The organism is Pseudomonas morbosilactucae, from assembly GCF_023241665.1.
GTDB classification, from domain to species: Bacteria; Pseudomonadota; Gammaproteobacteria; order Pseudomonadales; family Pseudomonadaceae; genus Aquipseudomonas; species Aquipseudomonas morbosilactucae.
The window spans coordinates 114,257-168,892 of sequence record NZ_JALQCX010000009.1 but is presented as its reverse complement, the minus strand read 5'-3'; the positions used below and the strand labels follow the sequence as shown (position 1 = coordinate 168,892).

Annotated in this window: 46 protein-coding genes and 4 pseudogenes (1 of these 50 running past the window's edge); 34 read left to right on the top strand and 16 right to left on the bottom strand. The window is 61.4% G+C overall.

What is annotated here, in order from left to right:
• On the top strand, window positions 1-157 hold a 157-nt coding region (locus tag M1B35_RS05790; RefSeq protein WP_482827994.1), incomplete at its 5' end, for a GIY-YIG nuclease family protein.
• 88 nt (window positions 158-245) lie between these two features.
• Complete coding sequence (locus M1B35_RS05785; protein ID WP_268261443.1) at window positions 246-1,181, top strand: glutathione S-transferase family protein; 936 nt, start codon at window positions 246-248, stop codon at window positions 1,179-1,181.
• 76 nt (window positions 1,182-1,257) lie between these two features.
• Here M1B35_RS05785 and M1B35_RS05780 read toward each other — a convergent pair whose 3' ends face one another.
• Entirely contained in the window at window positions 1,258-1,611 is a 354-nt protein-coding gene (locus M1B35_RS05780) for a glutaredoxin family protein (RefSeq protein WP_268261442.1), read from the bottom strand.
• Window positions 1,611-2,615: a nucleoid-associated protein YejK gene (yejK, locus tag M1B35_RS05775; protein ID WP_123336905.1), complete on the bottom strand. Its 1,005-nt coding sequence runs from the start codon at window positions 2,613-2,615 to the stop codon at window positions 1,611-1,613. The genes M1B35_RS05780 and yejK overlap by 1 nt, the downstream gene beginning before the upstream one ends.
• 395 nt (window positions 2,616-3,010) lie before the next feature.
• Here yejK and M1B35_RS05770 point away from each other — a divergent pair, with 395 nt between their 5' ends.
• Window positions 3,011-3,292: an HU family DNA-binding protein gene (locus tag M1B35_RS05770; protein ID WP_003440137.1), complete on the top strand. Its 282-nt coding sequence runs from the start codon at window positions 3,011-3,013 to the stop codon at window positions 3,290-3,292.
• 126 nt (window positions 3,293-3,418) lie between these two features.
• Here M1B35_RS05770 and rlmF read toward each other — a convergent pair whose 3' ends face one another.
• The 5 genes from rlmF to M1B35_RS05745 form a co-directional block, all read right to left on the bottom strand.
• Complete coding sequence (gene rlmF / locus M1B35_RS05765; RefSeq protein WP_123336904.1) at window positions 3,419-4,444, bottom strand: 23S rRNA (adenine(1618)-N(6))-methyltransferase RlmF; 1,026 nt, start codon at window positions 4,442-4,444, stop codon at window positions 3,419-3,421.
• Window positions 4,445-4,626: 182 nt separating this feature from the next.
• Window positions 4,627-7,473, bottom strand: coding sequence for a valine--tRNA ligase (locus M1B35_RS05760; RefSeq protein WP_268261441.1), 2,847 nt, complete (start codon window positions 7,471-7,473; stop codon window positions 4,627-4,629).
• 135 nt (window positions 7,474-7,608) lie between these two features.
• Window positions 7,609-8,064 carry a DNA polymerase III subunit chi gene (locus M1B35_RS05755; protein WP_268261440.1) on the bottom strand — a complete coding sequence of 152 codons (456 nt, stop codon included), beginning with the start codon at window positions 8,062-8,064 and terminating at the stop codon, window positions 7,609-7,611.
• A 7-nt stretch (window positions 8,065-8,071) separates the two neighbouring features.
• The gene (locus M1B35_RS05750) at window positions 8,072-8,500 is read right to left on the bottom strand and encodes a DNA polymerase III subunit chi (RefSeq protein ID WP_123336898.1); all 429 of its coding nucleotides are present in this window, start codon (window positions 8,498-8,500) and stop codon (window positions 8,072-8,074) included.
• Window positions 8,501-8,560: 60 nt separating this feature from the next.
• A complete protein-coding gene (locus M1B35_RS05745; RefSeq protein WP_123336897.1) occupies window positions 8,561-10,051 on the bottom strand; it encodes a leucyl aminopeptidase in 1,491 nt (496 codons plus the stop codon).
• 302 nt (window positions 10,052-10,353) lie between these two features.
• Here M1B35_RS05745 and lptF point away from each other — a divergent pair, with 302 nt between their 5' ends.
• The 8 genes from lptF (at window position 10,354) to pdxJ (ending at window position 18,697) form a co-directional block, all read left to right on the top strand.
• A complete protein-coding gene (lptF, locus tag M1B35_RS05740; protein WP_123336895.1) occupies window positions 10,354-11,472 on the top strand; it encodes an LPS export ABC transporter permease LptF in 1,119 nt (372 codons plus the stop codon).
• Entirely contained in the window at window positions 11,465-12,526 is a 1,062-nt protein-coding gene (lptG, locus tag M1B35_RS05735) for an LPS export ABC transporter permease LptG (protein ID WP_123336893.1), read from the top strand. The genes lptF and lptG overlap by 8 nt, the downstream gene beginning before the upstream one ends.
• A 169-nt stretch (window positions 12,527-12,695) precedes the next feature.
• On the top strand, window positions 12,696-14,495 hold the full coding sequence (gene lepA, locus M1B35_RS05730) for a translation elongation factor 4 (RefSeq protein ID WP_123336891.1): 1,800 nt from the start codon (window positions 12,696-12,698) through the stop codon (window positions 14,493-14,495).
• Between the two features lie 5 nt (window positions 14,496-14,500).
• Window positions 14,501-15,352, top strand: coding sequence for a signal peptidase I (lepB, locus tag M1B35_RS05725; RefSeq protein WP_268261439.1), 852 nt, complete (start codon window positions 14,501-14,503; stop codon window positions 15,350-15,352).
• Window positions 15,353-15,518: 166 nt separating this feature from the next.
• Window positions 15,519-16,208, top strand: a complete 690-nt coding sequence (gene rnc / locus M1B35_RS05720; RefSeq protein ID WP_123336887.1) for a ribonuclease III — start codon at window positions 15,519-15,521, stop codon at window positions 16,206-16,208.
• Window positions 16,201-17,103: a GTPase Era gene (era, locus tag M1B35_RS05715; protein WP_123336885.1), complete on the top strand. Its 903-nt coding sequence runs from the start codon at window positions 16,201-16,203 to the stop codon at window positions 17,101-17,103. Before rnc ends, era begins: the two co-directional genes overlap by 8 nt.
• Window positions 17,104-17,214: 111 nt before the next feature.
• On the top strand, window positions 17,215-17,904 hold the full coding sequence (recO, locus tag M1B35_RS05710) for a DNA repair protein RecO (RefSeq protein ID WP_123336883.1): 690 nt from the start codon (window positions 17,215-17,217) through the stop codon (window positions 17,902-17,904).
• Between the two features lie 49 nt (window positions 17,905-17,953).
• Entirely contained in the window at window positions 17,954-18,697 is a 744-nt protein-coding gene (gene pdxJ, locus M1B35_RS05705) for a pyridoxine 5'-phosphate synthase (protein WP_268261438.1), read from the top strand.
• Window positions 18,698-18,751: 54 nt separating this feature from the next.
• Here the strand turns inward: pdxJ and mltF are convergent, their stop codons facing one another.
• Window positions 18,752-20,212, bottom strand: coding sequence for a membrane-bound lytic murein transglycosylase MltF (gene mltF, locus M1B35_RS05700; RefSeq protein WP_123336880.1), 1,461 nt, complete (start codon window positions 20,210-20,212; stop codon window positions 18,752-18,754).
• Between the two features lie 287 nt (window positions 20,213-20,499).
• Here mltF and purL point away from each other — a divergent pair.
• Window positions 20,500-24,395 (top strand): annotated as a pseudogene (purL, locus tag M1B35_RS05695) (phosphoribosylformylglycinamidine synthase).
• 4 nt (window positions 24,396-24,399) lie between these two features.
• On the top strand, window positions 24,400-24,711 hold the full coding sequence (locus M1B35_RS05690; RefSeq protein WP_268261437.1) for a YqfO family protein: 312 nt from the start codon (window positions 24,400-24,402) through the stop codon (window positions 24,709-24,711).
• Window positions 24,712-24,775: 64 nt separating this feature from the next.
• Here the strand turns inward: M1B35_RS05690 and M1B35_RS05685 are convergent, their stop codons facing one another.
• Entirely contained in the window at window positions 24,776-25,279 is a 504-nt protein-coding gene (locus M1B35_RS05685) for a L,D-transpeptidase family protein (protein ID WP_123336874.1), read from the bottom strand.
• Between the two features lie 48 nt (window positions 25,280-25,327).
• Entirely contained in the window at window positions 25,328-25,879 is a 552-nt protein-coding gene (locus tag M1B35_RS05680; protein ID WP_268261436.1) for an NUDIX hydrolase, read from the bottom strand.
• Window positions 25,880-26,026: 147 nt separating this feature from the next.
• Here M1B35_RS05680 and M1B35_RS05675 point away from each other — a divergent pair, with 147 nt between their 5' ends.
• From M1B35_RS05675 to purT, 5 genes and pseudogenes are all read left to right on the top strand, one after another.
• Window positions 26,027-26,626: a CoA pyrophosphatase gene (locus M1B35_RS05675; protein ID WP_123336870.1), complete on the top strand. Its 600-nt coding sequence runs from the start codon at window positions 26,027-26,029 to the stop codon at window positions 26,624-26,626.
• Between the two features lie 58 nt (window positions 26,627-26,684).
• Window positions 26,685-27,209 carry a gamma carbonic anhydrase family protein gene (locus M1B35_RS05670; protein ID WP_123336869.1) on the top strand — a complete coding sequence of 175 codons (525 nt, stop codon included), beginning with the start codon at window positions 26,685-26,687 and terminating at the stop codon, window positions 27,207-27,209.
• On the top strand, window positions 27,206-27,421 hold the full coding sequence (locus tag M1B35_RS05665; protein WP_123336867.1) for a DUF1289 domain-containing protein: 216 nt from the start codon (window positions 27,206-27,208) through the stop codon (window positions 27,419-27,421). The genes M1B35_RS05670 and M1B35_RS05665 overlap by 4 nt, the downstream gene beginning before the upstream one ends.
• A gap of 117 nt (window positions 27,422-27,538) precedes the next feature.
• Window positions 27,539-28,006, top strand: coding sequence for a VUT family protein (locus tag M1B35_RS05660; protein ID WP_123336865.1), 468 nt, complete (start codon window positions 27,539-27,541; stop codon window positions 28,004-28,006).
• A 100-nt stretch (window positions 28,007-28,106) separates the two neighbouring features.
• A pseudogene (purT, locus tag M1B35_RS05655) lies at window positions 28,107-29,287 on the top strand (formate-dependent phosphoribosylglycinamide formyltransferase).
• Between the two features lie 69 nt (window positions 29,288-29,356).
• On the opposite strand, the gene M1B35_RS05650 reads toward purT, so the two are convergent.
• From M1B35_RS05650 to M1B35_RS05640, 3 genes are all read right to left on the bottom strand, one after another.
• Window positions 29,357-30,667: an MFS transporter gene (locus tag M1B35_RS05650; protein ID WP_268261435.1), complete on the bottom strand. Its 1,311-nt coding sequence runs from the start codon at window positions 30,665-30,667 to the stop codon at window positions 29,357-29,359.
• A 317-nt stretch (window positions 30,668-30,984) separates the two neighbouring features.
• A complete protein-coding gene (locus tag M1B35_RS05645; RefSeq protein ID WP_268261434.1) occupies window positions 30,985-32,223 on the bottom strand; it encodes an HlyC/CorC family transporter in 1,239 nt (412 codons plus the stop codon).
• 12 nt (window positions 32,224-32,235) lie between these two features.
• Window positions 32,236-33,048 carry a cytochrome C assembly family protein gene (locus M1B35_RS05640; RefSeq protein WP_425273393.1) on the bottom strand — a complete coding sequence of 271 codons (813 nt, stop codon included), beginning with the start codon at window positions 33,046-33,048 and terminating at the stop codon, window positions 32,236-32,238.
• A 209-nt stretch (window positions 33,049-33,257) separates the two neighbouring features.
• Between M1B35_RS05640 and ffh the strand changes: the two genes are divergently transcribed.
• The 6 genes from ffh to M1B35_RS05610 all read left to right on the top strand — a co-directional run bounded on the left by ffh (window position 33,258) and on the right by M1B35_RS05610 (window position 37,328).
• Complete coding sequence (ffh, locus tag M1B35_RS05635) at window positions 33,258-34,634, top strand: signal recognition particle protein (protein ID WP_123336857.1); 1,377 nt, start codon at window positions 33,258-33,260, stop codon at window positions 34,632-34,634.
• 247 nt (window positions 34,635-34,881) lie between these two features.
• Window positions 34,882-35,133, top strand: coding sequence for a 30S ribosomal protein S16 (gene rpsP, locus M1B35_RS05630; protein ID WP_007927680.1), 252 nt, complete (start codon window positions 34,882-34,884; stop codon window positions 35,131-35,133).
• 5 nt (window positions 35,134-35,138) lie between these two features.
• The gene (gene rimM, locus M1B35_RS05625) at window positions 35,139-35,675 is read left to right on the top strand and encodes a ribosome maturation factor RimM (RefSeq protein WP_123336855.1); all 537 of its coding nucleotides are present in this window, start codon (window positions 35,139-35,141) and stop codon (window positions 35,673-35,675) included.
• The gene (trmD, locus tag M1B35_RS05620) at window positions 35,657-36,430 is read left to right on the top strand and encodes a tRNA (guanosine(37)-N1)-methyltransferase TrmD (RefSeq protein WP_185039417.1); all 774 of its coding nucleotides are present in this window, start codon (window positions 35,657-35,659) and stop codon (window positions 36,428-36,430) included. The genes rimM and trmD overlap by 19 nt, the downstream gene beginning before the upstream one ends.
• A 45-nt stretch (window positions 36,431-36,475) precedes the next feature.
• On the top strand, window positions 36,476-36,826 hold the full coding sequence (gene rplS, locus M1B35_RS05615; protein ID WP_123336853.1) for a 50S ribosomal protein L19: 351 nt from the start codon (window positions 36,476-36,478) through the stop codon (window positions 36,824-36,826).
• A 91-nt stretch (window positions 36,827-36,917) separates the two neighbouring features.
• On the top strand, window positions 36,918-37,328 hold the full coding sequence (locus M1B35_RS05610; RefSeq protein WP_123336851.1) for an acyl-CoA thioesterase: 411 nt from the start codon (window positions 36,918-36,920) through the stop codon (window positions 37,326-37,328).
• A gap of 4 nt (window positions 37,329-37,332) precedes the next feature.
• Here M1B35_RS05610 and M1B35_RS05605 read toward each other — a convergent pair whose 3' ends face one another.
• The gene (locus M1B35_RS05605) at window positions 37,333-39,135 is read right to left on the bottom strand and encodes a cation:proton antiporter (protein WP_268261432.1); all 1,803 of its coding nucleotides are present in this window, start codon (window positions 39,133-39,135) and stop codon (window positions 37,333-37,335) included.
• Between the two features lie 106 nt (window positions 39,136-39,241).
• Here M1B35_RS05605 and xerD point away from each other — a divergent pair, with 106 nt between their 5' ends.
• The 5 genes and pseudogenes from xerD to M1B35_RS05580 all read left to right on the top strand — a co-directional run bounded on the left by xerD (window position 39,242) and on the right by M1B35_RS05580 (window position 44,483).
• Complete coding sequence (gene xerD / locus M1B35_RS05600) at window positions 39,242-40,138, top strand: site-specific tyrosine recombinase XerD (RefSeq protein WP_123337510.1); 897 nt, start codon at window positions 39,242-39,244, stop codon at window positions 40,136-40,138.
• 129 nt (window positions 40,139-40,267) lie between these two features.
• Window positions 40,268-40,998: pseudogene (locus tag M1B35_RS05595) on the top strand (thioredoxin fold domain-containing protein).
• A 135-nt stretch (window positions 40,999-41,133) separates the two neighbouring features.
• Window positions 41,134-42,438 carry a homoserine dehydrogenase gene (locus M1B35_RS05590; protein ID WP_123336845.1) on the top strand — a complete coding sequence of 435 codons (1,305 nt, stop codon included), beginning with the start codon at window positions 41,134-41,136 and terminating at the stop codon, window positions 42,436-42,438.
• 107 nt (window positions 42,439-42,545) lie between these two features.
• The gene (thrC, locus tag M1B35_RS05585) at window positions 42,546-43,955 is read left to right on the top strand and encodes a threonine synthase (RefSeq protein WP_123336843.1); all 1,410 of its coding nucleotides are present in this window, start codon (window positions 42,546-42,548) and stop codon (window positions 43,953-43,955) included.
• 241 nt (window positions 43,956-44,196) lie between these two features.
• A pseudogene (locus tag M1B35_RS05580) lies at window positions 44,197-44,483 on the top strand (DUF3509 domain-containing protein).
• Between the two features lie 171 nt (window positions 44,484-44,654).
• On the opposite strand, the gene M1B35_RS05575 reads toward M1B35_RS05580, so the two are convergent.
• Both M1B35_RS05575 and M1B35_RS05570 read right to left on the bottom strand, forming a co-directional pair.
• A complete protein-coding gene (locus M1B35_RS05575; protein WP_268261446.1) occupies window positions 44,655-45,494 on the bottom strand; it encodes a TIGR02285 family protein in 840 nt (279 codons plus the stop codon).
• A gap of 100 nt (window positions 45,495-45,594) precedes the next feature.
• Window positions 45,595-46,794: a CaiB/BaiF CoA transferase family protein gene (locus M1B35_RS05570; protein WP_123336837.1), complete on the bottom strand. Its 1,200-nt coding sequence runs from the start codon at window positions 46,792-46,794 to the stop codon at window positions 45,595-45,597.
• A 328-nt stretch (window positions 46,795-47,122) separates the two neighbouring features.
• Between M1B35_RS05570 and bacA the strand changes: the two genes are divergently transcribed.
• The 5 genes from bacA to M1B35_RS05545 all read left to right on the top strand — a co-directional run.
• Complete coding sequence (gene bacA, locus M1B35_RS05565; RefSeq protein WP_123336835.1) at window positions 47,123-47,743, top strand: biofilm formation regulator BacA; 621 nt, start codon at window positions 47,123-47,125, stop codon at window positions 47,741-47,743.
• A gap of 15 nt (window positions 47,744-47,758) precedes the next feature.
• Window positions 47,759-48,454 (top strand): PspA/IM30 family protein, encoded by a 696-nt coding sequence (locus tag M1B35_RS05560; RefSeq protein ID WP_268261431.1) that lies wholly within the window; start codon window positions 47,759-47,761, stop codon window positions 48,452-48,454.
• A gap of 64 nt (window positions 48,455-48,518) precedes the next feature.
• Window positions 48,519-49,160: a hypothetical protein gene (locus M1B35_RS05555; RefSeq protein WP_123336831.1), complete on the top strand. Its 642-nt coding sequence runs from the start codon at window positions 48,519-48,521 to the stop codon at window positions 49,158-49,160.
• 35 nt (window positions 49,161-49,195) lie between these two features.
• Window positions 49,196-51,277, top strand: a complete 2,082-nt coding sequence (locus M1B35_RS05550; RefSeq protein ID WP_268261430.1) for a flotillin family protein — start codon at window positions 49,196-49,198, stop codon at window positions 51,275-51,277.
• Between the two features lie 118 nt (window positions 51,278-51,395).
• A protein-coding gene (locus M1B35_RS05545) for a DNA repair ATPase (protein ID WP_268261429.1) crosses the window boundary here: on the top strand, window positions 51,396-54,636 show its 5' portion. It continues 1,907 nt past the right edge of the window; the window shows 3,241 of its 5,148 coding nt (coding positions 1-3,241); its start codon is at window positions 51,396-51,398; its stop codon lies off the right edge, out of view.

The following is a 54,636-nucleotide window of genomic DNA, read 5'->3' as shown; positions in this document are numbered from 1 at the left end:
TTTTTTTCTCTCCAGCCCGGCGGTGGCCCTGGTGTACACCGAAGCCTGCCGCGATAAAGGCGAAGCCTTGCGCCAGGAACGCCTGATCAAGAGGCTTAAAAAGAGCGCCAAGGAATGCCTGGTGGCGACGGCTGCGGCGGCGGGCTTATCACGCTGACTGATACGGGCTCATCAGGCGGATCGGTAGGCTGCTCAGTCATTGCGCGCTAAGCTCAATCTCTCCTACCCGTGCGACGGATCCCAGCATGTCAGAGTTGATTCTCCATCATTACCCGACGTCTCCTTTTGCGGAAAAAGCCCGCCTGCTGCTGGGCTTCAAGGGCCTGTCCTGGCGTTCCGTGAAGATTTCCCCGGTGATGCCCAAACCCGATCTGACTGCCTTGACCGGTGGCTATCGCAAGACCCCAGTGCTGCAGGTCGGTGCCGATATCTACTGTGACACGGCCCTGATTGCCCGCCGCCTGGAGCAGGAAAAAGCCTCGCCGGCACTGTTCCCCGAAGGCCAGGAAATGATCGTCGCCACCTTCGCCGCCTGGATCGATTCTGTGGTGTTCCAGCATGCGGTGAGCCTGGTGTTCCAGCCGGAGTCGGCAGCGGTGCGTTTCGGTAAATTGCCCCCCGAAGCCCTCAAGGCCTTTATCGCTGATCGCGCAGGCTTGTTCAGTGGCGGCAGCGCGACGCGGGTGCCGCTGGAGCTGGCCCAGCATCAATGGCCGACGTTGATGGCGCGCCTGGAGTTGCAGTTGCAGCGTGAGCAGGGCGACTACCTCTTCGGCGAACCGTCGATTGCCGACTTTGCCCTGGCTCACCCGTTGTGGTTCCTCAAAGGCACGCCGGTGACTGCGCCGTTGGTGGATGCTTACCCGGCGGTCTCGGCCTGGCTGGCCCGGGTGCTGGGTTTTGGTCACGGCGCCTCCAGCGAGATGAGTTCGGAAGAGGCCCTGGAAGTGGCCCGCAACGCCACGCCGGCGGCGTTGCCGGACGAGTCGTGGGTCGACCCCAATGGCTTCAAGGCAGGGCAGCAGGTGGTGATTGCGGCGACCGACTATGGCGTCGATCCGGTGGTAGGGGAGTTGTTGTTCGCCGGTACGGAAGAGCTGATTCTGCGTCGCCAGGAGCCGCGTGCCGGCGAGGTCCACGTGCACTTCCCGCGCCTGGGCTTTCGCATCCAGCCCCAATAAACCCATATCCCCCTTGTAGGCGCTGGCTTGCCAGCGATGCCGTTGCTGAATCCAGCGCAAGGCTCAGTGGCGGCCCCTACGGGGTCAAGGCAGCCATGATGGCGTCGGGGTCGTAGGTGCGGAGCAGGGTGCCGTTCACATCGAGGATCGGAATCCCGGCGCCGCCCAATGCGCTGTAGGCCTTGCGCGCATTGACGTCTTTCTCGATGTCGAATTCCTGGTACGGGATGCCTTTTTGATCGAGAAAGCGCCGGGTGGCCTTGCAGTAGCCGCACCAGTCGGTGGCGTAGAGCACCACCTTGGCCTTGGCGCGAATCTCTTCGGAAACCACCGCCGACGGGTTGAAGACCCGCTCGATCTTGCCCCAGTTCTGATAGACCACCACCAGTAACAGGATCAGCAGGAACTTCTTCAGTACGCCTTGGAGCATCAGTTGCGACGCTTGAGCTGGTCGGTCAACTGGGTCGGCAGGCCCTTGATAATCAAGGTCCCGGCCTCTTCGTCGTATTCGATCTTCGAACCCAGCAGGTGCGCTTCGAAACTGATGGACAGGCCCTCGGCCCGGCCGGTGAAACGGCGGAACTGGTTGAGGGTGCGTTTGTCCGCCGGAATCTCCGGGGACAGGCCGTAGTCCTTGTTACGGATATGGTCGTAGAAGGCCTTGGGTCGGTCCTCGTCGATCAGTTCCGACAACTCTTCCAGGCCCATGGGTTCACCGAGCTTGGCTTGGCTGCTAGCGTAATCCACCAGGGTCTTGGTTTTCTCCCGGGCCGACTCTTCCGGCAGGTCCTCGCTCTCGACGAAGTCGCTGAAGGCCTTGAGCAGGGTGCGGGTTTCACCGGGGCCGTCGACGCCTTCCTGGCAGCCGATAAAGTCGCGGAAGTACTCCGAGACTTTCTTGCCATTCTTGCCCTTGATAAACGAGATGTACTGCTTGGACTGCTGGTTGTTGCGCCACTCGGAGATATTGATCCGCGCCGCCAGGTGCAACTGGCCCAGGTCCAGGTGCCGGGATGGGGTCACGTCCAGCTCGTCGGTGACCGCCACGCCTTCGCTGTGGTGCAGCAGAGCGATGGCCAGGTAATCGGTCATGCCTTGCTGATAGTGGGCGAACAGCACGTGGCCGCCGGTGGAGAGGTTGGATTCTTCCATCAGCTTTTGCAGGTGTTCCACCGCCACCCGGCTGAACGCGGTGAAGTCCTGGCCGCCGTCGAGGTAGTCCTTCAGCCAGCCGCTGAAAGGAAAGGCACCGGACTCGGGGTGGAACAGGCCCCAGGCTTTGCCTTGCTTGGCGTTGTAGCTCTCGTTGAGGTCGGCGAGCATGTTCTCGATCGCGGCGGACTCAGCCAGTTCGGAGTCTCGGGCATGAAGAACTGCGGGTGTGCCGTCGGGTTTTTTGTCGATCAGGTGGACGATGCAATGACGGATCGGCATGGGCTTCTCGGCTGGTTGAATGGGGGAGGGCGCGCTCCCCGAAAAAGTGCGCAGTGTACCGCACCCATTGGTTTTGGCGTGGTTTGCCAGGCCATCGGCGGGTCTCCGGTCGGCCTTATGCATTTTTTTACCGATTTAGAGCAATAAAGCTGACCAAATGGCTAGGTAGAGGCGGATATTTCCCCGTCTCTGTGCTAGTTTTGCCCCGTCTTACGCGATGTCTCAGCGTTAAGCGTGCATTCAGCATTTGTCGGGTCGAACCAAACCCTGATTTCGGTATCTATAACCCCGATCTGTCGTGGTTGTGACCGGGGTGCCAGACCCAAAAGATCTGGCTCGATGGCTGACACTGCACTCTGCAATCCAAATGAATTTGATAGGGAAGGAACACCACAATGGCTATTACTAAAGACCAACTGATCGCTGATATCGCTGAAGCTATCGACGCGCCGAAAACCACCGCGCGTAACGCTCTGGACCAACTGGCTCAGATCGTTGCTGATCAATTGGAAAATGGCGGCGAAATCACTCTGCCAGGTATCGGCAAGCTGAAAGTGACCGAGCGTCCTGCCCGTACTGGCCGTAACCCTTCGACTGGCGCTGCCATCGAAATCGCTGCCAAGAAAGTTATCAAGCTGGTTGTGGCTAAAGGCCTGACCGACGCTGTTAACAAGTAAGACTTGCAGTAGAACCGTGTCACGGAGCCTTCCTGACACGGTTTGCCCGCTCAAGGGCGCAACGATTTACGCAAGGTAAATCGCCGCTTCATCTCTCGTGAATGTCCCTCTTCGCTGTTCTTCGTACTAGTCCTTCTGCGCCCAGCGTTCCTGGCGCCAGGCCTGTTGCTGTGCCTTGTCCTTGAAGGTCCAGGCGACAAAGCGGCTCTGCTTCTGCCCCTGGGACATTTCCACGACCTGGCTTTCCAGGGCACCGGCTTTTTTCAGCGCGGTTTGAATGGCTGGCAGGTTCGACGCTTTCGACACCAGCGTGCTGAACCACAGTACTTTGTGCTGGAAATGCGCGCTTTCAGCGATCAGTTGCGTCACAAAGCGCGCTTCGCCGCCTTCACACCACAGTTCTGCCGATTGGCCACCGAAGTTCAGTACCGGCAACTTGCGTTTGGGGTCGGCTTTGCCCAGTGCGCGCCATTTACGCTCGCTGCCCTTGGTCGCCTCATCCATGGAGGCATGGAACGGCGGGTTGCACATGGTCAGGTCAAAGCGCTCGCCCGGCTCCAGCAGCCCCAGCAGGATCTGCTTGGGATTACTTTGCTGGCGCAGCTGGATTGCCTTGTTCAGTCCGTTGGACTGCACGATCGCCTTGGCGGAGGCCACGGCAATCGGGTCGACTTCCGACCCGAGGAAATGCCAGCGGTATTCGCTGTAGCCGATCAACGGGTAGACGCAGTTGGCGCCCATGCCGATGTCCAGCACCTTGACCGGCGCGCCGCGAGGGATCACGCCCTCGTTGACGCTGGCCAGCAGGTCGGCGAGGAAGTGCACATAGTCGGCACGCCCTGGCACCGGTGGGCACAGATAATCAGCCGGGATGTCCCAGTGATTGATGCCGTAGAAGGCCTTGAGCAACGCCCGGTTGAACACCCGCACTGCGTCGGGGCTGGCAAAGTCGATGCTTTCCTTGCCGTACGGGTTGAGGATCACGAACTGGGCCAGTTCTGGCGTGGTTTTGATCAGCGCCGGGAAGTCGTAACGGCCCTGGTGGCGGTTACGCGGGTGCAGGCTGGCCTCTTTCCGAGGAACCACGGCCTTGGCCGTGGTGGCGGGTTTTGGCTTCTTGCGCGGTGCTTTGGGTGTGCTGGGGGCGGTCATGGGGGATCGATTCGGGGGTGGTTCAAAGTGGCGGGCATTGTCACACAGGAGTGGCGGTAAGTTTCAAGCTACAAGCGACAAGTGATGATCCGGGCTGCCGGATCGGGTGTTTTGATGGTTTTTTTGCCATAAAAAAGGGAGACCCTCGCGGGCCTCCCTTTTTTACATCACGGTGTTCAGCGTTACAGGCTGGAAATCCGCGCGTGTTGCTCCGCCAGCTTGCTCAGGGCCTGTTCGGCCTCGGCCAGTTTGGCGCGTTCCTTGTCAATGACTTCGGCCGGAGCCTTGTCGACGAAGGAGGCATTGGACAGCTTGCCGCCGACCCGTTGCACTTCGCCTTGCAGGCGCTGGATTTCCTTGTCCAGGCGCGCCAGTTCGGCACCTTTGTCGATCAGGCCGGCCATTGGCACCAGCACTTCCATTTCACCGACCAGGGCGGTCGCGGACAGCGGAGCTTCTTCGCCTGCCGCCAGCACGGTGATGGATTCGAGCTTGGCCAGCTTCTTCAGCAGTGGCAGGTTCTCGTCGAGGCGACGCTGGTCTTCGGCGTTGACGTTCTTCAGGAACAGGGCCAGGGGCTTGCCCGGGCCGATGTTCATTTCCGCACGAATGCTCCGAGTGCCGAGCATCACGCCCTTGAGCCATTCGATGTCGTCTTCGGCGGCCGCATCGATGCGGGCCTCGACGGCTACCGGCCATGGCTGCAGCATGATGGTCTTGCCTTCGGCACCGGCCAGCGGCGCCAGGCGCTGCCAGATTTCTTCGGTGATGAACGGCATGAACGGATGCGCCAGGCGCAGGGCCACTTCCAGCACGCGCACCAGGGTGCGACGGGTGCCGCGCTGGCGTTCAACCGGCGCGTTCTCGTCCCACAGCACGGGCTTGGACAGCTCCAGGTACCAGTCGCAGTACTGGTTCCAGATGAACTCGTACAGCACCTGGGCGGCCAGGTCGAAACGGAACTGGTCGAGCTGGCGGGTCACTTCGGCTTCGGTGCGCTGCAGTTGGGAGATGATCCAGCGATCAGCCAGGGACAGCTCGTAGGCCTCGCCGTTCTGACCGCAGTCTTCACCCTTGTCCAGCACGTAGCGCGCGGCGTTCCAGATCTTGTTGCAGAAGTTGCGATAGCCTTCGACGCGGCCCATGTCGAACTTGATGTCGCGACCGGTGGACGCCAGGGAGCAGAAGGTGAAGCGCAGGGCGTCGGTGCCGTAGCTGGCGATGCCGTCGGGGAATTCGGCGCGGGTCTGCTTCTCGATGGGCTTCTCTAGCTTGGGCTGCATCAGACCGGTGGTGCGCTTCTGCACCAGGGCTTCGAGTTCGATGCCGTCGATGATGTCCAGCGGGTCAAGCACGTTGCCCTTGGACTTGGACATCTTCTGGCCCTGGCCGTCGCGAACCAGGCCGTGCACGTACACAGTCTTGAACGGGACTTGCGGGGTGCCGTCTTCGTTTTTCACCAAATGCATGGTGAGCATGATCATCCGGGCAACCCAGAAGAAAATGATGTCGAAACCGGTCACCAGCACATCGGTCGGGTGGAAGGTCTTGAGGAAGTCGGTCTGCTCTGGCCAGCCCAGGGTGGAGAAGGTCCACAGGCCCGAACTGAACCATGTGTCGAGCACGTCGTTGTCCTGTTGCAGGGCAACGTCCGGACCGAGGTTGTGCTTGGCGCGGACTTCGGCTTCGTCGCGGCCGACATAGACCTTGCCCGACTCGTCGTACCAGGCCGGGATGCGGTGGCCCCACCACAGCTGGCGGCTGATGCACCAGTCCTGGATGTCGCGCATCCAGGAGAAGTACATGTTCTCGTACTGCTTGGGTACGAAAGCGATACGGCCGTCTTCCACGGCGGCAATGGCAGGTTCTGCCAGCGGCTTGGTGGAGACGTACCACTGGTCGGTGAGCCACGGCTCGATAACGGTGCCGGAGCGGTCGCCCTTCGGCACTTTCAACGCGTGGTCGTCGACGCTGACCAGCAGGCCCAGGGCGTCGAAGGCGGCCACGATCTGCTTGCGCGCTTCAAAACGGTCAAGGCCGGCGTATTCGGCCGGGATCTTGCCGTCGATGCTTTCGTTCAAGGTGCCGTCCAGGTTGAACACCTGGCAGGCCGGCAGCACGGCCGCGTTCTTGTCGAAGATATTCAGCAGCGGCAGATTGTGGCGCTTGCCGACTTCGTAGTCGTTGAAATCGTGGGCCGGGGTGATTTTCACGCAGCCGGTGCCGAATTCAGGGTCGCAGTAGTCGTCGGCGATGATCGGGATGCGGCGGCCCACCAGGGGCAGCTCGACAAACTGGCCGATCAGGGCTTTGTAGCGTTCGTCCTCGGGGTTCACTGCGACAGCGGAGTCGCCGAGCATGGTTTCCGGGCGAGTGGTGGCCACGACCAGGTAATCCAGACCTTCAGCGGTCTTGGCACCGTCGGCCAGCGGGTAGCGCAGGTTCCACAGGAAGCCTTTCTCGTCGTGGTTTTCCACTTCCAGGTCGGAGATCGCCGTGTGCAGCTTGGTGTCCCAGTTGACCAGGCGCTTGCCGCGGTAGATCAGGCCATCTTCATGCAGGCGGACAAAGGCTTCTTTCACGGCTTCCGAGAGGCCGTCGTCCATGGTGAAGCGCTCGCGGCTCCAGTCCACTGAGGAGCCCAGGCGGCGGATCTGGCGGCTGATGTTGCCGCCGGACTGATCCTTCCATTCCCAGACTTTTTCGAGGAATTTTTCCCGGCCCAAATCATGGCGATTCTGGCCCTGGGCTTCGATCTGACGCTCCACCAGCATTTGCGTGGCGATACCGGCGTGGTCGGTGCCCGGTTGCCACAGGGTGTTGCGACCCTGCATGCGGCGGAAGCGGATCAAGGCATCCATGATTGCGTTGTTGAAGCCATGGCCCATGTGCAGGCTGCCAGTGACGTTCGGTGGCGGAATCATGATGGTGTAAGAGTCGCCCGCGCCTTGCGGGGCGAAGTAATTCTCGGACTCCCAGGTTTGGTACCAGGAAGTTTCAATGGCGTGCGGCTGGTAGGTCTTATCCATGCGCGGCGGGACCCTATTGGCATTTATTCAGGAAAAGCCGGGAAGTATAGCGGACCCGCCCAGCCGCAAGCTACCAGCCATCAGCGGCAAAAGGCACGCTGCGCCTCGGCTTTTCGTGCGGCTGGCGACGGTGGCTCAGGACTTGTGACTGGTCGCTGCGGCGAGCAACCGTTCCATCCTGGCTTCAAGGCGACGCTTGATTTCGGTTTCGATATGGGGGGCGAAGTCGTCGATCACGTCTTGCATGATCAATTGCGCGGCGGCGCGCAGTTCGCTGTCCAGGTGCAGCAGGGCGTCAGGCCCTTTGTTGACGACGGTCGGTGCTGGCGCGGCGGCGGGAGCCGGAGTGAGAGCAGGGGCAGGGCTGGCTGCGGGAGGCTGAACCGGGGCGGGGGAAGGTTCTGGGGTTTCAGCGGCGGCGACCGGTTGCTTGTCGCCGACCAGGTCGAACAGCAGGGGGATTTGCACATCGCCGCTGACGGTCTCGGTCAGCAGTGGCGGTTGCAGGTTGTCATCGCCGAGCAGTTGGCGGATCGACTCGAGGTCATCCAGCAGGTGCGCGGACTTTTGCAGCGGATTGGAAGTGTCCATCGGGTGCTCAGAGTCGCTGTAAACGGTGATCTTGCAGAGGATAGCCCTGTTCGCGGTAGAAACGGAAACTCTCGCGGGCGGCCTGACGAATAGTCGGATCTTCCACCACCACCTCGGCAATCCGGGCGAAACGTCCGGCAAAGGCCGGCACTTTCAAGTCCAGGTTTACCAGCAGGTCGTTGTGCGTGCCTGGGTCTTCACTCAACCCCAGGACGATCAGGCTGTCGGGCTCGCTTTCCGCCGGGCCGTGGGGCACGAAGGTTTCACCCTTGAAGCGCCACAGGCGGGCGTCCAGGTCGTCGCGTTGCTCGGCATCGCTGCAATGCAGGTAGATACGGTGGCCCATGCGCCAGGCTTTTTCAGTGAGCTTGCAGGCGAAATCCAGGCGCGCTGAAGGATCCGCGCTGGGCAGGATATAGAAGTCGACTTTGGTCATTGCGGTTCCTGAGCCTGGAAAAGCGCCGCCGATCGACGGCGCTCTTCGAGGTCATGGTTTTCAGGCTTTGGCACGGTCCAGCAGGTACTGGGTCAGCAGGGGAACTGGGCGGCCGGTGGCGCCTTTGTCCTTGCCGCCGCTGGTCCAGGCGGTGCCGGCGATGTCCAGGTGCGCCCAGTTGAATTGCTTGGCGAAGCGCGACAGGAAGCAGGCGGCGGTGATGGTGCCGGCTTTAGGCCCGCCGATGTTGGCGATGTCGGCGAACGGGCTGTCCAGTTGCTCCTGGTACTCGTCGAACAGCGGCAGTTGCCAGGCGCGGTCGTCAGCCTGTTGGCCGGCGCTCAGCAGTTGGCCGATCAGCTCGTCGTTGTTGCCCAGCAGGCCCGAGGTGTGGGAGCCCAGGGCAACGATGCAGGCGCCGGTCAGGGTGGCGATGTCGATCACCGATTGAGGCTTGAAGCGCTCGGCGTAGGTCAGGGCGTCGCACAGCACCAGGCGGCCTTCGGCGTCGGTGTTGAGGATTTCCACGGTCTGGCCGCTCATGGTGGTGACAATGTCGCCAGGGCGGGCCGCGCCACCGCTGGGCATGTTCTCGGCGCAGGCCAGGATGCACACCAGGTTGATCGGCAGCTTGAGTTCGAGCACTGCGCGCAGGGTCCCGAAGACGCTGGCCGCGCCGCCCATGTCGTACTTCATTTCATCCATGCCGGCGCCCGGCTTGAGGCTGATGCCGCCGGTGTCGAAGGTGATGCCTTTGCCGACCAGGGCGAAGGGCTTCTCGGATTTCTTGCCGCCGTTGTATTGCATGACGATCAGGCGTGGTGGCTGGTCGCTGCCCTGGCCCACGGCGTAGAACGAGCCCATGCCCAGTTCTTTGATTTTCTTCTCGTCGAAGACCTCAACCTTCAGGCCTTTGAACTCCTTGCCCAGGGCCTTGGCCTGTTCGCCAAGGAACGTCGGGTGGCAGATGTTTGGTGGCAGGTTGCCCAGGTCGCGGGTGAAGGCCATGCCATGGGCGATGGCGGTGGCGTGGGTCACGGCGCGCTCGACTTCAGCCTGGGCGGCCTTGATGGTCAGCAGGGTGATTTTCTTCAGGGCCCGGGGTTCGGCTTTCTGGCTCTTGAATTGGTCGAAGCTGTATTGACCGTCCACCAGGGTTTCCGCCAGCAGGCGGGTTTTGCCGTAGCTGTCGCGGCCTTTGACCACGACTTCGTCCAGGGCCAATGCAGCGTCGCTGCCGCCCAGACCTTTAAGGGTGTTGAGTACCGAGCTGATGATCTTGCGGAACGGGCGATCGCCCAGTTCGGCGTCTTTGCCGATGCCCACCAGCAGCACGCGTTCGGCCTTGAGGTTGGCGACAGTGTGCAGCAGCAGGCTCTGACCGACCTTGCCGGCCAGGTCGCCGCGCTTGAGCACTGCGCTGATGGCGCCGCCGCTCAGTTCGTCGAGTTGTTGGGCGACACTGCCAAGCTTGCGGCCTTCGCCGACGGCGACGACCAGGGTGGCGGTTTTCAAGGTTTGCGGGCTAACGCTTTTTACAACCAGTTCCATGTCGGGTCCCTGAGTCAGTGGTCAAAGAGCGCGGGCTTCAAGGCCCTGCGCCGAAATTGTCTATGTCTATATAGAAGAAGGGGTCGCCAGGCACCGACGACAAAGCCGCCAGTTTGAACCTCGCTGCCCAAGGCTGACAACCCTCGTGCGGTGCTTTAGAGCCCTGCCTGAGCAAGCGCAGTGACAGGCGCATGCAATCACAGGATAATGCGCCATCTTTTTTCGGCGGCTCAGCGTCCTGGGCCGGCTCGATACGTTTGCTTGTTTGGCCGCCTTAGCCTGACAACCCTGGAGTGTCTGGTTTGATCGTCTTTCGTTATCTATCCCGCGAAGTCCTGCTGACCCTGAGTGCCGTGAGCGCGGTGCTGCTGGTCATCATCATGAGCGGTCGTTTCGTCAAGTACCTGGCGCAAGCGGCTTCTGGCGCACTGGACCCCGGTTCGCTGTTTCTGATCATGGGCTTTCGCCTGCCGGGTTTTCTGCAGCTGATCCTGCCGCTGGGCCTGTTCCTCGGCATCCTCCTGGCCTATGGCCGGCTCTATCTCGAAAGCGAGATGACCGTGCTTTCGGCCACCGGTATGAGCCAGCAACGCCTGTTGGGCATCACCATGATTCCGGCCACCCTGGTGGCCCTGCTGGTGGCCTGGCTGAGCCTGGGCCTGGCGCCCCAAGGAGCCAACCAGTTCCAGTTGCTGCTGAACAAGCAAGACGCCCTGACCGAATTTGACACCCTGGTGCCGGGGCGCTTCCAGGCCCTGAACGACGGCACTCGGGTCACCTACACCGAGCAGTTGTCCGAAGACCGTGCCCGCCTGGGTGGTGTGTTCATTTCCGAGAAGCGCCTGAGCCAGCAGAAAAAGGACGAGGGCATCTCTGTGCTGGTGGCCGAGAAGGGCCACCAGGACATCCGTCCCGACGGCAGTCGCTACCTGATCTTGGAGAACGGTTATCGCTATGACGGTAACCCGGGCGAGGCTGACTACCGGGTGATCCAGTACGACACCTATGGCGTGCTGCTGGCCAAGCCGGACGTGAGCGACGAAGTGACCGATCGTGACGCCATGTCCACCCGTGACCTGCTGAGCAAGAGTGATGTGCGCGCCCATGCCGAATTGCAGTGGCGTTTCTCCCTGCCGCTGCTGGTGTTCATCGTGACCCTGATGGCGGTGCCCCTATCCCGGGTCAACCCGCGCCAGGGACGTTTCCTCAAGCTGATTCCGGCGATTCTTCTTTATATGGCTTACCTGACCATCCTGATTGCCGCCCGTGGCGCCCTGGAAAAGGGCAAGTTGTCGCCGTCCCTGGGGCTGTGGTGGGTGCACTTGCTGTTCTTGCTGATCGGCCTGGGGCTGATGTACTGGGAGCCGTTGCGCTTGAAACTGGCCGGTCGCCGTGGCGAGAAGGAGATGGCCCGTGGTTAAGCTCGATCGTTACATCGGCAGCAGTGTGCTGCTGGCTATCCTGGCCGTCCTGGGGATCATTCTCGGGCTGGCCTCGCTGTTTGCCTTTATCGATGAAATGGGCAGCGTCAGCGACAGCTACACCGTGATGGACGTGCTGGGGTACGTGTTGCTGACCGCGCCTCGGCGTCTTTACGAGATGCTGCCGATGGCAGGGCTGATCGGCTGCCTGATCGGCCTGGGCAGCCTGGCCAGCAATAGTGAGCTGACCATCATGCGCGCCGCCGGGGTGTCCGTCGGACGCATCGTCTGGGCGGTGATGAAGCCGATGCTGGTGCTGATGCTGGCGGGGATCCTGATTGGCGAATACGTGGCGCCTGCCACTGAAAGCCAGGCCCAGGCCAATCGTGCCCTGGCCCAGGGCTCCGGCGATGCGCAAAGCTCCAAGCATGGCCTGTGGCACCGCCAGGGCGAAGAGTTCATTCACATCAACGCCGTGCAACCCAGCGGCCTGTTGTATGGCGTGACCCGTTACCACTTCGATGACCAGCGGCACATGCTGTCGTCGAGTTTTGCCCGGCAGGCCCGTTACGAGAAGGATTACTGGCAGCTGACGGATGTCACCACCACTTACTTCCGTGAAGGGCATACCGAAGTCATCAAGGTGCCTGAAGAGCGTTGGGACGTGGCCTTGAGCCCGCAATTGCTCAGCACGGTGGTGATGGCGCCGGAGTCGTTGTCGATCAGCGGCTTGTGGGGCTACATCCATTACCTGGCCGACCAGGGCCTGAACAACGGTCGTTATTGGCTGGCGTTCTGGGTCAAGGTGTTGCAGCCGCTGGTGACCGCCGCGCTGGTGCTGATGGCGATTTCCTTCATCTTTGGGCCGCTGCGCTCGGTGACCCTGGGGCAACGGGTGTTCACCGGTGTGCTGGTGGGCTTTACCTTCCGCATCGCTCAGGACCTGCTGGGGCCGTCGAGCCTGGTCTTCGGCTTTTCGCCGTTGTTCGCGGTGCTGGTGCCGGCGGGGATTTGCGCTGTGGCGGGCTTCTGGCTGCTACGCCGGGCCGGTTGATCGCGGCGCCCGCTGCTTGCTGTAACGCCAACGCCCCCGGTCGCCAGACCGGGGCGTTTTGCATTTGACAACCGCTGACAGGCGAACGTGACGCTTGCGCCGAGTATCAGGTACAATTCCCGGCTATTTTTCGGCGGGCCTTGCCTGCAGCCTTTTTGAGTGTTCATCCGTGAGTGATTTGAGTCATATCCGCAATTTCTCCATCATCGCCCACATTGACCATGGCAAGTCGACTCTGGCCGATCGCTTTATCCAGATGTGCGGCGGCCTGGCCGAGCGTGAAATGGAAGCCCAGGTTCTGGACTCCATGGATCTCGAGCGTGAACGCGGGATCACCATCAAGGCCCACAGCGTCACCCTCTATTACAAAGCCAAAGACGGTGTGAACTACCAGCTGAACTTCATTGATACCCCGGGCCACGTTGACTTCACTTATGAAGTCAGCCGTTCCCTGGCGGCCTGTGAAGGTGCATTGCTGGTGGTCGATGCCGGCCAGGGCGTTGAAGCCCAGTCGGTTGCCAACTGCTACACCGCCATCGAGCAAGGCCTCGAGGTGATGCCCGTCCTGAACAAGATCGACCTGCCACAGGCCGATCCGGAGCGGGTCAAGGAAGAGATCGAGAAGATCATCGGTATCGATGCGACCGACGCCGTGACCTGCAGCGCCAAGACCGGCTTGGGCGTGGACGAGGTGCTCGAGCGTCTGGTGACCACCATTCCGGCGCCTACCGGCAATATCGAAGACCCGCTGCAAGCGCTGATCATCGACTCCTGGTTCGACAACTACCTGGGTGTTGTCTCCCTGGTACGTGTGCGCCACGGTCGGGTGAAGAAAGGCGACAAGATCCTGGTCAAATCCACCGGCAAGATCCACTTGGTGGACAGCGTCGGTGTGTTCAACCCGAAGCACACCGCCACCGTTGACCTCAAGGCCGGTGAAGTGGGCTTCATCATTGCCGGCATCAAGGACATTCACGGTGCGCCAGTGGGCGATACCTTGACCCTGAGCTCGACGCCGGACGTGGAAGTGCTGCCTGGCTTCAAACGTATCCAGCCGCAGGTTTACGCCGGCCTGTTCCCGGTCAGCTCCGACGACTTCGAAGACTTCCGTGAAGCCCTGCAAAAGCTCACCCTGAACGACTCGTCGCTGCAGTACACCCCGGAAAGCTCCGACGCCCTGGGCTTCGGCTTCCGCTGCGGCTTCCTCGGCATGCTGCACATGGAGATCATCCAGGAGCGCCTGGAGCGCGAATACGACCTGGACCTGATCACCACCGCGCCGACGGTTATTTTCGAGCTGCTGCTGAAGAACGGTGAAACGATTTACGTCGACAACCCGTCCAAGCTTCCAGACCTGTCGGCCATTGAAGACATGCGCGAGCCGATCGTGCGGGCCAACATTCTTGTGCCGCAAGAGCACCTGGGTAACGTCATAACCCTGTGCATCGAGAAGCGTGGCGTGCAGCACGACATGTTGTTCCTCGGCACCCAGGTCCAAGTGACCTACGACTTGCCGATGAACGAAGTGGTGCTGGACTTCTTCGACCGACTGAAATCCACCAGCCGTGGCTATGCTTCGCTGGATTACCATTTCGATCGTTATCAGTCGGCTAATCTGGTCAAGCTGGATGTGCTGATCAACGGTGAGAAAGTCGATGCCCTGGCGTTGATCGTGCACCGTGACAACGCCCACTACAAAGGGCGTGCGTTGACCGAAAAGATGAAAGAACTGATTCCTCGGCAGATGTTTGACGTGGCAATCCAGGCCGCCATTGGCGGGCAGATTGTGGCTCGGACAACGGTCAAGGCCCTCAGAAAGAACGTACTGGCCAAATGCTACGGTGGTGACGTTAGCCGTAAGCGCAAGCTGTTGGAGAAGCAGAAGGCCGGTAAGAAACGCATGAAGCAAGTGGGCAACGTGGAAATTCCACAAGAAGCCTTCCTTGCCGTGCTCAGGTTGGATAGTTAGGTCCTATGTCACTAAATTTCCCGCTGTTGCTGGTTATCGCTGTCGCCGTTTGCGGTCTTCTGGCGTTGCTCGATCTGGTGTTCTTCGCCCCGCGTCGGCGGACGGCCATCGCGTCCTATCAGGACAGCGTCAGCCAGCCTGATGTCGTGGTGGTCGAGAAGCTGAACAAAGAGCCGCTGCTGGTTGAGTACGGCAAGTCGTTCTTTCCGGTGTTGTTCCTGGTGCTGGTGCTGCGTTCGTTCCTGGTGGAGCCGTTTCAGATTCCTTCGGGATCGATGAAGCCCACCCTGGACGTTGGCGACTTCATCCTGGTGAACAAGTTTTCTTACGGGATCCGCTTGCCGGTGATCGACAAGAAAGTCATCGAGATCGGTAACCCGCAGCGCGGCGACGTGATGGTGTTCCGCTATCCGGCTGATCCGAGCGTCAATTACATCAAGCGTGTGATTGGCCTGCCGGGCGATGTCGTGCGCTATACCAATGACAAGCACCTGTATGTCAATGGGCAGTTGATCACCGATCAGATGATCGGCACCGTCTACGACCCGCAGTTGGGTGACGTAGCGGTGTACAAGGAGCAGGTCGGCGACTCCGAGCACATGGTCCACAAGGCCATTAATCGCTCGATGCAGGGCGGCCAGTGGACCGTTCCCGCCGGTCACTACTTCATGATGGGCGATAACCGCGACAACTCGAACGACAGCCGTTACTGGAACGATGCCAGCATTCCCAAGGAAATGCAGGGCATGGTCCCCGACGAAAATATCGTCGGCAAGGCCTTTGCGGTCTGGATGAGTTGGCCGGAACCCAAGTTCAGCCACCTGCCGAGTTTCTCGCGGGTCGGGTTGATCAAGTAAGACAAGCGGCGCTGTGAACACAGCGCCGAATGCTTTTCTAGGGCTCGGACAATTCGTCCGGCCCTGTGCACTACGCACAAGCTTGTAACAGTAGCCAGGATGTAAATTTGAACACAGCGTCAGTCGTCGATGGCCGCCGGTGCCACCAATCAGATATGGGTAAACCGTGAGCGTTTCTTTAAGCCGTCTCGAGCGTCAGCTCGGCTACACCTTCAAGGACCAGGAACTGATGGTCCTGGCCCTTACGCACCGCAGTTTTGCCGGGCGTAACAACGAACGCCTGGAATTCCTCGGTGATGCCATTCTCAACTTCGTCGCCGGCGAAGCGCTGTTCGAGCGTTTCCCCCAGGCTCGCGAAGGCCAGTTGTCGCGTTTGCGCGCGCGCCTGGTGAAAGGTGAAACACTGGCGGTGCTGGCCCGTGGTTTCGATTTGGGTGAATACCTGCGCCTGGGGTCTGGTGAGTTGAAGAGTGGCGGTTTCCGCCGTGAGTCGATCCTCGCCGATGCCCTGGAAGCCTTGATCGGTGCGATCTATCTGGATGCTGGCATGGAGACCGCCCGCGATCGCGTGCTGTCCTGGCTGACGTCCGAGTTCGAGAGCCTGACCCTGGTCGATACCAACAAGGATCCGAAAACCCGCCTGCAGGAATTCCTGCAGTCCCGGGCCTGTGAGCTACCGCGTTACGAAGTGGTGGATATCCAGGGTGAGCCGCATTGCCGGACGTTCTTCGTCGAATGCGAGATCACCTTACTGAACGAAAAAAGCCGAGGTCAGGGTGTGAGTCGTCGTATTGCCGAACAGGTAGCGGCCGCTGCAGCACTGATTGCCCTGGGCGTGGAGAATGGCCATGACTGATTCAACTGCAACACGCTGTGGCTATGTCGCCATCGTTGGCCGCCCGAACGTGGGCAAGTCGACGTTGCTGAACCACATTCTCGGCCAGAAGCTGGCGATCACCTCGCGCAAGCCGCAGACCACCCGCCACAACATGCTGGGCATCAAGACCGAAGGCAGCGTGCAAGCGGTCTACGTCGACACCCCGGGCATGCACAAAGGCGGCGAGAAAGCCCTGAACCGTTACATGAACAAGACCGCTTCGGCGGCGTTGAAAGACGTCGATGTGGTGATCTTCGTGGTGGATCGCACCAAGTGGACCGACGAAGACCAGATGGTTCTCGAGCGTGTTCAGTACGTGACCGGCCCGCTGATCGTCGCGCTGAACAAGACCGACCGCATCGAAGACAAAGCCGAGCTGATGCCGCACCTGAGCTGGTTGCAGGAACAGCTGCCGAATGCGCAGATCGTGCCGATCTCCGCTCAGCACGGGCACAACCTTGATGCCCTGGAAGGCCTGATCGCCCAGCACCTGCCGGAAAACGATCACTTCTTCCCAGAAGACCAGATCACCGACCGCAGCAGTCGTTTCCTCGCCGCAGAACTGGTGCGCGAGAAGATCATGCGCCAGTTGGGTGCTGAGCTGCCGTACCAGATCACCGTGGAAATCGAAGAGTTCAAGCAGCAGGGCAAGACCTTGCACATCCACGCCCTGATCCTGGTCGAGCGTGATGGCCAGAAGAAAATCATCATTGGTGACAAGGGTGAGCGCATCAAGCGCATCGGTACCGAGGCGCGTAAAGACATGGAGTTGCTGTTCGACTCCAAGGTCATGCTCAACCTCTGGGTCAAGGTCAAAGGCGGCTGGTCCGACGATGAACGCGCCCTGCGTTCCCTGGGCTACGGCGACCTCTAAAGCCCTCATCGGCAACCGGCACCTACCCCCTGTAGGAGCCGGCTTGCCGGCGATCCAGGTTCTCCAACCGAGCCTGCCCTCCCGGATCAACCCTGAGATCCTCTGCCAGCCATGTCCAGCAACGCCCCTCTCGGCCAGCCCGCTTATGTGTTGCACAGCCGCGCCTACCGCGAGAACAGCGCCCTGGTGGATTTCCTCACGCCCCAAGGTCGCCTGCGCGCAGTACTGCGCAGTGCCCGGGGCAAGGCCGGAACCCTGGCGCGGCCCTTCGTGCCTCTGGAAGTGGAATTTCGCGGGCGTGGCGAGCTGAAGAATGTCGGGCGCATGGAAAGTGCCGGGGTGTCCACCTGGCTCAATGGCGAGGCCCTGTTCAGTGGCCTGTACCTCAATGAACTGCTGATTCGCCTGCTCCCGGCGGAAGATCCCCACCCTGCGGTCTTTGACCATTACGCCGCGACCTTGCTGGCCCTGGCTGAAGGGCGCCCCCTGGAACCCTTGTTGCGCTCCTTCGAGTGGCGGCTGTTGGATGATCTGGGCTACGGCTTTGCCCTGGACGCGGACATTCATGGTGAGGCCATTGCAGCCGACGGCCTGTATCGCCTGCAAGTGGATGCCGGACTGGAGCGGGTCTACCTGTTGCAACCGGGGTTGTTCAACGGCACCGAGCTGCTGGCCATGGCTGAAGCCGACTGGAGCGCCGCTGGTGCCCTGTCGGCGGCCAAGCGCCTGATGCGCCAGGCCCTGGCGGTGCACTTGGGCGGTAGGCCCCTGGTCAGTCGCGAGTTGTTTCGCAAGCCTTAGTCTCCCCGTATGCTGTGCGCCGAATCTTCATTTATTCAGGAGCGCTTCCGTGAGCACCAGCAACCGCATTCTTCTCGGCGTGAACATCGACCACGTTGCTACCTTGCGCCAGGCCCGGGGTACCCGTTACCCCGATCCGGTCAAGGCGGCCCTGGACGCGGAAGAGGCGGGTGCTGATGGCATCACCGTGCACCTGCGCGAAGACCGCCGGCATATCCAGGAGCGCGACGTGTTGCTGCTCAAGGACGTGCTGCAGACCCGCATGAACTTCGAGATGGGCGTCACCGAAGAAATGATGGCGTTCGCCGAGCGTATCCGTCCGGCGCATATCTGCCTGGTGCCGGAAACCCGCCAGGAGCTGACCACCGAGGGTGGCCTGGATGTGGCCGGTCAGGAAGCGCGGATCAAGGCTGCGGTAGAGCGCCTGTCGAAGATCGGTGCCGAAGTGTCTTTGTTCATCGACGCCGACGAGCGTCAGATCGAAGCCTCGCGCCGGGTCGGCGCGCCGGCCATCGAGCTGCACACCGGGCGCTACGCCGATGCCCAGACCCCGAGCGAAGTGGCGGACGAACTGCAGCGCATTGTCGAAGGGGTGGCTGTGGGCTTGGCCCAGGGTTTGATCGTCAATGCCGGCCACGGCCTGCATTACCACAACGTTGAAGCCGTAGCGGCGATCAAGGGCATCAATGAACTGAACATCGGTCACGCCTTGGTGGCCCATGCGCTGTTCGTGGGTTTCAAAGGTGCAGTGGCAGAAATGAAGGCGTTGATCCTGGCGGCCGCAAAGGCCTGAGGAGTGATCGCCGGCGAGCCGGCTCCTGTGGGAGCAGGCTGGCCAGCGAAGGGCTTAAAGCGGCGGGTTTTCTTCCGTGGGCTTGGTCTTGTCTACGCCGGGCACATGCAGGTTGCCTTCGGCCACTTGGTCACCCTCCAGCTGCGGCTGGGTCACCCAGGTCAGAATGTCGTAGTAGCGACGGATGTTGGCCACGAAATGCACCGGCTCGCCGCCTCGGGCGTAGCCATAGCGGGTCTTGCTGTACCACTGCTTTTGCGACAGGCGCGGGAGCATTTTCTTCACGTCCAGCCACTTGTTGGGGTTGAGCCCCTCTTTTTCCGCCAGCTTGCGTGCGTCGTCCAGGTGGCCGGTGCCGACGTTATAGGCGGCGAGGGCGAACCAGGTGCGATCCGGCTCCTCGATCTTTTCATCCAACTGATCCTTGATCAGGGCCAGGTACTTGGCGCCGCCGCTGATGCTCTGCTTGGGGTCCAGGCGGTTGGACACGCCCATGGCCTGGGCGGTGTTCTGGGTCAGCATCATCAGGCCGCGTACGCCGGTCTTGGAGGTCACGGCCGGTTGCCACATGGACTCCTGATAACCCACGGCTGCCAGCAGGCGCCAGTCGACCTTTTCCGTTTTGGCCGAGGCCTTGAAGTGCTTTTCGTACTTGGGCAGGCGCTGTTGCAGGTGCTGGGCAAAGGTGTAGGCGCCGACGTAGCCGAGGACGTCCACGTGGCCGTAATAGCGGTCTTTCAAGCGTTGCAGGGTGCCGTTCTTCTCGACCTTGTCGAGGAACGCGTTGATCTCGTTGAGCAGGCTGTTGTCTTCGCCCGCAGCCACGGCCCAGCTCTGGCTCTTGGCATCGCCCAGGTCGAAGGCGACCCGCACGTTGGGGAAATACACCTGGTTCATTGCCAGTTCGTTGGAGTCCACCAGGGTCAAATCGATTTGGCCTTCATCGACCATGCGTAGCAGGTCGACCACCTCCACTGCATCGGACTCTTCGTATTCGATGCCGGGGTACTTGAGCTTGAGGTCCGCCAGCTGCTCGGCATGGGTGCTGCCCTTGAGCACCATGATGTGCTTGCCCACCAGGTTTTCCGGGGTGGTGGGGCGCGATTGGCCGTTGCGATAAATGATTTGCGGGGTGACTTCGAGGTAGGAGTGGGAAAACCGTACCTGTTGCTTGCGTTTGTCGCTGCTGACCAGGCCGGCAGCGGCGATCACCGGGCCGCCGGGCTTGCCTAGCTGGTCGAAGAGGTCGTCGAGGTTGTCGGCGGTTTCGATCTTCAGCTCCACCCCCAAATCGTCGGCGAAGCGCTTCACCAGCTCGTATTCGAAGCCGGTTTCGCCGTTGCGGTCCTGAAAGTAGGTGGCCGGGCTGTTACGGGTAACCACCCGCAGCACACCATCCTCCTTTACACGCTCCAGGGTGCTGGGTTTTTCAACACAGGCACCGAGCATCAGGAAGAGTCCAGTTGCGATAAGCCACTTGGCCCAGCGCGGACGTAACGCCATAGGGGAAAACATTTGCGCAGTATACGCAAAGGATAACGGCCGCCATATCTCGACAGCGAAGGGCTTGTCTGCTAGAGATTTCCGCTCCCGGCTGCAGCCCTCAAGAATGGGGCATCGGGCGCTGCCAACCCCTTGTAAATAACCCGTCTGAATGGCCTTGATCCCCCTTTGTTATAGGGGGCCAGTCATGGGCCGACGCCTGACCGCTGCCCTGCGTAGCGTTTCGAGTGCCGTTGCGGGCGGTTTACGTTAGAATGCACGGCCTCAAAGCACACCCCCTTCCCGAGGCTGTCCCGAAGATGTTGATCCTGCGCGGCGCTCCTGCCCTTTCTGCCTTTCGCCACAGCAAACTCCTTGAGCAACTGAGCCGATCTGTCCCGGCTGTCAGTGGCTTGTATGCTGAATTCGCTCACTTCGCCGAAGTTACCGGCGACCTGACCGGCGACGAACAGCAGGTGCTTGCGCGCCTTCTGAAGTACGGCCCAAGCGTACCGGTACAAGAACCCACCGGCCGACTGTTCCTGGTGTTGCCGCGTTTCGGCACCATCTCGCCCTGGTCGAGCAAGGCCAGCGATATCGCCCGCAACTGTGGCCTGGGCAAGATCCAGCGCCTGGAGCGTGGTATTGCGTTCTACGTGACCGGCGAGTTCAGCGAAGCTGAGGCGCAACAGGTCGCCGATGCCCTGCACGACCGCATGACCCAGATCGTCCTCGGCAACCTCGAGCAGGCATCCGGCTTGTTCAGCCACGCCGAGCCGAAGCCGCTGACCGCCATCGACATCCTCGGCGGCGGCCGCGCTGCGCTGGAGCAGGCCAACACCGAGTTGGGCCTGGCCCTGGCCGAAGACGAGATCGATTACCTGGTCAACGCCTTCATCGGCCTCAAGCGCAACCCGCACGACATCGAACTGATGATGTTCGCCCAGGCCAACTCCGAGCACTGCCGCCACAAGATCTTCAACGCCAGTTGGGATATTGACGGTCAGAGCCAGGAAAAAAGCCTGTTCGGCATGATCAAGAACACCTATCAGATGCACAGCGAAGGCGTGTTGTCGGCTTATAAAGACAACGCCTCGGTGATCGTCGCAACGTTGCCGGCCGCTTCTTCCCGGACCCTGAAACCCGCCAGTACGGCGCGGTGCAAGAGCCGGTGCATATCCTGATGAAGGTCGAGACCCATAACCACCCAACCGCGATCGCTCCCTTCCCGGGCGCGTCCACCGGTTCCGGCGGCGAGATTCGCGACGAAGGCGCCACCGGTCGTGGCGCCAAGCCCAAGGCTGGCCTGACCGGTTTCACCGTGTCCAACCTGCAGATCCCCGGCTTCGAACAGCCGTGGGAAGTGGCGTACGGCAAGCCTGAGCGCATTGTCACCGCGCTGGACATCATGATTGAAGGCCCGCTGGGCGGCGCTGCGTTCAACAACGAATTCGGTCGTCCGGCCCTGACCGGCTACTTCCGTACCTTCGAGCAGTCGATCAGCACGCCCCATGGCGACGAGGTTCGCGGTTACCACAAGCCGATCATGTTGGCCGGCGGCATGGGCAACATCCGTGAAGAACACGTCAAGAAAGGCGAAATCGTCGTGGGCTCCAAGCTGATCGTGCTCGGCGGCCCGGCGATGCTGATTGGCCTGGGCGGCGGCGCGGCTTCTTCCATGGCCACCGGCACCAGTTCGGCGGACCTGGACTTCGCGTCCGTTCAGCGTGAAAACCCTGAAATGGAGCGTCGTTGCCAGGAAGTGATCGACCGTTGCTGGCAGTTGGGCGACAAGAACCCGATCAGCTTCATCCACGACGTGGGGGCGGGCGGTCTGTCCAATGCCTTCCCGGAACTGGTCAACGACGGCGACCGCGGTGGTCGTTTCGAACTGCGCAACATTCCGAACGACGAGCCGGGCATGGCCCCGCACGAAATCTGGAGCAACGAATCCCAGGAGCGTTACGTCCTGGCGGTCGGCCCTGAAGACTTCGCGCGCTTCCAGGCCATCTGCGAACGTGAGCGTTGCCCGTTTGCCGTTGTCGGTGAAGCCACGGCCGAACCGCAGTTGACTGTCACGGATAGCCACTTCGGCAACAATCCGGTGGACATGCCACTGGAAGTGTTGCTGGGCAAGGCGCCGCGCATGCACCGTTCGGTGGTTCGCGAAGCTGAGCTGGGCGATGATTTCGATCCGAGCACCCTCGACATCGGCGAAAGCATCGAGCGCGTACTGCATCACCCGGCCGTCGCCAGCAAGAGCTTCCTGATCACCATCGGCGACCGCACCATCACCGGCCTTGTGGCCCGTGACCAGATGGTGGGTCCATGGCAGGTTCCGGTGGCCGACGTTGCCGTCACCGCCACCAGTTTTGACGTCTACACCGGTGAAGCCATGGCCATGGGCGAGCGGACGCCGCTGGCACTGCTGGACGCTCCGGCGTCTGGCCGTATGGCCATTGGTGAAACCCTGACCAACATCGCTGCCTCGCGCATCAACAAAATCTCCGACATCAAGTTGTCGGCGAACTGGATGTCCGCTGCCGGCCACCCGGGCGAAGACGCGCGTCTGTACGACACTGTGAAAGCGGTCGGCATGGAGCTGTGCCCTGAGCTGGGTATCACCATTCCGGTGGGCAAGGACTCGATGTCCATGGCCACCCGTTGGAACGACAACGGCGAAGACAAGACTGTCACGTCGCCGATGTCCCTGATCGTGACCGGCTTCGCGCCTGTAGCGGACGTCCGTCAGACCCTGACCCCGCAACTGCGCATGGACAAGGGCACCACCGATCTGATCCTGATCGACCTGGGTCGTGGCCAGAACCGCATGGGTGCGTCGATCCTCGCCCAGACCCATGGCAAGCTCGGCAAGCAGGCGCCGGACGTTGATGACGCTGAAGACCTCAAAGCCTTCTTCGCCGTGATCCAGGGCCTCAACGCCGACGGTCACCTGTTGGCGTACCACGACCGTTCCGACGGTGGTTTGCTGACCAGCGCTGTGGAAATGGCCTTTGCCGGTCACTGCGGCCTGAGCCTGAACCTCGACGGCCTGGCAGAAACGTCCGCTGACATCGCGGCAATCCTGTTCAACGAAGAGCTGGGTGCCGTCATCCAGGTTCGTCAGGACGCCACACCGGACATCCTCGCGCAGTTCAGCGCAGCGGGCTTGGGCGAGTGCGTGTCGGTGATCGGTCAGCCGATCAACAACGGCCAGATCATCATCACCTTCAACGGTGAGACCGTGTTCGAAGGCCAGCGTCGTCTGCTGCAACGCCAGTGGGCCGAGACCAGCTACCAGATTCAGCGCCTGCGTGATAACGCCGACTGCGCCGAGCAAGAGTTCGACGTGTTGCTGGAAGAAGACAACCCGGGCCTGAGCGTCAAGCTGAGCTTCGACGTGAACCAGGACGTGGCCGCGCCTTACATCAAGAAAGGCATCCGTCCACAGGTTGCCGTGCTGCGTGAGCAGGGCGTCAACGGTCAGGTGGAAATGGCTGCGGCGTTCGACCGTGCCGGCTTCAATGCCATCGACGTGCACATGAGCGACATTCTGGCCGGCCGTGTCGACCTGAACGAGTTCAAGGGCCTGGTGGCTTGCGGTGGTTTCTCCTACGGCGACGTGCTGGGTGCCGGTGAAGGCTGGGCCAAGTCGGCGCTGTTCAACAGCCGTGCCCGCGATGCGTTCCAGGGCTTCTTCGAGCGCAACGACAGCTTCACCCTCGGTGTGTGCAACGGTTGCCAGATGATGTCCAACCTGCACGAACTGATCCCGGGCAGCGAGTTCTGGCCGCACTTCGTGCGTAACCGTTCCGAGCAGTTCGAAGCCCGTGTGGCCATGGTCCAGGTGCAGGAGTCGAACTCGATCTTCCTGCAGGGCATGGCCGGTTCGCGTATGCCAATCGCTATCGCTCACGGTGAAGGTCATGCCGAGTTCGAAAGCGCCGAAGCCCTGCTGGAAGCCGACCTGTCCGGTTGCGTGGCTCTGCGTTTCGTCGACAACCACGGCAAGGTCACTGAAAACTACCCGGCCAACCCGAACGGCTCGCCGCGCGGGATCACCGGCCTCACCAGCCGCGACGGTCGCGTCACCATCATGATGCCGCACCCTGAGCGGGTGTTCCGTGCCGCGCAGAACTCCTGGCGTCCGGACGAGTGGAGCGAAGACGGCGCGTGGATGCGCATGTTCCGCAACGCTCGTGTGTGGGTGAACTAAGGGCATGCACAAGCTCTGCTTCTTTGTTCCGCCCAGCCACGTGGACGTGGTCAAGAACGCCGTATTCGCCGCCGGTGGCGGTCGTATTGGCGACTATGACCAGTGTGCGTGGCAGGTGCTGGGCCAGGGCCAGTTTCGCCCGCGGGACGGCAGTCAGCCGTTCCTTGGGCAAACCGGTCTGACCGAGCAGGTGGAGGAGTGGAAGGTGGAGCTGGTGGTCGCCGATGAGCTGGTACGCTCGGTGGTGATGGCCCTCAAGCAGAGCCATCCCTACGAGACTCCGGCTTATGAAGTCTGGCGTCTGGAAGACTTCTAAGGTTGCCGCCCATAAAAAACCCGCTGAACCGGTTACGGTCAGCGGGTTTTTTTATGCCTGGTGATCAGGGGCGTATTTCAATCATCGTGCCGTCTTTGACCAGGCCCCAGACTTCGCGCATGTCGACGTTGCGCATGGCGATGCAGCCGTCGGTCCAGTCCAGGGTATGGAAGAACTGCTCCGGGTAGTCTTCGCTGTCCGGGGTGCCGTGGATCATGATCATGCCGCCCGGCGGCACGCCTTCGCGCCGGGCCCGGGCGGAGTCGCTGATGTTGGGGTAGGAGATGTGCATCGACAGGTAATAGCGGTCACTGGGCTTGCGCCAGTCGAGCCAGTAAAACCCCTCGGGGGTGCGTTTATCGCCTTCCATGAGTTTCGGGCCCTTGGGGCCCTTGCCCAGGGAGATGCGATAGGTCTTGAGGGGCTTGCCGTCGTTGATCAACTGCAGTTGGTGGGCAGATTTGAGGATCAGGACTTTTTCAATGATTTTGCCGTCGAGGGTTTCCACCGTGGAGGCCTGGGACAGGGCAACGAAAGACCAGCAGAGCAGGGCAAGCAACCAGCGCATTGACACGATATCCCCAGGCGTACGCAGGTGCCGCGTACGGTTTATTGTTTAAGTGATGGCAGGTTGAGCGGGTGCTGCAATCGATTCGGAGCGTACCGGGTAATCCTCGGTGTGCCGGTCCGCGAAGAAGCATTCTAAGGTACGCCCGACCGTGCGGAAAGCCAGCTCGGACCAAGGGATCTCGTGTTCTTCGAAGAGCCTGACCTCCAGGCTTTCTTCGCCGGCGGCAAAGTCCAGGTCTGCCAGTTCCGCGCGGAAGAATACATGCACCTGGTTGATATGGGGCACATCGATCAGGGTGTAGATGCGCGGGTTGCGGACCCGCGCACAGGCTTCCTCGAGGGTTTCGCGGATGGCCGCCTGCTCCACGGTTTCGCCGTTCTCCATAAAGCCTGCGGGCAGGGTCCAGTAACCCCGGCGCGGTTCGATGGCACGCCGACACAAAAGCACTTGGGTACCCCAGGTCGGCACGCAGCCGGCGACGATGTTGGGGTTCTGATAATGGATGGTCTGGCAGTGATCGCAGACGAATCGCAGGCGGGAGTCGCCTTCGGGAATGCGCTGGGTCACCGGTTTGCCGCACTGACTGCAAAATTTCATGCTGGGTATCCGAAAAGGCTGCGCCTATCTTGGCGTGCGCGGCCTGTTGTCGGCAAGTTGTCGTTAAGCGACATGCCGGGGCTCGGGGGTTGGGCGGTTGCTGGGATTGGTGCATGATGCATGGTAGCCAACAGATCGAGATGCCTCATGCTGGACGAGCTACTTCATCGGGTAAGCAATTACACGCCGCTGACGCTGGAGACCGATACGCGTTTCCCGGAGGCTGCGGTGCTGGTGCCCATCACCCGTAGCGCTGAACCTGAACTGGTGCTGACCCTGCGGGCCAGCGGCCTGTCCACCCATGGCGGTGAAGTGGCCTTTCCCGGAGGCCGGCGCGACCCTGAAGACCCGGACCTGATCTTTACCGCCCTGCGCGAAGCCGAAGAAGAGATTGGCCTGCCGCCGGGGCTGGTGGAAATCATCGGCCCCCTGAGCCCGCTGGTATCCCGTCATGGGATCAAGGTCACGCCTTATGTGGGGGTGATTCCCGATTACGTCGAATACCTGGCCAACGACGCCGAGATCGCTGCGGTGTTCAGTGTGCCCCTGGAGTTCTTCCGCCAGGACCCGCGCGAGCACACCCATCGCATTGATTACCAGGGGCGCAGTTGGTACGTGCCCAGTTACCGTTATGGCGAATACAAGATCTGGGGCCTGACGGCAATCATGATCGTCGAGTTGATCAACCTGCTGTACGACGCCAACATCAGCCTGCATCAGCCCCCCAAAAGCTACATCACTCTCTGACAAGCCATCGCCACGTATGGCCTTAACCCGCGGCTGCCTGAGCCTTGAGGACAATAAGATGAAATACCGCCTGGGCGACGCCCGAGTCGAGACCCATGCCCAGAGCTGGGTCGCCCCGAACGCCACGCTGGTGGGCAAGGTCAAGCTGGAAGAGGGGGCCAATGTCTGGTTCAACGCGGTGCTGCGTGGCGACAACGAGCTGATCCTGATCGGCAAGAACAGCAACGTCCAGGACGGTACGGTGATGCACACCGACATGGGGTATCCACTGACCATCGGCACCGGCGTGACCATCGGCCACAACGCCATGCTGCATGGCTGCACGGTGGGTGACTACAGCCTGATCGGGATTAACGCGGTGATCCTCAATGGCGCAAAAATCGGCAAAAACTGCATCATCGGCGCCAATTCCCTGATCGGCGAAGGCAAGGAAATTCCCGACGGTTCGCTGGTGATGGGGTCCCCGGGAAAAGTAGTGCGTGAGCTGACCGAGGCCCAGAAGAAGATGCTCGAAGCCAGTGCCGCGCACTACGTGCATAATGCCCAGCGGTACGCCCGTGATCTGGTTGAGCAAGAAGAATGACCCCCACCGAACGCCCCGTCGCTTCACCCTGCGTCAGTATCTGCGCGCTGGATGATGACGATATCTGCACCGGCTGCCAGCGCACGGTGGATGAAATCACCCGCTGGAGTCGGATGGACAACACCGAACGTCGCGCGGTGCTGGTCTTGTGCCATGAGCGGGCCAAGTCCAGTGGACTGTTATGGATGATAGGTTCCAGCCCGGCAAGCTGATGGTGGTGGCCCCTGTGTAGGGGCCGGTTTGCCTGCGAGCAGCGCATCAGACGTTCTTGGCCCAGGCCCTGCGCTTGAAGTACCCTGTGCGCCTTCCTGACAGGTACTTTGCACCCCATGCTCTTCCTGATTGCCTACATCAGCAGTGTCGTGCTGATCAACTACGCCTTTTCTACCGCTCCGCACCTGGACGTCATCTGGTCGGCATGGGGTGGGTTGGTGTTCGTATTGCGCGACATGGTGCAGACCCGTTTCGGCCACGGCGCCATCCTGGCCATGCTGGCGGCGCTGGTCCTGTCTTACGTGACCTCTGATCCGGCCATTGCCCTGGCCAGCGCCACGGCGTTCGCCGTATCCGAATGCATTGACTGGCTGGTGTTCAGCATCACTAAGCGTCCGCTGCACGACCGCCTATGGATCAGTTCGGCGCTGAGCATTCCCCTGGACACCTTTATCTTCTTCGGCCTGATCGATGCCTTGACGCCTGGGGTGATCCTCACGGCCCTGGGCTCGAAGTTCGCCGGTGTGACCGTGGTTTGGCTGGCCATGGCCTGGCGCCTGCGCAAAGCTGCGTGCGCCAGCTGAGGCCAAACCTCGCGCTTCATGTAAAATGCCGCGCTTTCTCCCCATGGGCCGCCCGCTTGGCGCTCGGCCCTCGATGATCCGCTCCTTTGAGGACCTGCAGATGACCCGTATCGGAACTCCATTGTCGCCAACCGCGACCCGCGTTTTGCTCTGTGGCTGTGGCGAGTTGGGCAAGGAAGTGGTGATCGAGCTGCAACGCCTGGGCGTTGAAGTGATTGCCGTGGACCGCTACGCCAATGCCCCGGCCATGCAAGTGGCCCACCGCAGCCACGTGATCAACATGCTCGACGGCGCTGCCCTGCGGGCAGTGATCGAGGCGGAGAAACCGCACTTCATCGTGCCGGAAATCGAAGCCATCGCCACCGCCACCCTGGTGGAGCTGGAAGCCGAAGGCTTCACCGTGATCCCGACGCGCGCGCCACTTCGCTGACCATGAACCGTGAAGGTATTCGTCGCCTGGCCGCTGAAGAGCTGGACCTACCGACCTCGCCGTACCACTTTGCCGACACCGTTGAAGATTACCGCAAGGCCGTGGAAGACCTGGGCTTCCCCTGTGTGGTCAAGCCGGTGATGAGTTCCTCGGGCAAGGGCCAGAGCCTGCTGCGCAGCGCTGATGACGTGCAGAAAGCCTGGGATTACGCCCAGGAAGGCGGACGTGCTGGCAAAGGCCGAGTGATCATCGAAGGCTTTATCGACTTCGATTACGAAATCACCCTGCTGACCGTGCGCCACGTGGGTGGCACCACCTTCTGCGCGCCTGTGGGCCATCGTCAGGAGAAGGGCGACTATCAGGAATCCTGGCAGCCCCAGGCCATGAGCCCGAAAGCCTTGGCCGAATCCGAGCGCGTGGCCAAAGCGGTCACCGAAGCCCTGGGCGGTCGTGGTCTGTTTGGCGTTGAGTTGTTTATCAAGGGTGATCAGGTGTGGTTCAGCGAAGTGTCGCCGCGCCCCCATGACACCGGTCTGGTGACCTTGATCTCCCAGGACCTGTCGCAATTCGCCCTGCATGCGCGGGCAATCCTGGGTCTGCCGATTCCGCTGATCCGTCAGTTCGGGCCATCGGCATCTGCGGTGATTCTGGTGGAGGGCCAGTCGACCCAGACTGCGTTCGCCAACCTGGGCACTGCCCTGAGCGAGCCGGACACGGCGCTGCGTCTGTTCGGTAAGCCGGAAGTCAATGGTCAGCGCCGCATGGGCGTCGCCCTGGCGCGTGACGAGTCGATCGAGGCCGCCCGGGCCAAGGCGACCCGTGCTTCCCAGGCGGTTGTTGTCGAGCTCTGACAGCATCGCCGGCAAGCCGGCTCCTACACATGACCCTTGTAGGAGCCGGCTTGCCGGCGATTGGTTTTATCAGGCGACCCGATTCAGGTCGTTATCCCGCGTCTCTTTCAGGCACAGCACAGCGATCAGGCTGAGCAGCGCTGCTGCCGATACATACCCGCCGACGTAACTCAAACCGCCCATCGCCACCAGCTTCGTGGCAAAGAAGGGGGCGGCCGAGGCGCCGACAATCCCGCCCAGGTTATACGCCGCCGAAGCGCCGGTATAACGCACGCGGGTCGGGAACAATTCCGGCAGCATCGCGCCCATCGGGGCGAAGGTCACGCCCATCAGAAACAGCTCCAGGGCCAGGAACAACGCCACTGCCCAGGTCGAACCGTGGGTCAGCAGTGGCTCCATGGTGAAGCCCGACAGGATGGCCAGTACCGCGCCGACGATCAGCACCGGCTTGCGTCCGTAACGGTCGCTGGCCAGGGCGGCAATCGGTGTCGCCAAACCCATGAACAGCACGGCGAAGCACAGCAGCCCGAGGAAGGTCTCACGGCTATAGCCCAGGGTGGACACGCCGTAGCTCAGGGAAAATGCGGTGGTGATATAGAACAGCGCGTAGCACACCACCATCGACGCCGCGCCCAGCAGGACCGGCAACCAATGCTGGCTGAACAGCTCCACCAGCGGCACTTTTACCGGTGCTTCTTTGGCCACCGCGTTGGCGAACACCGGTGTTTCATGCAGCTTCAAACGGGCATACAGGCCCACCATGACCAGCGCGGCGCTGAGGATGAACGGGATGCGCCAGCCCCAGCTGCGGAACTGCTCATCGCTCAGGCCCATGGCCAGGATCAGGAACAGGCCGTTGGCCGCCAGGAAGCCGATGGAGGGGCCCAGTTGAGGAAACATGCCGAACCAGGCGCGCTTGCCCTTTGGCGCGTTCTCGGTGGCCAGCAAGGCCGCGCCACCCCATTCGCCCCCAAGGCCCAGGCCCTGGCCAAAGCGCAGCACGCACAACAGGATCGGCGCCCAGGCCCCGATACTGTCGTACCCGGGCAGCAAGCCGATCAGCGTGGTGCAGATCCCCATCAGCAGCAACGAGGCCACCAGGGTCGATTTGCGCCCGATGCGGTCGCCAAAGTGACCGAACAGCGCCGAGCCCAGGGGGCGGGCGATAAAGGCGATACCAAAGGTCAGGAACGAGGCGAGCATCTGCGCCGTGCCTGAGGTTTGCGGGAAGAACACCGGGCCGATCACCAGCGCGGCGGCCGTGGCGTAGATGTAGAAGTCGTAGAACTCGATGGCGGTGCCGACGATGCTTGCCGTGGCAACGCGAGCGGTCGAGTTGGTCGGGGCGGCGGTCGCGGCCTCGTTATAGGTGGTGCTCATGGAGGTATCCCTGACAGTCAGTGCGCGTTTGGACGCGGATTATTATTGGTCGTACCCCTCTGGATCAGGGGGCGTGCGCGGGGTGGCTCGGGATGGGAGCAAACACCGGTCAGACACGATAAAGCGGTGCCTGGACGCGCTGAGTGCGGGTAGCACGCGGTCGGGCGGGGCTTGGATAAGCCTGGGGATTATAGGAAGGGGGCTATCGATTCAACAAGGGGGAAAAACGGCGATTTTTTCCAAAAAACAGGGGCTATCTTGCGGGTTTAATCGCTTTAAGGGCGCTGTTTTGCGCGGAACTCGCCGTCGCTCGAGGTTTATGCCGCAACGGGTGTCGAGCTGGTGTGCCAAATCAGTACGCGGCTGACCCGGTTGTCCTCGGTCTCGAGGATTTCCAGGCGATAGCGGCCGATCTTCAGGCACACGGCGCTGTCGGGAATGGTTTCCAGGGCTTCGGTGACCAGGCCGTTGAGGGTCTTGGGGCCGTCGCAGGGCAGGTGCCAGCCCAGGCTCTTGTTCAGGTCGCGAATCGACGCGGCGCCTTCCACCACGTAGCGGCCATCGGCCTGGGGGTGGATATGGGGGTTGTCGAGGCTGTGTTCGCTTTCGAATTCGCCGACGATTTCTTCGAGAATGTCTTCCAGGGTGACGATGCCCAGCACTTCACCGTATTCATCCACCACCATGCCCAGGCGCCGCTGCTGTTTGTGGAAGTTCAGCAGTTGCAGTTGCAGTGGGGTGCTTTCGGGGACGAAGTAGGGCTCGTGGCAGGCGGCCAGCAAGGCCTCTTTGCTCAGGCGGGCCTCGGGCAGCAAATGGCGGATCTGCCGGGTGTTGAGCACGGCCTCCACCTGGTTGATATCGCTGTGGAACACCGGCAGGCGTGTGCGCTTGGACAGGCGCAACTGTTCGATGATGGCTTCGATCGGCTCGTCGAGGTTGATCCCGTCGACGTCGCTGCGTGGCACCAGAATGTCATTGACCGTGATGTTGTCCAGGGCGTGGATACCGGACAGCACGTGGGGGCGGTGATGGCTGTGCTCGTGGGATGGCGACTCGTCCGTGTCAGTGTCCTGGTTGTCATCGCTCTGTTTCACCACGCTGGCCTTTGGCGTGAAGGGGCGCAGCAGCAACTGGCTGATGGCATTGAGCAGCCAGGCGGCCGGGTAAATGATCTTCAGGGGGATGGCCAGTAGGGTGTTGCCCAGGCCCAGCAGGGCTTCCGGGTAGCGCGCCGCGAGGCTACGGGGCAGGTAGTCGGCCAGGACCAGCAAGCCACAGGTGGTCAGCAGGCAGGCCAGCCAGGGGCCGTTTTCCGCCTGGTAGAACAGCGCCAGCAGGGTGCTGATAATCACCACCAGCACTCGGCACAGGGTGTTGCACAGGATCAAGCTGCCCCGGGGGAAGTTCAGGCGTCCCTGGGGTTTGTCTCCGGAGCGGGAGGCGCGCAGGGTCAGCAGGTGGTGTTGGGCGGCCTCGATGGCAGTGAACAGTGCCGACCATAAAACCAGCAGGGCCACTACCGCGAGCATCGGCCCTATGGGCATGTTGTCCATGATCGCCGCTCGTCAGATATGCAGGATGTATTCACGGACCAGCTTACTGCCGAAATACGCCAGCATCAGCAGGCAGAATCCGGCCAGGGTCCAGCGAATTGCCTTGTGCCCGCGCCAGCCGAGGCGGTTGCGGCCCCACAGCAGCACGCTGAAGACGATCCAGGCCAGGCAGGCCAGCAGGGTCTTGTGCACCAGGTGCTGGGCAAACAGGTTCTCGACAAACAGCCAGCCGGAGATCAGCGACAGCGAGAGCAGAGTCCAGCCGGCCCAGAGAAAACCGAACAGCAGGCTTTCCATGGTTTGCAGCGGAGGGAAGTTCTTGATCAGCCCGGAGGGATGCTTGTGCTTGAGTTGGTGGTCTTGCACCAGCAGCAGCAAGGCCTGGAACACCGCGATGGTGAACATGCCGTAGGCCAGGATCGACAACAGGATGTGGGCGAGAATCCCTGGCTCTTCATCGATCACCGGCACCGTGCCAGTGGGCACGAACTGCGCCGTCAGCGCGGTCAGGGCGCCGAGGGGGAACAGCAGGATCAGCAGGTTTTCCACCGGTATCCGCGAACAGGCGAGCAGGGTCAGGGCAATGACGGCAGCAGCAATCAGGCTCGCTGCGCTGAAAAAGTCCAGGCCCAGGCCGACGGGCGTGACCAAGTGAGTGAAGAGGCTGGTGCAGTGAGCCAGCAGGGCTAAGATGCCCAGCGTAACCAGCAGGCGTTTGTCCGCCTTGGTGCCTTTGGCCAGGCGAGTGCCTTGATAGACGGTCGCAGCGGCGTAGAGGCAAGCGGCGGCGATAGTGGGTAGCAAACTGGGTGACAAGGGGAGCATAAATCCTGTTAGGCAAGCCCGAAAGTCGCTGAGTTTGGCATAGAACCCTGAGGGCCGAAAGACCGTGGCCGCAGTCAGCGAGGTGTGCGCCACGCGCAGTCTTCGCTATAATCCGCGACCTGCCCACGCCGCAGGCTCATCGAGCACTTGTTTATTACGCTCTGGGCCGCCATTACCCCCGGTCTACCTTGGGCCTGAAAGGATCGCGCATGTTTGAAAACCTAACCGACCGTCTCTCGCAGACGCTGCGCCATGTCACCGGCAAGGCCAAGCTGACCGAGGACAACATCAAAGACACCCTGCGTGAAGTGCGCATGGCGTTGCTGGAAGCCGACGTCGCCTTGCCGGTGGTCAAAGACTTCGTCAATTCGGTGAAGGAACGTGCGGTCGGCACCGAGGTGTCGCGCAGCCTGACGCCGGGCCAGGCCTTCGTGAAGATCGTCCAGGCGGAACTGGAAAGCCTGATGGGCGCCGCCAACGAGGATTTGAACCTCAGTGCAGTGCCGCCAGCCGTGGTCCTGATGGCCGGTCTGCAGGGTGCGGGTAAAACCACCACTGCCGGCAAGCTGGCGCGCTTCCTTAAAGAGCGCAAGAAGAAGAGCGTGATGGTGGTCTCGGCGGACGTCTACCGTCCGGCGGCGATCAAACAGCTGGAAACCCTGGCCAACGACATCGGCGTGACCTTCTTCCCGTCGGACCTGAGCCAGAAGCCGGTGGCCATCGCCGAAGCGGCTATTAAAGAAGCCAAACTCAAATTCATCGACGTGGTCATCGTCGACACCGCCGGTCGTCTGCACATCGACGGCGAGATGATGGAAGAGATCCAGGCGCTGCACGCGGCCATCAAGCCCGTGGAAACCCTGTTTGTGGTCGACGCCATGACCGGCCAGGACGCCGCCAACACGGCCAAGGCTTTTGGTGATGCACTGCCACTGACCGGCGTGATCCTGACCAAGGTCGATGGTGATGCCCGTGGCGGTGCTGCACTGTCGGTCCGCGCCATCACCGGCAAACCGATCAAGTTCATCGGTATGGGCGAGAAGACCGAGGCGCTGGAGCCGTTCCACCCCGAGCGTATTGCCTCGCGCATCCTCGGCATGGGTGACGTGCTCAGCCTGATCGAACAGGCCGAGCAGACCCTCGACAAAGACAAGGCCGACAAACTTGCGAAGAAGCTGAAAAAGGGCAAGGGCTTCGACCTCGAAGACTTCCGCGATCAGCTGCAACAGATGAAAAACATGGGCGGCCTGGGCGGGCTCATGGACAAGCTGCCGAACATCGGTGGGGTCAACCTGGCGCAGATGGGCAATGCCCAGGGCGCAGCCGAGAAGCAGTTCAAACAGATGGAAGCCATCATCAACTCCATGACCCCGGCCGAGCGCCGTGACCCTGAGCTGATCAGCGGTTCGCGCAAGCGTCGGATCGCCATGGGTTCCGGCACCCAGGTGCAGGACATCGGTCGCTTGATCAAGCAGCACAAGCAGATGCAGAAGATGATGAAGAAATTCTCCGCCAAGGGCGGTATGGCCAAAATGATGCGCGGCATGGGCGGAATGTTGCCCGGCGGCGGCATGCCAAAGATGTAAAGAATCCGCGCCGGCAGTCATGCCGGCGCTTTCCACGGGGACGTGGAATCCACAGCCAACCCGCTTTTGCGGGCGCTGACTCGCCGTTGTTCGCGACGGCTCTATAGCAAATCTGCATGGCGGCCGATAGGCGCCGGAAAAAGACATTTGCAAAAGTCCGGATATTCCTTAGAATATGCGGCCTTTCGGGCACCCATGCCCGCTGTGCATTTAGATTTGCAGCACCGACTACAGGAACGATGTTCACATGCTAACAATCCGTCTTGCCCTTGGCGGCTCCAAAAAGCGCCCGTTTTACCACTTGACCGTGACCGACAGCCGCAACCCACGCGACGGTTCGCACAAGGAACAAGTAGGCTTCTTCAACCCGATCGCTCGTGGTCAAGAAGTCCGCCTGTCCGTGAACCAAGAGCGCGTAGCCTACTGGCTGAGCGTTGGTGCACAGCCTTCTGAGCGTGTTGCTCAGTTGTTGAAGGAATCGGCTAAGGCTGCAGCCTGAACCCTATGAACGCGACGCCTGCTCCTGCTGATGATTTGATCGTTATCGGCAAAATCTATTCTGTTCATGGCGTTCGCGGCGAAGTGAAGGTGTATTCCTTTACTGATCCGATTAAAAACCTGTTGGACTACAAAACCTGGACGCTCAAGCGCGAAGGTAGCGTGAAACAGGTTGAGCTGGTCAGCGGACGCGGGAATGACAAGTTCCTGGTCGCAAAGCTCAAGGGTCTCGATGATCGTGAAGAAGCGCGTCTTCTGGCCGGTTATGAGATCTGCGTGCCGCGTAACCTGTTCCCTGAGCTGACCGACGGCGAGTACTACTGGTACCAGCTGGAAGGTCTCAAGGTCATCGACACTCACGGACAACTGTTCGGGAAAATCGATCACCTGCTGGAGACTGGCTCGAACGATGTAATGGTGGTTAAGCCTTGCGTTGGCAGCCTGGATGATCGTGAACGCTTGTTGCCCTATACGGAGCAATGTGTGTTGAGCGTCGACCTAGCGGCAGGCGAGATGAAGGTGGAATGGGATGCGGACTTCTAAGCGTGGCTAACTTGCGCGTAGAAGTGATCAGTTTGTTTCCCGAGATGTTTTCCGCCATCAGCGATTACGGCATAACCAGCCGCGCGGTGAAACAGGGGCTCTTGCAGCTCACCTGTTGGAATCCGCGAGACTACACAACGGATCGACATCACACTGTGGACGATCGCCCGTTTGGCGGTGGCCCTGGCATGGTGATGAAGATCAAGCCCCTGGAAGATGCACTGGTTCAGGCCAGAAACGCAGCCGGGGAGGGTGCGAAGGTGATTTACCTGTCGCCCCAAGGCCGCCAGCTGAATCAGTCGGCGGTACGCGATTTGGCGAATGAGGATGCATTGATCCTGATTGCCGGTCGCTATGAAGGCATTGACGAGCGTTTTATTGAGGCTCATGTCGATGAAGAGTGGTCGATTGGCGACTATGTACTTTCCGGTGGCGAGCTGCCGGCGATGGTCCTGATTGATGCGGTTACGCGACTGCTGCCTGGAGCTTTAGGGCATGCGGATTCCGCGGAGGAAGATTCCTTCACGGATGGTCTGCTGGATTGCCCGCACTACACCCGACCGGAGGTGTATGCGGATCAGCGTGTTCCCGACGTGTTGCTAAGTGGCAATCACGCACATATCCGGCGTTGGCGTTTACAGCAGTCCCTTGGTCGGACCTATGAACGACGCGCCGATCTTCTGGAAAGCCGCTCGCTTTCTGGAGAAGAGAAGAAGCTGCTCGAGGAATATCTCCGCGAGCGGGACGATAGTTAACAACGTATCGATGGTAAGTCAGACGATTTACCTTAGGAGCACAGCATGACCAACAAAATCATCCTTGCACTCGAAGCAGAGCAGATGACCAAAGAAATCCCTACCTTTGCCCCGGGCGATACCATCATCGTTCAGGTGAAAGTGAAGGAAGGTGATCGTTCGCGTCTGCAGGCGTTCGAAGGCGTAGTAATCGCCAAGCGCAACCGCGGTGTGAACAGCGCGTTCACCGTACGTAAAATCTCCAACGGTGTTGGCGTAGAGCGTACTTTCCAGACCTACAGCCCGCAAATCGACAGCATGTCGGTCAAGCGTCGCGGTGACGTGCGTAAAGCCAAGCTGTACTACCTGCGCGACCTGTCGGGTAAAGCAGCTCGCATCAAGGAAAAACTGGTTTAAGTCCAGCTTCCGATGCAGAAAAAAGCAGCCTACGGGCTGCTTTTTTGTTGCCCGTCATTTATTCCTTTTTAGTGTTTCAGGCAGTCGATCCATGTCCCCTCGCGAGCAAGAAATCCAGCGCCGCACCGAGCTCTCGGTGACCCGCGTGACCAAGGCAGTATTTCCGTCCACCACCAATCACCACAACACCCTGTTCGGCGGCACCGCCCTGGCCTGGATGGACGAAGTGTCGTTCATCGCTGCGACACGCTTCTGTCGGCTGCCGCTGGTGACGGTGTCCACCGACCGTATCGATTTCAATCACCCGATTGCGGCCGGCTCGATTGTCGAGTTGGTCGGGACGGTGGTGAAGGTGGGCAATACCAGCCTCAAGGTCGAGGTGGAGGTGTTTGTTGAAAGCATGAGTTGTGACGGGCGTGAGAAAGCCATCCATGGCCTGTTCAGTTTCGTCGCCATCGATGACGACAAGCGCCCGGTGCCGGTGCTCCCAGGCTTCATGTAGGCGCTCACGGGGTTTCAGGTTGGATCAGGGCCAGTAAGGTCCAGCCCGAAGCCGGCTTGAGGCTGCTGTCGGGGGTGATCACGTGGACCCATCCATTGCCGTCCCGGGCGAACAGCAAGGTGGCTCGTTCGCCATGCAGGGCTTGGTAGTCGTCCCAGCCAAAAGCCTCGGTCAGGTGCGTGCTGTACAGTTCGGCGCCCTGGCCCAGCAGGCTCGCCAGTTTGGTGTAGGTCAGGGCTTCGTTGCCCAGCAGTTGCCCCCGATGTTCATGACTGGCGCGGTGTTTGTCGGTGCGGCGGCTCTCTTGGCTGTTGGCCAGGGTGAACAGGCGTTGGTGGCCGAATTCATGACGAAAGCGCATCGCCGCTAGGGTGTTCAGTTCGCCGGAGGGTGACAGCGCCAGCAGGTGGCCCAGCCCCACTAGGTCGAGGTGGGCGTCGGCGTGCTGGGAAGCCGGGTTGCCAAAGTACGTTGGCAAGCCTTCCATGCGGGCGGCGCGGATGTTTTCCCAGCTGGAGTCGGTCAGCAGCACGCGGCAGCCCAGTTGTTGCAAGGCTTTGCCCATGATGCGCGCCGGGCCGTTGGCACCGACGATCAGGAAGCCGCTGGGGGCTGGTTCGGCGACTTTCAGCAGGCGCGCCAGAGGGCGTGCGGTGGCGCTTTGCAGGACCACCGTGCCGATGATCACGGCGAAGGTCAGTGGCACCAGTAGCAACGCCCCCTCATGGCCGGCTTCGTCCAGGCGGATGGCGAAGATCGCTGACACCGCCGCAGCGACGATCCCCCGTGGAGCAATCCAGGCCAGTAAGGCCCGCTCCCGCCAGTTAAGGCTCGACCCCGCCGTGGACAGCAGCACATTCAGTGGGCGGGCGATCAGTTGGATCACCAGCAGCAGAATCAGCACCAGCGGCCCCAGGGCAATCAGGGCGTTAAGATCCAGGCGCGCCGCCAGCAGGATAAACAGCCCGGAAATCAGCAGTACGCTGAGGTTTTCTTTGAAGTGCAGGATGTGTCGCACGTCCACGCCCTTCATATTGGCCATCCACATGCCCATCAGGGTCACCGCCAGCAGCCCGGACTCGTGCATCACCTGGTTGGACGCGATGAAAATCCCCAGCACACCGGCCAGGCTCGCCAGGTTGTGCAGGTACTCCGGCAGCCATTGGCGTCGGATGATGGTGCCGAGCACCCAGCCGCCGGCGATGCCGAACAGGCTGCCGCAAAGGATCACTCCACCGAAAGTCAGCAGGCTGTGGCTCAGCCCGTCGCCAGTGGCGCTGGCAATGATGAAGCTGTAGACCACCACCGCCAGCAAGGCGCCGATGGGGTCGATAACGATGCCTTCCCAGCGCAGGATATTGGCGATCGACGCCTTGGGGCGCACCACCCGCAGCATCGGCACAATCACCGTCGGCCCGGTGACCAGGGTCAGGGTCCCGAACAGCAAGGCCAGCATCCAGTCGAAACCCAGCAACCAGTGGGTGGCCAGGGTGATCACGGCCCAGGTGGACAGCGCGCCGAGGGTCACTAGGCGGCGGACCACGCTGCCGATTTCACGCCATTGCGACAGGTGCAGGGTCAGGCTGCCCTCAAACAGAATCAGCGCCACCGCCAGGGAAACCAGCGGCATCAGCAAGGGGCCGAACATTTCCTGAGGGTCGAGCCAGCCCAGCACGGGCCCGGCCAGGATGCCGCTGAGCAGCAGAAATAGAATCGCCGGCAGTTTCAGGCGCCAGGCCAGCCACTGACAGCCCAACGCGGCGACGCCGATGCCGCCGAAGGCCAGCAGAATCTGTTGTTCGTTCATTGACGCTCCCTGTTTCTTGAAATGGCCGGCTATGAAAGACTAGCGACCCTGCATGCAGTTCATTTGTTTTTTTCGCGTGGCCCAAGGGCGCGCCTTTCGAGTGTTTATGGCCGCTGTCGATCACCCCCTGATAGACCGATTTCTCGATGCCTTGTGGTTGGAAAAAGGCCTCTCGGACAACACCCGCGATGCCTATCGCAGTGACCTGGCACTGTTCAACGGCTGGCTGCTGGAGCAGGGGCTGGCCCTGGAGAATGCAGGGCGCGAGCTGATCCTCGATCACCTGGCCTGGCGCGTAGAAAAGGCCTACAAGCCTCGTTCTACGGCGCGTTTTCTGTCGGGCGTGCGAGGGTTCTACCGCTACCTGCTGCGTGAAAAGCTGATCGCCGTGGACCCGACCCTGCGGGTCGACATGCCCCAGTTGGGTCGCCCTCTGCCCAAGTCCCTGTCTGAAGCCGATGTCGAAGCCCTGCTGGCCGCGCCGGATCTGAGCGAGGCCATCGGCCAGCGTGACCGGGCCATGCTCGAAGTGCTCTACGCCTGCGGATTGCGGGTGACCGAGTTGATCAGCCTGACCCTGGAACAGGTCAATCTGCGCCAGGGCGTGTTGCGAGTCATGGGCAAGGGCAGTAAGGAGCGCCTGGTGCCCATGGGTGAAGAGGCCATCGTCTGGGTCGAGCGCTACATGCGCGATGCGCGCGCCGAGTTGCTCGGCGGGCGCCCCAGTGATGTGCTGTTCCCCAGCCTGCGCGGCGAGCAGATGACGCGCCAGACCTTCTGGCACCGCATCAAGCACCAGGCCAAGGTGGCCGGGATCGGCAAATCGTTGTCGCCCCATACCTTGCGCCATGCTTTCGCCACGCACTTGCTCAACCACGGTGCCGACCTGCGGGTGGTGCAAATGCTGCTGGGGCACAGCGACCTGTCGACCACGCAGATCTACACCCACGTGGCTCGGGCGCGCCTGCAAGAGCTGCACGCCAAGCATCACCCTCGTGGTTGATCGATAATCGACCTCTGTAAAAGCACTTGCGTCAGCCGGAGTCGGCCCTCGCAACCAGATGTGATAGGCTTTGCCGGTTTGCAAAAAGGGCGTTTGAGTCGCCCCCTTTGCCCGTCTTCAGGAGTTTCCATGCGCTTGACCCAGATTTTTGCTGCCGCCGCCATCGCGTTGGTCAGTACCTTCGCCTGTGCCGATGACGCCGCCGAGAAAACCATCCGCAAGAGCCTCGAAAGCCTGCAGCTCGAAGTGCCCGTGGAAAGCATCAGCGCCAGCCCGCTGCCGGGCCTGTATGAAGTCAAGCTCAAGGGCAGTCGCGTGCTCTATGCCAGCGCTGACGGCCAGTTCGTGATGCAGGGGTATCTGTTCCAGCTCAAGGATGGCAAACCGGTCAACCTGACTGAAAAAACCGAGCGCCTGGGCGTCTCCAAGTTGATCAACAACATTCCGGTCGCAGAAACGGTGGTCTATCCGGCCATTGGCGAGACCAAGACCCATATCACCGTCTTTACCGACACCACCTGCCCGTACTGCCACAAACTGCACGCCGAAGTGCCCGAGCTGAACAAAATGGGCGTCGAAGTGCGTTATGTGGCGTTCCCGCGCCAGGGCCTGGGTTCGCCGGGTGACGAACAACTGCAAGCGGTCTGGTGCTCGGCGGACAAGAAAGCCGCGATGGACAAGATGGTCGACGGCAAGGAAATCAAGGCCGCCAAGTGCGCCAACCCGGTTTCCAAGCAATTCGCCCTGGGCCAGTCCATTGGCGTGAACGTACGCCGGCCATCGTTTTGGCCGATGGCCAAGTCATTCCGGGCTACCAGCCTGCACCGCAAGTGGCCAAACTGGCGCTGGGTGCGAAATAATCCTGCATCGTCACGCTAAGCCTTTGACGATCATGGCGCGCCGGTTGCGATTGGCGGGTCATTAATAGAGAGCCGCGATGATTGCGGTTGTTTCCACGGCCGACCTTGAGTCGGCCGTTTTATGGGGAGTTCAGAGTGAATCCGGTCAAAGTAGGCATCTGTGGGCTGGGTACTGTCGGTGGCGGTACCTTAAACGTACTTCAGCGTAACGCCGAGGAGATTGCCCGCCGTGCCGGGCGTGGAATCCAGGTAGCGCAAATTGCTACGCGTACGCCAAAGCCTCAGTTCCAGACGACCGGTATTGCGATTACCAACGATGTCTTCGCCGTCGCCACCAACCCCGAGATCGATATCGTCATCGAGCTGGTGGGTGGCTACACCGTGGCCCGTGAGCTGGTGCTCAAGGCCATCGACAACGGCAAGCACGTGGTCACCGCGAACAAGGCGCTGATTGCTGTCCACGGCAACGAAATTTTTGCCAAGGCCCGGGAGAAGGGTGTGATCGTGGCCTTCGAAGCCGCCGTGGCCGGTGGTATTCCGGTGATCAAGGCGATTCGTGAAGGCTTGTCGGCCAACCGCATCAACTGGGTGGCGGGCATCATCAACGGTACTGGCAACTTCATCCTCACCGAAATGCGTGAGAAGGGCCGTACCTTCGAAGACGTGCTGGCCGAGGCGCAAGCCCTGGGTTACGCCGAAGCCGATCCGACCTTCGACGTCGAAGGCATCGACGCGGCCCACAAGCTGACCATCCTGGCGTCCATCGCCTTTGGTATTCCGCTGCAATTCGACAAGGCCTACACCGAAGGCATCACTCGCCTGACCACGGCTGACGTGAACTACGCCGAAGCCTTGGGTTATCGCATCAAGCACCTGGGCGTGGCGCGTCGCACCGACGCCGGTATCGAGCTGCGGGTGCACCCGACCCTGATCCCGGCCGATCGCCTGATCGCCAACGTCAACGGGGTGATGAACGCGGTGATGGTCAACGGTGATGCGGCCGGTTCGACCTTGTTCTACGGCGCCGGTGCCGGTATGGAGCCAACGGCTTCCTCGGTGGTGGCCGACCTAGTGGACGTGGTTCGCGCCATGACCAGCGACCCGGAAAACCGTGTACCGCACCTGGCCTTCCAGCCGGACTCGTTGTCGGATCACCCGATCCTGCCGATCGAAGCCTGCGAGAGCGCCTACTACCTGCGGATTCAAGCCAAGGATCACCCGGGCGTATTGGCCCAGGTGGCGAGCATCCTCTCGGAGCGCGGTATCAATATCGAATCGATCATGCAGAAAGAAGTGGAAGAGCAGGACGGCCTGGTGCCGATGATCCTGCTGACCCATCGGGTTCAGGAACAGCACATCAACGATGCGATCACCGCGCTGGAAGCCCTGCAGGGCGTTGTCGGCCCAGTGGTACGTATCCGCGTCGAACATTTGAATTAATGAAGCAGCGGCAAGCTGCAGGCCATAAGCGGCACGTTGAAAGCTGATCGGCTTTGACTTGTAGCTTGGCACTTGGAGCTTGTCGCTCAAACCAAAGGTTTGCCCCCATGCGCTATATCAGTACTCGCGGCCAGGCACCGGCCCTGAATTTTGAAGATGTCCTGCTGGCCGGCCTGGCCAGCGATGGCGGCCTCTATGTGCCGGAAAACCTGCCGCGCTTCACCCAGGAAGAAATCGCTTCCTGGGCCGGCCTGCCCTATCACGAGCTGGCGTTCCGGGTCATGCGCCCGTTCGTCACCGGCAGCATCCCGGATGCGGACTTCAAAAAGATCCTGGAAGAAACCTACGGCGTCTTCGCCCATGGTGCCGTGGCGCCACTGCGCCAGTTGAACGGCAACGAGTGGGTGTTGGAGCTGTTCCACGGCCCGACCCTGGCGTTCAAGGACTTTGCCCTGCAACTGCTGGGTCGTCTGCTGGACTATGTGCTGGCCAAGCGTGGCGAGCGTGTGGTGATCATGGGCGCTACCTCCGGCGATACCGGTTCGGCGGCCATCGAAGGTTGCAAGCACTGCGAAAACGTCGACATCTTCATCCTGCACCCGCACAACCGTGTGTCCGAAGTGCAGCGTCGGCAGATGACCACGCTGTTCGGCGACAACATCCACAACATCGCCATCGAAGGCAACTTCGATGACTGCCAGGAAATGGTCAAGAACAGCTTCGCCGACCAGAGCTTCCTCAAGGGCACGCGCCTGGTAGCGGTGAACTCGATCAACTGGGCGCGGATCATGGCCCAGATCGTCTATTACTTCCACGCAGCCTTGCAGTTGGGCGGCCCGGCTCGTTCCGTGGCGTTCTCCGTGCCGACCGGCAACTTCGGCGATATCTTCGCCGGCTACCTGGCTCGCAATATGGGGCTGCCGATCAACCAGTTGATCGTCGCCACCAACCGCAACGACATCCTGCACCGCTTCATGAGCGGCAATCAGTACGTCAAGGAAACCCTGCACGCCACCCTGTCGCCGTCCATGGACATCATGGTGTCGTCGAACTTCGAGCGCCTGTTGTTTGACCTTCACGGTCGCAACGGTGCGGCCTTGGCCGGCCTGATGGAAACCTTCAAGCAGGGTGGTGGTTTCAGTGTCGACCAGGACCGTTGGAGCGAAGCGCGCAAGCTGTTCGACTCCCTGGCGGTGGACGATGCGCAAACCTGCGAAACCATCGCTGAAGTCTTTGCCCAAAGCGGCGAGCTGCTGGACCCGCACACCGCTATCGGCGTGAAAGCGGCCCGCGAGTGCCGTCGCAGCCTGGACATCCCGATGGTGATCCTGGGCACCGCGCACCCGGTCAAGTTCCCGGAGGCTGTGGAGAAGGCCGGTATCGGCAAAGCCCTGGAGTTGCCGGCGCACCTGGCCGACCTGTTCGAGCGCGATGAGCGTTGCACCGTTCTGGCCAATGACCTGAAGGCCGTTCAGAGCTTTGTCAGCCAGCACGGCAATCGGGGCAAGCCGCTCTGATTGATTGAACGGCGCTGGTTTGAAAAGCCCGTCTGACGACGGGTTTTTTTATGGGCGCGATAACTGGCCGGTGGTCAGCGGCCAGCCGTTGTTTTATCCCTGTCATCTTTGCCGTGCATGCTCGATAGACTGCAAGCCCTGATGGCTTTTGCACACGACGAACTTTCCTCTCGGGCCGGTGGTCATTTATTGTGGACACGCCCTTAGGCACTTGTTTTCGGACTATTGAGTGGTGATCGAGATGGAAAGTATCAGCCTGTTGTTGGGTGAAGCTTTGAGCCCGTATCAAGTGACTCTGACCCCGTCGGGTGCACACGGCGAATGCCTGGTCACCCTGAAGAACGCGCTGGGCGCGATTGTTGTCGAGCGGGAGGTCAATCAGGCCCAGCTCACCGATAAGCGTTTGCTGACCGATGTGGTCGATGGTCTGCACCGTGATGTGCTGATCGCCGAAGGCGCCTTGAGCCTTGTGTGGTGGCCGCTTTGCGCAATGCTGCCCTGGAGAAAAGCTTCCATCGCGGTAGCTGATCAATTTTTACGGAACCTTCCCGTTGTTTAACCAGTCAGACCCCGTATCAGCAAGAGCGAGCATTGTGCTCCGGTGCTTGTCGCTTGTTGATACGGATCTCTTTGAAGATCACGTTTAACCCCGAGTCGTCTCCCCACTTCTCGGGGTTTCTTTTTGCCTGGCGTTTGGGTTTATTCCCGGGTGTCGCGAAAAAAAGCCGCGGCGTCCTGGCGGTATTCTTCGCGCGTGGTCGGGTCCAGCCAGATGGCATAGAGCTCCACCAGGGTCTTTTCCCGCAGCTCCAGCAAGGTCTGGTTGATGCGCTCGATGGCGTGCTGGCCCTGGGCGGTCTTCGAACACCCCACGTGCACCGATTGATACTTCTGCATGCCCTGGATCGGGTAGAACTCCAGTTCGTCGGGGTTGAGCCCTTGTTGCTGGGCCTGGAAGCGGATTTCGGTCTGATAGCCCAGCAGCGTCTTCAGGCGTCCCAGGCGCTGCATCTGCAGCAGATTGCCAATGGCGCTGTTGCCGTAATGGCTGGTCAGGGCGTCGGCTGGGGCCTGTTGCAAGAGGCTGTCGATCGGTTCCCCGTAGCTGCGCTCGGCAACCACGCCGACGCTGTGGGCGCCACTGGCCAGCAGTGCGCTGAGGTCGACGCGCCCGTCTTTGACAAAGGGTTGCAGGCTCGCATGGTCGCGGCGCAGCACGGCTAGGCCGTTGCTGAAGGCGCGGAAACTGGTCTTGGAAAACAGCAGCCACTGGGCCCGCGCCGGCGTCAGGATCAACGATGGGTCACAGACAAAAGGCTGGTCCTTGAGCATCTGCGTGCCGCGGGCGCGGTTCACGTGGATAACACTGTGCTGGTACTCCGGTAGGCTGGCGATCAGCGCCGGCAGGGTCTGGTCGATGACGCCCTGACCCCGTTGCGGTCCTTCGAAAATCGTGGTCGGCGGCAAGTCCCGCAGCAGCCAGATCAAGGTGTCCTTGGCCTGGCTGAGCTGTGGGTACCCGCTCAACGCCAGCAGCATGGGCAATAGGCGTGTCACGCTTATCTTTGGCCGTCTGCCGGGTGAGTCCATCAGGGGGGATCCTCTATGGAAAAACAATCATCGGGTCGTGGGTGCAGGTCTAGATCGCCCCGTCTGCGCGCAGGCGGCTGATCTGTTGTGCGTCATACCCCAGCGCACTCAGCACCGGGGTGTTGTGTTCGCCGAGTTCCGGGCCCACCCAGTCACAGGAACCGGGTGTCTCTGATAATTTCGGCACGATCCCCGGCATCTTGAAATCTTTACCATCGGGCAGCTTGGCCTGGAGGAACATTTCCCGGGCCAGGAACTGTGGGTCCTTGAACATATCCTCGGCACTGAAGATCCGGCTGGCGGGTACTTCGGCCAGGTTCAATTGATGCAAGACCTGCTCCAGCGGCAGCGAACTGACCCAGCGATCGATCACCCCATACAACTCGTCACGGCGCGTGTCGCGGCCATCGTTGCTGGCCAGCGCCGGGTCGTTGGCCAGGTCTTCGCGGCCGATGATCAGCATGAAGCGCTTGAAGATGGCATCGCCGTTGGCGCCGATCTGTACGTGACGACCGTCGGCGCTGGTGTGGATGGAGGAGGGGGTGATGCCGGGCATGATATTGCCGCTGCGTTCGCGGATAAAGCCGAACACGTCGAACTCCGGCACCATGCTTTCCATCATGGCGAAAATCGCCTCGTACAGCGCCACATCCACCACCTGGCCCTGGCCGCCGTTGACTTCGCGATGACGCAGGGCCATCAGCGCGCCGATCACGCCCCATAGCGCGGCAATCGAGTCGCCGATGGAGATCCCGGTGCGCACGGGCGGGCGGTCCTCGAAGCCGGTGATGTAACGCAAGCCGCCCATGGATTCGCCCACGGCGCCGAAGCCCGGCTGGTCTTTCATGGGGCCGGTCTGGCCGAACCCGGACAGGCGCACCATCACCAGCTTGGGGTTGAGGGCGTGCAGGGTTTCCCAGCTCAGGCCGAGTTTCTCCAGGACGCCGGGGCGGAAGTTCTCGATCAGGATGTCAGCGTCCCCCAACAGTTGCTTGAGGATCGCCAGGCCTTCAGGGTGCTTGAGGTTGAGGGTCAGGGACTGCTTGTTGCGGGCCTGGACGAACCACCACAGGGAGGTGCCTTCATACAGCTTGCGCCACTTGCGCAGCGGATCGCCGCCATCGGGGGATTCGACCTTGATCACCTGGGCCCCGAACTCGGCGCAGATGCGCGAAGCGAAGGGGCCGGCGATCAGGGTGCCGAGTTCGATGACTTTCAATCCGGCGAGGGGCTTGTTGAGGCTATTCATGGGGCGTCCGCGAGGCAGGAAAATCCGCCTAGCCTAGACCATTGAGGGTGCTTTAGGCAGTCGTCGGCCGAGGGCTTTTCCTGGGTGGCCCGGCGGTTTGAGGTTTTTCGGCTTCTCATTCCCATCGGCAGCGGGTTTAATTGCCGCCTGTCATGGAATGTACGCCGTCAAAAAAACCAGGGAGAGGTTCGCGTGTCATGTTCACCATCCCCTTATCTGCTGCTTCCGGACCTGTTCCGGGGTGTTCGGCTGCCTGCGTGTGAATCCCTTCGCATTAATCACATGTGATGTGTTGAAAAAATTACATGTGATGTTTTAGTCTCTGCCCATGCACACCAAGTCCTCAGCCCATTACCAGCGATTATTTCGCCAGCGCCTGCGTGATCAGGGCCTGGTGAAAAAGGAAATCTGGATACTGCCCGAGCATGCCCAGGCGTTGCTGGCAGTGGAAAGACATTTGCGCCAGCCCGCCAACGGTTTGGCCTCTTTGGATCAGGATGGAGAGATCAGCATGCCTCAGGTCTGGAACGCCCCGACGCTCTGCCAGGCTTTGGCTGCCACTGACTTGTTCAGCAGCGGCGAAGCCAGCATCGAATTGCTTGAAGGCGCCGAGCCCAGCTTGCACGTGACCATGCGCGAATACGGTGACCTGCCGTTGTTCGTCGCCGTGCAAGGCGAGCAGATTCTGGTGGAGGCATTGCTCTGGCCCCAAAGCGAGGTGAGCGACGCCAGTGCCTTCAACGAAGAGGTGTTGCTGAGCCGCCAACTGTTCCCGCTGTCGAGCATTGGCCTGGATACGCTGCCGGGCGGCGAGCGCTGCTACATCATGTTCGGCGCCCTCAGCGCGACTTCGATCCTGTCCAACGTGCTGTTTGAAATCGAGACCCTGGCCGGCAACGTGATTCGCGCCACCGAGGCCTACGAAGGTTATCTGCAGGCCCGGGCCTGACTTGGAGGAATGCCCATGAACGTTTGGAGCAAGTTGCTCAGCGCCCTGCGCGGCGGTGTCAACGAAGCCGGCGAAGCCCTGGCGGACAGCCAGGCGCTGCGCATCCTCGATCAGGAAATCCGCGACGCCGACCAGCAGTTGCGTGTGTCCAAGGCGGCCTTGGCGGAAATCATGGCCCGGCAGAAGCTGGCCGCCGAGCGCGCCCAGGGCAGCGCCGCCAAAGTCGTGGAATACGAGAGCTATGCCCTCAAGGCTCTGGACGCCGGCAATGAAAGCCTGGCCCTGGAAGTGGCGGAAAAGATCGCCAATCTGGAGCGTGAACTGGCAAGCGAACGCGAGCAGGCTGAAGCCCTGGCGCTCAATGTCGGGCAACTGCGCAAGGCGGTGAGCCAAACCGAAAGCAACATCAAGCATTTGAAACAACAAGTGGATACGGTCAAGGCCACGGAAAGTGTGCAGAAGGCCCAGTTGGCCGTGGCCCAGCGCTACGGCGGTTCCCAGAGCAAGTTGCACACGGCGGTGGAGTCCTTGGAGCGCATCAAGCTCAAACAGGCCGAGCGCGCGGCGCAAATGGAGGCAGCGGCTGAACTTGCCGCCCAAGGCACTGTCGATGATGCCTTGGATGCCAAGCTGCGGGCGGCGGGCATCGTCGCCGACGACACCAGTGCCAACAGTGTGCTGGAGCGCTTGAGGGCCCAGGGCAAGGCCTGAACGGACGTGTGACAAGGCGTGGCTGTTCGGCCACTGCCGGCTTTTTTCATGGATTAGGAAAGCAATGGAAATCTTTCTGCAGACGGTACTGTCGTTTCCCACCGTGCTGTTCAGCTTCCTGCTGAGCCTGGCGTTCATCTATTGGATCGTCGTGGCCTTGGGCATGGTCGAGGTGGACCTGCTGGACATCGAGGTCGACTCGGTGCTCGAAGGCTCCGGCCATGCCGACGGCCTGGCGGGTTTGCTGATCAAGTTCAAGCTCAACGGGCTGCCCGTCACGGTGGTCCTGACCCTGCTGTTCTTCTTCAGCTGGTTCATCAGCTATTTCACCGAACTCTTCGTCCTCAGCCAGTTGCCCCTGGGGTGGCTGCGTTACCCCCTGGGCGTGCTGGTGGCGGGCGTGGCACTGTTCCTCGCGGCGCCCATCAGCGCATTTATCTGCAGCCCCCTGCGCCCCCTGTTTCGTAAATTGGAAGCCACCACCAGCACTTCGGTGCTGGGGCAGACCGCCGTGGTGCGCAGTGGCCGGGTGACCCTGGAACACGGCGAGGCGGTCCTGGAAAACGGCGGCGCGGGGTTGATCCTGCGCGTGCGGGCCGATGAGAAACATGCATTCAAACGCGGCGATCGCGTCGTGTTACTGGAGTATCTGGAGGCGCAACACGCCTATCGGGTCATTACCGAGGAAGAGTTCCGGGGCATCTGACCCCGACTCCCTCAGATCAAAGGAGATTGATTGGAATGAACTTACCCTCGTTGCTGCCCATCCTGTTCGGGATCGGCCTCGTGGTCCTGGTGGTGGTCGGCCTGCTGGCCCTGTTCAAGGCCTTCTACATCAAGGTCCCGCAAGGCACGGCGCTGATCGTCAACGACATGTCCTCGACGCCCAAGGTGCACTTCACCGGCGCCCTGGTGTACCCGGTCATCCACCTCAAGGAGTTCATGCGTATCTCCTTGATCACCCTGGAAGTCGACCGCCGCGCCAAGGACGGTTTGATCTGCCGCGACAACATGCGTGCCGACATCACCGTGGCCTTCTACCTGCGGGTCAATGAAACCCAGGAAGACGTGCTCAAGGTGGCCAAGGCCATCGGCGTCGACCGTGCCTCCGACCGCGCGGCCGTCAACGAGTTGTTCAACGCCAAGTTCTCCGAAGCGCTGAAGACCGTGGGCAAGCAGTTCGACTTCGTCCAGCTGTTCGAAAACCGCCAGGATTTCCGTGACCGCATTATCGAGATCATCGGCAACGACCTGAACGGTTATGTGCTGGAAGACGTAGCCATCGACTACCTGGAGCAGACCGCCAAGCACTCCCTGGACCCGAGCAACATTCTCGACGCCGAAGGTATCCGCAAGATCACCGAGCTGACGGCGGCGCAGAACGTCATCACCAACGAACTGGAGCGCAACCAGGAACTGGCGATCCAGAAGAAAAACGTCGAGACCCGTGAAGCCTCGCTGTCCCTTGAGCGCCAGCAGGCCGACGCCGAAGCCCGGCAGAAGCGCGAGATCGAAACCATCCGCGCCCGTGAGGAAGCCGAAACCTCCAAGGTCAAGGAAGAGGAACGCCTCAAGGCCGAGCAAGCGCGCATCAATTCCCAGCAGGAAATCGACGTGCGCACCGAGAACCATCAGCGCGAAGTCGAAGTGGCCCAGCAGAACCGCCAGCGCGCCGTGGTCATCGAGGTGGAAAAAGTCACCCGTGCCCGCGATCTGGAAGTGGTTGCCCGCGAGCGTGAAGTCGAGCTGCAACGCATTGAGAAAGAGAAAGCCCTGGAAGAACAGCGCAAGAACATTGCCACGGTGATCCGTGAGCGCGTGGCGGTCGAGAAGACCGTGGCCCAGGAAGAAGAGCGCATCAAGGAAGTGCGTGAAATTTCCGAAGCCGAGCGCGCCAAGCAAGTGGTGGTGATCCAGGCCCAGGCCGAAGCCGAGCAGGACCTGGTGCGCCAGGTCAAGCAAGCCGAAGCCGACGAAACCCGTTCCAAGCACCGCGCCGTGGAAATCAACAACCTGGCCCAGGCCGAACTGGAAGCGGCTGCCAAACAGTCCGAAGCCAAGAAACGCCTGGCCGAAGGCCTGGAAGCCGAGCGCGCTGCGCCTGGCCTGGCCGATGCGCGGGTGCTGGAAGTCACCGCCGCCGCTCAGGAAAAAGAAGGCCTGGCCCAGGCGCGCGTGCGTGGCGAGCAGTTGATTGCCGAAGCCCGTGGCGAGCAGGAAAAAGGTTTGGCTGATGCCCGGGTGATGGAAGCCCAGGCCGCTGCCAAGGAAAAAGACGGCCTGGCCGAAGCCAAGGTCATGGAAGAAAAACTCGGCGCTCAGGCCCGTGGCGAAGAACAACTGGGCGCGGCCAAGGCCAAGGCCACCAAGGACCTGGGTTCGGCCGAAGCCGACGTCTTGCTGCAACGCTTGAACGCCGAAGCCGAAGGCCTGGGCAAGAAGTTCGGTGCCCTCGACGCCCTCAGCGACAGCGCCCGTGCCCACGAAGAGTTCCGCATGCAGTTGGAGAAGAACTTCGAGGAGGCCATGGCTGCCATCGCCGCCAACAAGGAAATCGCCAAGGACCAGGCCGAGGTGCTGTCTGCAGCCCTCAGCAAGGCGAAGATCGAGATCGTCGGTGGCGAAGGCGACTTCTTCAACTCGTTCGCCAAGTCGCTGTCGGTGGGCAAGGCCATCGAAGGCGTGGTGGGCAAGAGCCCGGTGGTCCAGGACGTGCTGGCCCGCCTGCTCAACGGCAAGGCTGCACCGGCAGTCGCTGCTGCGGTAGCGGCCGCTGCCACCGAGCGCAACGTTGAAGTCGAAACACCTGCCGCCGGGGCCTGAACCCCACGCTGATCGGTAGCCGCCCATTCTGCGCACAAGGCCCTTCAAGGTCGTGGCGCGCAGGGTGGGAGGCTGACCGCCGTTTTTTGTACCCCGCCGTAGATCCAGGAAGGCCACGATGTCGGACGCTCAAGTCGCAACTCCACCACAGGATGTATTGGACAAGGCGGTCGCCGAAGGCGGCGCCTATGAGGTGCTGCACAAGCGCCTGCTGGAACAGGGCCAGCGCCTGCGGCAAACCGCCGAAGGGCTCAACCGGCAGCGACTCGAAGAGTTCGGCAGCAGCCACATGGACGTGCTCGGGCGGGTACGGATCCGCACTGAGAACAACTGCATCGCCCGGGACATCGTCCAGGTCGGCGACTGCCTGTTGTTCGGCTACAACGTGTTTATCGGCCTGAAGAAAGAAACCCATGTGGCCGACGTGTTCTCCCTCTACCGGCTGGTGGAGGAGGGCGAAGGCTACGAGGCGGAATCGGTGCCCCTGGAAGGCACATTCCTCAATGCCCAGGGCTTCCTCAACGATTTCAACGAGCTGTACACCTATTACAAGAACACTCGCCTGCTGCAGTTGGCCATCCGTGACGGCAAGCTGCTGGCGAGTTTTCAGATTGGCGAGCGCATCACCGATATTCGAGTGTTCCGCTGGACCATCTCCCTGGATGGGCGCGACGTGCGCTACATCGACAACCGCGGCGAGCGCGACATCGCCTTGCCGGCGCCTTTTGATTTCGAATGGAAGAAGGCCACCCGCGAGATGGCGGTGGAAGGTCGCTTCCCGCACATGAACATCCTCGACACGGTGTTCGTCGAAACCCTCGGCGGCGACCTGACCATCAAGGTCGAGAACAACACCGAGGACGGCCTGGGCATCTACCGCGAAGAGGTGGTGGACAAGACCCAGTCCCTGGACGACGGGCAGATCGAATTCGCCCGCCTGGGCAGCCTGATCCTGCTCAAGGTCCTGCCGTACCGCGAAGAGCAGTGGCGCTACCTGGTGTTCAACAGCCTGACCCGGCAGGTGGAGCGCATCGACGCCATCGGCCTGGCCTGCGTGCAACTGCCCGAAGACCACGGGATTATTTTCCCTGGCGGCTACTACCTGCAGAGCGGCGAGTACAAGACCTTCGAGCAGTCCATGGAAGGCATGCGCTTCAAGCGCTCGGTGCGCTCGCCCAATGGCGAAGACGTGCAGTACATCTTCTACCACCCCGAGCAGGGTCGCTCGGTGCTGCTGACCTACAACATGATCAACCGCCAATTGCAGAACCCGGTGTTTGGCCATGGTTACGCGCGTCTGGAAGACGGGCGCATGGTGATCTTTGCCGCCGAAGGCGACGAGCCGACCCGGGTTCACCCGATGCAGGTCTGGCAGACGCCGTTCTTCACCGACGAGTTCGCTGCCCGGCAACCGGCCCGCAGCGGCTTCCTCGGGCGTATCGGCAATGCCGAGCTGGTGCGCAGCGTCTCCGACCTTTATGACCTGTGCCGCGAGATCGGCACCTCCGCGGTGTCGGTGCAGCGCTACTCCCTGCTGTGCCAGAACACTCGACGCCTGTTCGACGTCTATCACTGGCTGGGCAGCACCGAGCTCGAAGGGCTGGCGCCGCTGCTGCGGGAAATTGCCGCCACTTCCGAACTGGTGCTCGACGAATACGAGAAGGTCGAAAGCATTCGCCGCCAGTCTGGCCAGGCCATGCACAGCGCCGAGGAGAAGCAGAAAGCCCTGCTCGCCGGCTTGTTGGTGGACAGCTGGGACCAGGTGCAGAATTTTGTCGATGCCCTCAACAACATCACCGCCCAGCGCGGCCTGTTGCTGACCATCCGTGAGTACCGCTACATCGACGTGGCGCGCATCGACGCCATGGAAGCCGAACTGCTCAAGGCCCAGGAAACCACCGCCGCCGGCACCGCGACCTTCCTCGCCAGCGAGCAAGCGTTGCAGCCGTTCGTCACGCGTCTGGAAAGCCTCGACAGCGAAGCGCAGAAAGCCGAAACCGTGGCGCAACTGGCCGAGCCGCTGGGGGCCTTGCAGGCCATGGCGGCCGACCTGGACATGCTCTCCAGCCTGATGGCGTCGCTGCAGATCGACGACGCCACCCAGCGCACCCGGATCATCGAATCCATCTCGGAAATCTACGCCCGCCTGAACCAGGCCAAGGCCCGTGCCGAGCAGCGGCGCAAAGGCCTGGGTTCCACGGAAACCGTGGCCCAGTTCGGTGCCCAGTTCAAACTCTTCAGCCAAGGCATCACCAACGCCCTGGGCCAGGCCCAGGACCCGGAGCGTTGCGACGAACAACTGTCGCGCCTGCTGGTGCAGTTGGAAGAGTTGGAAAGCCGTTTCGGCGATCACGAACAGTTCCTCGGTGACATCCTCAGCAAGCGTGAGGAGTTGCTGGAAACCTTCGAGGCCCACAAGCAATCCCTGCTCGACGAGCGCCAGCGCAAGGCCCAGGGCCTGCTGGACGCCGCGCGGCGGATTCTCGACAGCCTGACCCGACGCACTGCCAAGTTCACCCAGGCCGAAGAACTCAATGCCTTCTTCGCCGCCGACCCGCTGATCCTCAAGTTGCGGGAGCTGGCCGAGCGCCTGCGCGAGCTCAAGGACAGCGTCAAGGCCGATGACGTCGAGGCGCGTCTCAAGGGCGCCCGCGACCAGGCTGTGCGTGCCCTGCGCGACAAGACCGAGCTGTTCGAAGAGGGCGGCAACGTCATCAAGCTTGGCCCGCGTCATCGCTTCAGCGTCAACACCCAGGAGCTGGACCTGACCCTGATGCCCCGGGGCGACGAGCTGCACCTGCACCTCACCGGTACCGATTTCCTCGAACCCCTGCGCGACCCGGAACTGGAAGCCCTCAAGGACTTCTGGCAAGTGGCGCTGGAGTCCGAGTCGGCAACCCTGTACCGCGCCGAGTACCTCGCTGGCCAAGTGCTGGAGGCCGCCGATGCCGGGCAGGAAGGCCTGAGCCTGGACGGCCTCAAGCCGCTGCTGGCGCAACCGGACGAACTGGCCCGGGTGATCCGCGACTTCGCCGCGCCGCGTTACAAGGAAGGCTACGAGAAGGGCATCCACGACCATGACGCCGCGGCGATCCTGGTGCAGTTGCTGCCCCTGCGCGAGAGCGCCGGGCTGTTGAGCTACAGCCCGGCGCCACGTGCCTTCGCCAGCCTGTTCTGGGATCAGCAGCGCAGCCTTGAAGGCCCGGCGCAATGGCCCGAGCGGGCGCGTACCAGCCGGCACATCCAGCAACTGTTTGGTCGCCGTGAAGGGCTGCGCCAGTTGCAGGAAGAGATCCTCGCGACCATGCAGGCGTTCCTCACGCAACAGCCGTTGGGGCTGGCTCCCGCGGCGATCAACG

Coding starts and splice junctions, on each gene's coding strand:
- M1B35_RS05785 (WP_268261443.1), top strand. CDS start 246: ATGTCAGAGTTGATTCTCCATCATTACCCGACGTCTCCTTTTGCGGAA.
- M1B35_RS05780 (WP_268261442.1), bottom strand. CDS start 1,611: ATGCTCCAAGGCGTACTGAAGAAGTTCCTGCTGATCCTGTTACTGGTG.
- yejK (WP_123336905.1), bottom strand. CDS start 2,615: ATGCCGATCCGTCATTGCATCGTCCACCTGATCGACAAAAAACCCGAC.
- M1B35_RS05770 (WP_003440137.1), top strand. CDS start 3,011: ATGGCTATTACTAAAGACCAACTGATCGCTGATATCGCTGAAGCTATC.
- rlmF (WP_123336904.1), bottom strand. CDS start 4,444: ATGACCGCCCCCAGCACACCCAAAGCACCGCGCAAGAAGCCAAAACCC.
- M1B35_RS05760 (WP_268261441.1), bottom strand. CDS start 7,473: ATGGATAAGACCTACCAGCCGCACGCCATTGAAACTTCCTGGTACCAA.
- M1B35_RS05755 (WP_268261440.1), bottom strand. CDS start 8,064: ATGGACACTTCCAATCCGCTGCAAAAGTCCGCGCACCTGCTGGATGAC.
- M1B35_RS05750 (WP_123336898.1), bottom strand. CDS start 8,500: ATGACCAAAGTCGACTTCTATATCCTGCCCAGCGCGGATCCTTCAGCG.
- M1B35_RS05745 (WP_123336897.1), bottom strand. CDS start 10,051: ATGGAACTGGTTGTAAAAAGCGTTAGCCCGCAAACCTTGAAAACCGCC.
- lepB (WP_268261439.1), top strand. CDS start 14,501: ATGTCACTAAATTTCCCGCTGTTGCTGGTTATCGCTGTCGCCGTTTGC.
- era (WP_123336885.1), top strand. CDS start 16,201: ATGACTGATTCAACTGCAACACGCTGTGGCTATGTCGCCATCGTTGGC.
- recO (WP_123336883.1), top strand. CDS start 17,215: ATGTCCAGCAACGCCCCTCTCGGCCAGCCCGCTTATGTGTTGCACAGC.
- mltF (WP_123336880.1), bottom strand. CDS start 20,212: ATGTTTTCCCCTATGGCGTTACGTCCGCGCTGGGCCAAGTGGCTTATC.
- M1B35_RS05690 (WP_268261437.1), top strand. CDS start 24,400: ATGCACAAGCTCTGCTTCTTTGTTCCGCCCAGCCACGTGGACGTGGTC.
- M1B35_RS05685 (WP_123336874.1), bottom strand. CDS start 25,279: ATGCGCTGGTTGCTTGCCCTGCTCTGCTGGTCTTTCGTTGCCCTGTCC.
- M1B35_RS05680 (WP_268261436.1), bottom strand. CDS start 25,879: ATGAAATTTTGCAGTCAGTGCGGCAAACCGGTGACCCAGCGCATTCCC.
- M1B35_RS05675 (WP_123336870.1), top strand. CDS start 26,027: ATGCTGGACGAGCTACTTCATCGGGTAAGCAATTACACGCCGCTGACG.
- M1B35_RS05670 (WP_123336869.1), top strand. CDS start 26,685: ATGAAATACCGCCTGGGCGACGCCCGAGTCGAGACCCATGCCCAGAGC.
- M1B35_RS05665 (WP_123336867.1), top strand. CDS start 27,206: ATGACCCCCACCGAACGCCCCGTCGCTTCACCCTGCGTCAGTATCTGC.
- M1B35_RS05660 (WP_123336865.1), top strand. CDS start 27,539: ATGCTCTTCCTGATTGCCTACATCAGCAGTGTCGTGCTGATCAACTAC.
- M1B35_RS05650 (WP_268261435.1), bottom strand. CDS start 30,667: ATGAGCACCACCTATAACGAGGCCGCGACCGCCGCCCCGACCAACTCG.
- M1B35_RS05645 (WP_268261434.1), bottom strand. CDS start 32,223: ATGGACAACATGCCCATAGGGCCGATGCTCGCGGTAGTGGCCCTGCTG.
- M1B35_RS05640 (WP_425273393.1), bottom strand. CDS start 33,048: ATGCTCCCCTTGTCACCCAGTTTGCTACCCACTATCGCCGCCGCTTGC.
- ffh (WP_123336857.1), top strand. CDS start 33,258: ATGTTTGAAAACCTAACCGACCGTCTCTCGCAGACGCTGCGCCATGTC.
- rpsP (WP_007927680.1), top strand. CDS start 34,882: ATGCTAACAATCCGTCTTGCCCTTGGCGGCTCCAAAAAGCGCCCGTTT.
- rimM (WP_123336855.1), top strand. CDS start 35,139: ATGAACGCGACGCCTGCTCCTGCTGATGATTTGATCGTTATCGGCAAA.
- trmD (WP_185039417.1), top strand. CDS start 35,657: ATGGGATGCGGACTTCTAAGCGTGGCTAACTTGCGCGTAGAAGTGATC.
- rplS (WP_123336853.1), top strand. CDS start 36,476: ATGACCAACAAAATCATCCTTGCACTCGAAGCAGAGCAGATGACCAAA.
- M1B35_RS05610 (WP_123336851.1), top strand. CDS start 36,918: ATGTCCCCTCGCGAGCAAGAAATCCAGCGCCGCACCGAGCTCTCGGTG.
- M1B35_RS05605 (WP_268261432.1), bottom strand. CDS start 39,135: ATGAACGAACAACAGATTCTGCTGGCCTTCGGCGGCATCGGCGTCGCC.
- xerD (WP_123337510.1), top strand. CDS start 39,242: ATGGCCGCTGTCGATCACCCCCTGATAGACCGATTTCTCGATGCCTTG.
- thrC (WP_123336843.1), top strand. CDS start 42,546: ATGCGCTATATCAGTACTCGCGGCCAGGCACCGGCCCTGAATTTTGAA.
- M1B35_RS05575 (WP_268261446.1), bottom strand. CDS start 45,494: ATGCTGCTGGCGTTGAGCGGGTACCCACAGCTCAGCCAGGCCAAGGAC.
- M1B35_RS05570 (WP_123336837.1), bottom strand. CDS start 46,794: ATGAATAGCCTCAACAAGCCCCTCGCCGGATTGAAAGTCATCGAACTC.
- bacA (WP_123336835.1), top strand. CDS start 47,123: ATGCACACCAAGTCCTCAGCCCATTACCAGCGATTATTTCGCCAGCGC.
- M1B35_RS05560 (WP_268261431.1), top strand. CDS start 47,759: ATGAACGTTTGGAGCAAGTTGCTCAGCGCCCTGCGCGGCGGTGTCAAC.
- M1B35_RS05555 (WP_123336831.1), top strand. CDS start 48,519: ATGGAAATCTTTCTGCAGACGGTACTGTCGTTTCCCACCGTGCTGTTC.
- M1B35_RS05550 (WP_268261430.1), top strand. CDS start 49,196: ATGAACTTACCCTCGTTGCTGCCCATCCTGTTCGGGATCGGCCTCGTG.